This is a genomic window from Enterobacter cloacae complex sp. SHL009, assembly GCF_049237205.1.
Lineage (GTDB): Bacteria > Pseudomonadota > Gammaproteobacteria > Enterobacterales > Enterobacteriaceae > Enterobacter > Enterobacter cloacae_M.
This window is the reverse complement of record NZ_JBMKIW010000014.1, coordinates 1-57,326: the sequence shown is the minus strand read 5'-3', so window position 1 is coordinate 57,326 and position 57,326 is coordinate 1. Positions and strand designations below refer to the sequence as shown.

53 protein-coding genes and 6 tRNA genes (1 of these 59 running past the window's edge) are annotated in these 57,326 nt (G+C 56.3%); 16 read left to right on the top strand and 43 right to left on the bottom strand.

Annotation, left to right across the window (positions count from 1 at the left end; translation table 11 throughout):
- Both yigL and pldB read right to left on the bottom strand, forming a co-directional pair.
- On the bottom strand, positions 1-512 hold the 5' portion of the coding sequence (gene yigL / locus ACOTZC_RS22080; RefSeq protein WP_023309618.1) for a sugar/pyridoxal phosphate phosphatase YigL. 289 nt of this gene lie to the left of the window's left edge; the window shows 512 of its 801 coding nt (coding positions 1-512); the start codon lies at positions 510-512; its stop codon lies beyond the left edge, outside the window.
- A 31-nt stretch (positions 513-543) separates the two neighbouring features.
- Positions 544-1,536 carry a lysophospholipase L2 gene (gene pldB, locus ACOTZC_RS22075; RefSeq protein WP_045403852.1) on the bottom strand — a complete coding sequence of 331 codons (993 nt, stop codon included), beginning with the start codon at positions 1,534-1,536 and terminating at the stop codon, positions 544-546.
- A gap of 110 nt (positions 1,537-1,646) precedes the next feature.
- Between pldB and rhtB the strand changes: the two genes are divergently transcribed.
- The gene (gene rhtB / locus ACOTZC_RS22070; protein ID WP_008501533.1) at positions 1,647-2,267 is read left to right on the top strand and encodes a homoserine/homoserine lactone efflux protein; all 621 of its coding nucleotides are present in this window, start codon (positions 1,647-1,649) and stop codon (positions 2,265-2,267) included.
- On the opposite strand, the gene rhtC is transcribed toward rhtB, so the two are convergent.
- The 3 genes from rhtC to pldA all read right to left on the bottom strand — a co-directional run bounded on the left by rhtC (position 2,264) and on the right by pldA (position 5,735).
- Positions 2,264-2,884, bottom strand: coding sequence for a threonine export protein RhtC (gene rhtC, locus ACOTZC_RS22065; protein ID WP_010426287.1), 621 nt, complete (start codon positions 2,882-2,884; stop codon positions 2,264-2,266). The genes rhtB and rhtC overlap by 4 nt on opposite strands.
- 61 nt (positions 2,885-2,945) lie before the next feature.
- Positions 2,946-4,775: an ATP-dependent DNA helicase RecQ gene (gene recQ, locus ACOTZC_RS22060; protein WP_126304506.1), complete on the bottom strand. Its 1,830-nt coding sequence runs from the start codon at positions 4,773-4,775 to the stop codon at positions 2,946-2,948.
- Between the two features lie 90 nt (positions 4,776-4,865).
- Complete coding sequence (gene pldA / locus ACOTZC_RS22055; RefSeq protein ID WP_045357184.1) at positions 4,866-5,735, bottom strand: phospholipase A; 870 nt, start codon at positions 5,733-5,735, stop codon at positions 4,866-4,868.
- A 163-nt stretch (positions 5,736-5,898) separates the two neighbouring features.
- On the opposite strand from pldA, the gene yigI reads away from it, so the two are divergent.
- Both yigI and rarD read left to right on the top strand, forming a co-directional pair.
- Positions 5,899-6,366 carry an acyl-CoA thioesterase YigI gene (gene yigI / locus ACOTZC_RS22050; protein WP_008501538.1) on the top strand — a complete coding sequence of 156 codons (468 nt, stop codon included), beginning with the start codon at positions 5,899-5,901 and terminating at the stop codon, positions 6,364-6,366.
- 51 nt (positions 6,367-6,417) lie between these two features.
- Entirely contained in the window at positions 6,418-7,314 is an 897-nt protein-coding gene (gene rarD, locus ACOTZC_RS22045) for an EamA family transporter RarD (protein ID WP_023309622.1), read from the top strand.
- 77 nt (positions 7,315-7,391) lie between these two features.
- On the opposite strand, the gene corA is transcribed toward rarD, so the two are convergent.
- The 8 genes from corA to lptM all read right to left on the bottom strand — a co-directional run bounded on the left by corA (position 7,392) and on the right by lptM (position 14,324).
- Entirely contained in the window at positions 7,392-8,342 is a 951-nt protein-coding gene (gene corA / locus ACOTZC_RS22040) for a magnesium/cobalt transporter CorA (RefSeq protein ID WP_008501540.1), read from the bottom strand.
- A gap of 151 nt (positions 8,343-8,493) precedes the next feature.
- A complete protein-coding gene (ysgD, locus tag ACOTZC_RS22035) occupies positions 8,494-8,550 on the bottom strand; it encodes a YsgD/CorL family protein (RefSeq protein ID WP_212743980.1) in 57 nt (18 codons plus the stop codon).
- A 149-nt stretch (positions 8,551-8,699) separates the two neighbouring features.
- Positions 8,700-10,862: a DNA helicase II gene (uvrD, locus tag ACOTZC_RS22030; protein WP_032646073.1), complete on the bottom strand. Its 2,163-nt coding sequence runs from the start codon at positions 10,860-10,862 to the stop codon at positions 8,700-8,702.
- A 79-nt stretch (positions 10,863-10,941) separates the two neighbouring features.
- Positions 10,942-11,658, bottom strand: a complete 717-nt coding sequence (gene yigB, locus ACOTZC_RS22025) for a 5-amino-6-(5-phospho-D-ribitylamino)uracil phosphatase YigB (protein WP_023309624.1) — start codon at positions 11,656-11,658, stop codon at positions 10,942-10,944.
- Complete coding sequence (gene xerC / locus ACOTZC_RS22020) at positions 11,658-12,560, bottom strand: tyrosine recombinase XerC (RefSeq protein WP_023309625.1); 903 nt, start codon at positions 12,558-12,560, stop codon at positions 11,658-11,660. Before xerC ends, yigB begins: the two co-directional genes overlap by 1 nt.
- Positions 12,557-13,264, bottom strand: a complete 708-nt coding sequence (locus ACOTZC_RS22015) for a DUF484 domain-containing protein (protein WP_023309626.1) — start codon at positions 13,262-13,264, stop codon at positions 12,557-12,559. The genes xerC and ACOTZC_RS22015 overlap by 4 nt, the downstream gene beginning before the upstream one ends.
- Positions 13,261-14,085 (bottom strand): diaminopimelate epimerase, encoded by an 825-nt coding sequence (gene dapF / locus ACOTZC_RS22010; protein ID WP_008501545.1) that lies wholly within the window; start codon positions 14,083-14,085, stop codon positions 13,261-13,263. Before dapF ends, ACOTZC_RS22015 begins: the two co-directional genes overlap by 4 nt.
- Before the next feature lie 35 nt (positions 14,086-14,120).
- Positions 14,121-14,324, bottom strand: coding sequence for an LPS translocon maturation chaperone LptM (gene lptM, locus ACOTZC_RS22005; RefSeq protein WP_045403858.1), 204 nt, complete (start codon positions 14,322-14,324; stop codon positions 14,121-14,123).
- Positions 14,325-14,459: 135 nt separating this feature from the next.
- On the opposite strand from lptM, the gene cyaY reads away from it, so the two are divergent.
- Positions 14,460-14,780 (top strand): iron donor protein CyaY, encoded by a 321-nt coding sequence (cyaY, locus tag ACOTZC_RS22000; protein ID WP_045403860.1) that lies wholly within the window; start codon positions 14,460-14,462, stop codon positions 14,778-14,780.
- A gap of 95 nt (positions 14,781-14,875) precedes the next feature.
- On the opposite strand, the gene cyaA is transcribed toward cyaY, so the two are convergent.
- Positions 14,876-17,419 (bottom strand): class I adenylate cyclase, encoded by a 2,544-nt coding sequence (cyaA, locus tag ACOTZC_RS21995; protein WP_024907978.1) that lies wholly within the window; start codon positions 17,417-17,419, stop codon positions 14,876-14,878.
- 350 nt (positions 17,420-17,769) lie between these two features.
- On the opposite strand from cyaA, the gene hemC reads away from it, so the two are divergent.
- From hemC to ACOTZC_RS21970, 5 genes are all read left to right on the top strand, one after another.
- A complete protein-coding gene (gene hemC / locus ACOTZC_RS21990; protein ID WP_045403863.1) occupies positions 17,770-18,711 on the top strand; it encodes a hydroxymethylbilane synthase in 942 nt (313 codons plus the stop codon).
- Positions 18,708-19,448, top strand: a complete 741-nt coding sequence (hemD, locus tag ACOTZC_RS21985) for a uroporphyrinogen-III synthase (protein ID WP_248163060.1) — start codon at positions 18,708-18,710, stop codon at positions 19,446-19,448. The genes hemC and hemD overlap by 4 nt, the downstream gene beginning before the upstream one ends.
- Positions 19,449-19,468: 20 nt before the next feature.
- Positions 19,469-20,665: a uroporphyrinogen-III C-methyltransferase gene (hemX, locus tag ACOTZC_RS21980; protein ID WP_045357194.1), complete on the top strand. Its 1,197-nt coding sequence runs from the start codon at positions 19,469-19,471 to the stop codon at positions 20,663-20,665.
- 2 nt (positions 20,666-20,667) lie between these two features.
- Positions 20,668-21,867 (top strand): protoheme IX biogenesis protein HemY, encoded by a 1,200-nt coding sequence (gene hemY / locus ACOTZC_RS21975; RefSeq protein WP_023309633.1) that lies wholly within the window; start codon positions 20,668-20,670, stop codon positions 21,865-21,867.
- A gap of 172 nt (positions 21,868-22,039) precedes the next feature.
- Positions 22,040-23,251 carry an MFS transporter gene (locus tag ACOTZC_RS21970; protein WP_126304498.1) on the top strand — a complete coding sequence of 404 codons (1,212 nt, stop codon included), beginning with the start codon at positions 22,040-22,042 and terminating at the stop codon, positions 23,249-23,251.
- Positions 23,252-23,758: 507 nt separating this feature from the next.
- Here the strand turns inward: ACOTZC_RS21970 and ACOTZC_RS21965 are convergent.
- The 17 genes from ACOTZC_RS21965 to trxA form a co-directional block, all read right to left on the bottom strand.
- Positions 23,759-23,835 (bottom strand) — tRNA-Pro (locus ACOTZC_RS21965).
- A 45-nt stretch (positions 23,836-23,880) separates the two neighbouring features.
- A tRNA-Leu gene (locus ACOTZC_RS21960) sits at positions 23,881-23,966 on the bottom strand.
- Between the two features lie 22 nt (positions 23,967-23,988).
- Positions 23,989-24,064, bottom strand: a tRNA-His gene (locus ACOTZC_RS21955).
- 67 nt (positions 24,065-24,131) lie between these two features.
- Positions 24,132-24,208: transfer RNA gene (locus tag ACOTZC_RS21950), tRNA-Arg, on the bottom strand.
- 102 nt (positions 24,209-24,310) lie between these two features.
- Complete coding sequence (thrP, locus tag ACOTZC_RS21945; protein ID WP_023309635.1) at positions 24,311-25,696, bottom strand: bifunctional threonine/serine APC transporter ThrP; 1,386 nt, start codon at positions 25,694-25,696, stop codon at positions 24,311-24,313.
- A gap of 197 nt (positions 25,697-25,893) precedes the next feature.
- Complete coding sequence (gene wecG, locus ACOTZC_RS21940) at positions 25,894-26,634, bottom strand: lipopolysaccharide N-acetylmannosaminouronosyltransferase (RefSeq protein WP_126304496.1); 741 nt, start codon at positions 26,632-26,634, stop codon at positions 25,894-25,896.
- A 12-nt stretch (positions 26,635-26,646) separates the two neighbouring features.
- Positions 26,647-27,999 carry an ECA oligosaccharide polymerase gene (wzyE, locus tag ACOTZC_RS21935; protein WP_023309637.1) on the bottom strand — a complete coding sequence of 451 codons (1,353 nt, stop codon included), beginning with the start codon at positions 27,997-27,999 and terminating at the stop codon, positions 26,647-26,649.
- Positions 27,996-29,075 (bottom strand): TDP-N-acetylfucosamine:lipid II N-acetylfucosaminyltransferase, encoded by a 1,080-nt coding sequence (locus ACOTZC_RS21930; RefSeq protein WP_047743368.1) that lies wholly within the window; start codon positions 29,073-29,075, stop codon positions 27,996-27,998. Before ACOTZC_RS21930 ends, wzyE begins: the two co-directional genes overlap by 4 nt.
- Positions 29,072-30,322 carry a lipid III flippase WzxE gene (gene wzxE, locus ACOTZC_RS21925; RefSeq protein ID WP_126304494.1) on the bottom strand — a complete coding sequence of 417 codons (1,251 nt, stop codon included), beginning with the start codon at positions 30,320-30,322 and terminating at the stop codon, positions 29,072-29,074. Before wzxE ends, ACOTZC_RS21930 begins: the two co-directional genes overlap by 4 nt.
- A gap of 1 nt (position 30,323) precedes the next feature.
- A complete protein-coding gene (gene rffA, locus ACOTZC_RS21920; RefSeq protein WP_126304492.1) occupies positions 30,324-31,454 on the bottom strand; it encodes a dTDP-4-amino-4,6-dideoxygalactose transaminase in 1,131 nt (376 codons plus the stop codon).
- A gap of 4 nt (positions 31,455-31,458) precedes the next feature.
- Complete coding sequence (gene rffC / locus ACOTZC_RS21915) at positions 31,459-32,136, bottom strand: dTDP-4-amino-4,6-dideoxy-D-galactose acyltransferase (protein WP_421636023.1); 678 nt, start codon at positions 32,134-32,136, stop codon at positions 31,459-31,461.
- Positions 32,133-33,395: a UDP-N-acetyl-D-mannosamine dehydrogenase gene (gene wecC, locus ACOTZC_RS21910; RefSeq protein ID WP_045403883.1), complete on the bottom strand. Its 1,263-nt coding sequence runs from the start codon at positions 33,393-33,395 to the stop codon at positions 32,133-32,135. Before wecC ends, rffC begins: the two co-directional genes overlap by 4 nt.
- Positions 33,392-34,522: a non-hydrolyzing UDP-N-acetylglucosamine 2-epimerase gene (gene wecB / locus ACOTZC_RS21905; RefSeq protein ID WP_029739565.1), complete on the bottom strand. Its 1,131-nt coding sequence runs from the start codon at positions 34,520-34,522 to the stop codon at positions 33,392-33,394. The genes wecC and wecB overlap by 4 nt, the downstream gene beginning before the upstream one ends.
- A gap of 56 nt (positions 34,523-34,578) precedes the next feature.
- Positions 34,579-35,625: an ECA polysaccharide chain length modulation protein gene (gene wzzE / locus ACOTZC_RS21900; RefSeq protein WP_023309644.1), complete on the bottom strand. Its 1,047-nt coding sequence runs from the start codon at positions 35,623-35,625 to the stop codon at positions 34,579-34,581.
- Between the two features lie 13 nt (positions 35,626-35,638).
- Positions 35,639-36,742: a UDP-N-acetylglucosamine--undecaprenyl-phosphate N-acetylglucosaminephosphotransferase gene (wecA, locus tag ACOTZC_RS21895; protein ID WP_045357210.1), complete on the bottom strand. Its 1,104-nt coding sequence runs from the start codon at positions 36,740-36,742 to the stop codon at positions 35,639-35,641.
- A 241-nt stretch (positions 36,743-36,983) separates the two neighbouring features.
- Positions 36,984-38,243, bottom strand: a complete 1,260-nt coding sequence (gene rho, locus ACOTZC_RS21890) for a transcription termination factor Rho (RefSeq protein ID WP_008501566.1) — start codon at positions 38,241-38,243, stop codon at positions 36,984-36,986.
- Positions 38,244-38,588: 345 nt separating this feature from the next.
- Complete coding sequence (gene trxA, locus ACOTZC_RS21885; RefSeq protein ID WP_006179218.1) at positions 38,589-38,918, bottom strand: thioredoxin TrxA; 330 nt, start codon at positions 38,916-38,918, stop codon at positions 38,589-38,591.
- A gap of 144 nt (positions 38,919-39,062) precedes the next feature.
- Between trxA and rhlB the strand changes: the two genes are divergently transcribed.
- Both rhlB and gppA read left to right on the top strand, forming a co-directional pair.
- Complete coding sequence (gene rhlB / locus ACOTZC_RS21880; protein WP_023309646.1) at positions 39,063-40,331, top strand: ATP-dependent RNA helicase RhlB; 1,269 nt, start codon at positions 39,063-39,065, stop codon at positions 40,329-40,331.
- Positions 40,332-40,337: 6 nt separating this feature from the next.
- Positions 40,338-41,822: a guanosine-5'-triphosphate,3'-diphosphate diphosphatase gene (gppA, locus tag ACOTZC_RS21875; RefSeq protein ID WP_023309647.1), complete on the top strand. Its 1,485-nt coding sequence runs from the start codon at positions 40,338-40,340 to the stop codon at positions 41,820-41,822.
- Between the two features lie 59 nt (positions 41,823-41,881).
- On the opposite strand, the gene rep is transcribed toward gppA, so the two are convergent.
- Positions 41,882-43,906, bottom strand: coding sequence for a DNA helicase Rep (gene rep / locus ACOTZC_RS21870; RefSeq protein ID WP_023309648.1), 2,025 nt, complete (start codon positions 43,904-43,906; stop codon positions 41,882-41,884).
- A gap of 112 nt (positions 43,907-44,018) precedes the next feature.
- Between rep and ppiC (ACOTZC_RS21865) the strand changes: the two genes are divergently transcribed.
- Positions 44,019-44,300, top strand: a complete 282-nt coding sequence (gene ppiC, locus ACOTZC_RS21865; RefSeq protein WP_223561849.1) for a peptidylprolyl isomerase PpiC — start codon at positions 44,019-44,021, stop codon at positions 44,298-44,300.
- A 50-nt stretch (positions 44,301-44,350) separates the two neighbouring features.
- Entirely contained in the window at positions 44,351-44,632 is a 282-nt protein-coding gene (gene ppiC, locus ACOTZC_RS21860) for a peptidylprolyl isomerase PpiC (protein WP_008501570.1), read from the top strand.
- A 93-nt stretch (positions 44,633-44,725) separates the two neighbouring features.
- Here ppiC (ACOTZC_RS21860) and ilvC read toward each other — a convergent pair whose 3' ends face one another.
- Complete coding sequence (ilvC, locus tag ACOTZC_RS21855) at positions 44,726-46,201, bottom strand: ketol-acid reductoisomerase (RefSeq protein WP_023333828.1); 1,476 nt, start codon at positions 46,199-46,201, stop codon at positions 44,726-44,728.
- Between the two features lie 152 nt (positions 46,202-46,353).
- Here ilvC and ilvY point away from each other — a divergent pair, with 152 nt between their 5' ends.
- Positions 46,354-47,244: an HTH-type transcriptional activator IlvY gene (gene ilvY, locus ACOTZC_RS21850; protein ID WP_023333829.1), complete on the top strand. Its 891-nt coding sequence runs from the start codon at positions 46,354-46,356 to the stop codon at positions 47,242-47,244.
- 35 nt (positions 47,245-47,279) lie between these two features.
- On the opposite strand, the gene ilvA is transcribed toward ilvY, so the two are convergent.
- The 7 genes from ilvA to ilvL form a co-directional block, all read right to left on the bottom strand.
- Positions 47,280-48,824, bottom strand: coding sequence for a threonine ammonia-lyase, biosynthetic (gene ilvA, locus ACOTZC_RS21845; RefSeq protein ID WP_248163064.1), 1,545 nt, complete (start codon positions 48,822-48,824; stop codon positions 47,280-47,282).
- 2 nt (positions 48,825-48,826) lie between these two features.
- The gene (gene ilvD / locus ACOTZC_RS21840) at positions 48,827-50,677 is read right to left on the bottom strand and encodes a dihydroxy-acid dehydratase (RefSeq protein WP_248163062.1); all 1,851 of its coding nucleotides are present in this window, start codon (positions 50,675-50,677) and stop codon (positions 48,827-48,829) included.
- A 60-nt stretch (positions 50,678-50,737) separates the two neighbouring features.
- Positions 50,738-51,667, bottom strand: coding sequence for a branched-chain-amino-acid transaminase (gene ilvE / locus ACOTZC_RS21835; protein ID WP_023309654.1), 930 nt, complete (start codon positions 51,665-51,667; stop codon positions 50,738-50,740).
- An 18-nt stretch (positions 51,668-51,685) separates the two neighbouring features.
- A complete protein-coding gene (ilvM, locus tag ACOTZC_RS21830; protein ID WP_023309655.1) occupies positions 51,686-51,949 on the bottom strand; it encodes an acetolactate synthase 2 small subunit in 264 nt (87 codons plus the stop codon).
- Positions 51,946-53,592 carry an acetolactate synthase 2 catalytic subunit gene (ilvG, locus tag ACOTZC_RS21825; protein WP_248169901.1) on the bottom strand — a complete coding sequence of 549 codons (1,647 nt, stop codon included), beginning with the start codon at positions 53,590-53,592 and terminating at the stop codon, positions 51,946-51,948. Before ilvG ends, ilvM begins: the two co-directional genes overlap by 4 nt.
- Before the next feature lie 2 nt (positions 53,593-53,594).
- Complete coding sequence (gene ilvX / locus ACOTZC_RS21820) at positions 53,595-53,645, bottom strand: peptide IlvX (RefSeq protein ID WP_166792073.1); 51 nt, start codon at positions 53,643-53,645, stop codon at positions 53,595-53,597.
- Positions 53,646-53,731: 86 nt separating this feature from the next.
- Complete coding sequence (ilvL, locus tag ACOTZC_RS21815; RefSeq protein ID WP_001311244.1) at positions 53,732-53,830, bottom strand: ilv operon leader peptide; 99 nt, start codon at positions 53,828-53,830, stop codon at positions 53,732-53,734.
- Positions 53,831-54,171: 341 nt separating this feature from the next.
- Here ilvL and ACOTZC_RS21810 point away from each other — a divergent pair, with 341 nt between their 5' ends.
- Positions 54,172-55,692, top strand: a complete 1,521-nt coding sequence (locus ACOTZC_RS21810; RefSeq protein ID WP_023309657.1) for a YifB family Mg chelatase-like AAA ATPase — start codon at positions 54,172-54,174, stop codon at positions 55,690-55,692.
- 29 nt (positions 55,693-55,721) lie between these two features.
- On the opposite strand, the gene ACOTZC_RS21805 is transcribed toward ACOTZC_RS21810, so the two are convergent.
- Complete coding sequence (locus tag ACOTZC_RS21805) at positions 55,722-56,060, bottom strand: DUF413 domain-containing protein (protein WP_023309658.1); 339 nt, start codon at positions 56,058-56,060, stop codon at positions 55,722-55,724.
- 118 nt (positions 56,061-56,178) lie between these two features.
- On the opposite strand from ACOTZC_RS21805, the gene hdfR reads away from it, so the two are divergent.
- Complete coding sequence (gene hdfR / locus ACOTZC_RS21800) at positions 56,179-57,000, top strand: HTH-type transcriptional regulator HdfR (RefSeq protein WP_023309659.1); 822 nt, start codon at positions 56,179-56,181, stop codon at positions 56,998-57,000.
- A gap of 98 nt (positions 57,001-57,098) precedes the next feature.
- On the opposite strand, the gene ACOTZC_RS21795 is transcribed toward hdfR, so the two are convergent.
- Together ACOTZC_RS21795 and ACOTZC_RS21790 are read right to left on the bottom strand one after the other, a co-directional pair.
- A tRNA-Trp gene (locus ACOTZC_RS21795) sits at positions 57,099-57,174 on the bottom strand.
- A gap of 53 nt (positions 57,175-57,227) precedes the next feature.
- Positions 57,228-57,304 (bottom strand) — tRNA-Asp (locus ACOTZC_RS21790).
- Positions 57,305-57,326 lie beyond the last annotated feature (22 nt).

Here is a 57,326-nt window from a genome sequence, read left to right as displayed (position 1 = left end):
CGATCGCCCCAGCGGGCGTTGATCGCCTGTTCCAGCGGGAGCAGCTCTTCGTGGCTGTCACAGGTGAAGAACACCTTGCTGATCCCTTCCGGCTCCAGCAGGCCCGGTTCGTAAAGGGAGTAGTTGAATACCGCTTCCTTGAAGAAACGCATTTCATCCGGGCGGTGGCGGTTCATAAACCAGTCGTCGTCGCGGTAAACGTTAGTAACGATAGCCGGGTTGTCATGCACCACGCCGAACAGATCGGCGGCAATATCGCGATCCAGATTGTGGGTAAAGATCAGGTTGCCGTCGGTATCATGCACGCGCGCACCGTTGGAGGTGATCATGTACGATTTGATCTCAAGATTATCGCGGATCTGCCCTACGTCCACGTGGTGGCGGCCGGTGGCGAACACAAAGTTCACGCCACGGGCAGTCAGGAGTTTTAAGGTCTCTTTCGCGTAAGGCGACAGGGTGTGGTCGGGGGAAAGCAGCGTGCCATCTAAATCAGATGCAACAACCTGGTACATAGGGATTTCAACCTCTGGTGGAAAACAAGAATCAATTATGCCTGTTGAAAAATTCAACAATGGCGTTAAGCGCGACTGAGCGCATAGCGTCCTTTTCAAAAAGGATCTCATGGAACGCGCCGTCAATGACCAGCGGTTTACCCCCTTCACAAGGGTGACCGGCTGCAGCGCGCAGTTCACAATAGCGGTCGTGCATGCGGTTATCCACCACACGCTCTTCCTCCGCCTGAATCAGAAGCGTCGGCGTGTCATCATCGCCCACGCCCGCCAGCACCTGCTCACCGGCCAGAATCCCCTCCCGCACCCAGTGCCAGGTCGGGCCGCCGACGCGCAAGCGCGGTTCATCGGCATAAAAGCGCAGGTTGCGGCGATAACGCTGCCGGCTATGGGTTAAGACGTTGATGGCGAACGGCAGCGCGCGCCAGCGTCCTGTGCCAATGGCGTAACCTTCACGAATGCGCTGATGGCCCTCAGCCCAGTCAAGAAGATGGCGCACCATCCAGTCAGGAAAACGGATCACGATACCGTACATCGGCGCGGTGAGCGCAATGGCGTCGCACTCGTGCGCATAACGCTGCAAAAACAGCGTCGAAATGGCGCCGCCCATGGAGTGCGCAAGAATATACCGCTTGCGCCAGGGGCCGGGCTGAACGTCCTGCTGCCAGAACGCGGCAAAATCGTCGACGTAATCGCTAAAGCGATCGACGTGCCCACGGTGCGTGTCCGGCAGCATACGTCCGGACAGCCCCTGTCCACGATGGTCGATGATCAGAACATCGAACCCCATATGGACCAGGTCATAGGCCAGCTCGGCGTATTTAACGTAGCTTTCAATACGCCCGGGGCAGACCACAATCACCCGGTCATTTTTTTCATTTCGGAAACGAACGAAACGCACCGGGATGCCCCCGACGCCCGTAAACTCATCTTCCTCACGCTGCCGCCAGAAATCGGTCAGCGGCCCCATAGAGAAAGCAGCAAAAGCGTTTTCTCGTGTTTCCCAGTCCTTTTTCTGCTGAAACATTGGGTTTCCACTCACGTAATCCAGGGAATATCGTTTTTTTCGTCACCGGTCACAAAATGACTCAATAATAGCGTATTGTGGCATAAAAATAGACGGTTCGGGAGTTTCAAATGACCTTCGAATGGTGGTTCGCCTACCTGCTGACATCCATTATCCTCAGCCTTTCTCCGGGCTCGGGGGCTATTAACACCATGACCACCTCCATCAATCACGGCTATCGCGGTGCGGCGGCATCGATTGCCGGTTTGCAGACCGGGCTGGGCATTCATATTGTGCTGGTCGGGATCGGTCTGGGGACCCTGTTCTCCCGCTCCGTGCTGGCCTTTGAGGTGCTGAAATGGGCCGGGGCAGCGTATCTGATTTGGCTCGGCATCCAGCAGTGGCGCGCGGCAGGCTCCATTAACCTGAATACGCTCGCTCAGACGCAAAACCGCGGTCATCTGTTTAAGCGTGCGGTTTTCGTCAACCTGACCAACCCGAAGAGCATCGTGTTCCTCGCCGCGCTGTTCCCGCAGTTTATCGTGCCGCATCAGCCGCAGGTGATGCAGTACGTGGTGCTGGGCGCGACCACCATTATCGTCGATATTATCGTGATGATTGGTTACGCGACGCTGGCGCAGCGGATTGCGGCGTGGATTAAAGGGCCTAAGCAGATGAAGGCCCTGAATAAAGTCTTTGGTTCGCTGTTTATGCTGGTTGGCGCGCTGCTTGCGTCAGCGCGTCATGCTTAGCGAGAAATGATGAGATGAATGCCGAAGCCGGCGAACAGCGCGCCGGCGAAGCCGTCAATCCACTTCGCGATACGCTGATAGCCGCGGCGCATCGCCGGTAAGGCGAACAGGCTGGCCACGATGGTAAACCAGGCAAAGGTTTCAACGACGATCAGCAGGAAGATTCCCCAGCGTGCGCCCGCGCCGACGCTATCGCCGACAAACAGCGAGAACACCGAGCCGAAATAGATAATGGCTTTCGGGTTCGCCAGATTGGTCAGCAGCCCTTTTACAAAGCTGCGGCCGCCCGTAGCCAGCTCCACCTTTGGCTCTTCCGGTTTTTTCTCTTCTTTCTTCAGCGCCCCGCGCAGCATCTGGTAGCCCATCCAGCACAGATACAGACCGCCGCCGACCATAATGATGTTATGCAGCCAGGCCATCTTCGCCAGGATAAGGTTCAGACCGAGCAACGCAACGGCCGCCCAGACCATAACGCCCATGGTGATACCGAGCACGCCCATCATCGCCTCTTTGCGGGAGCGGCTGACGGCCGTTTGTGATACGAAGAAAAAGTCCGGGCCGGGGCTCATCAGCGCAACGATGTGCACTAACGCCACGGTGAGAAATAGCATCAACATAATTAGCTCGCGGGGAAATAATTCAGTGAGTCATCATCCTGGCACTTTTTCGCCCGGCTGACTACTCCTCATCATCACCGTCGGCGTGAGAACGGATGAGCGCCATAAACTCTTTGCCAAAACGTTCGAGCTTACGCGTGCCGACACCGTTGACGCTGAGCATTTCGCTGGCGCTCAGCGGCATCTGTTCGGCCATCTCAATCAGCGTCGCGTCGTTGAAGACGACATAAGGCGGGATATTCTCTTCATCGGCAATGGCTTTTCGCAGCTTGCGCAGTTTGGCGAACAGCTTACGGTCGTAGTTGCCGCCGTAGGATTTCTGCATCACGCGCGGTTTGAGAGCAACTACGCGCGGCACGGCGAGTTTAAGTTCCACATCACCGCGCAGCACCGGACGCGCCGCCTCGGTCAGCTGCAGGGCGGAGTGCTGGGCGATATTCTGTGTGGCAAAGCCAAGGTGAATTAGCTGACGAATAATACTGACCCAGTGCTCGTGGCTCTGGTCCTTGCCAATACCGTACACTGGCAACTTGTCGTGGCCCATATCGCGGATACGCTGGTTATTGGCGCCGCGCAGCACCTCCACCACGTAGCCCATCCCGAAGCGTTGATTCACACGGTAAATGGTCGAGAGCGCCTTACGCGCGTCCATCAGGCCATCGTACTGCTTTGGCGGATCGAGGCAGATATCGCAGTTGCCGCACGGCTCCTGGCGCCCTTCACCAAAGTAGTTGAGCAGCACCAGACGACGGCAGGTTTGCGCTTCGGCAAACGCGCCCATCGCGTTGAGCTTGTGGCGCTCGATATCCTGCAGCTGTCCCTGCGGCTTCTCTTCCAGACAGCGGCGCAGCCACGCCATATCGGCCGGATCGTAAAACAGCATCGCTTCCGCAGGCAGACCGTCACGCCCGGCGCGGCCGGTTTCCTGATAGTAGGATTCGATATTGCGCGGGATGTCGAAATGCACCACAAAGCGCACGTTCGGCTTGTTGATGCCCATTCCGAACGCCACGGTCGCGACGACGATCTGCAGGTCGTCACGCTGGAATTTCTCCTGCACGTCGGCGCGGATGTGATTCTCTAACCCGGCGTGATAGGCGGCGGCGCTAAAGCCGCGGTTTTGCAGACGCGCGGCGGTGTCTTCCACCTTCGCACGGCTGTTGCAGTAGATGATGCCGGACTTGCCGCGCTGCTCCTGGACGTAGCGCAGGAGCTGATCCAGCGGCTTGAATTTTTCCATCAGCATATAGCGGATGTTTGGGCGGTCGAAGCTGCTGACCTGAATATAGGGGGCGTTCAGCCCGAGCAGGCGAACGATATCCAGCCGCGTGGTGTCATCCGCCGTGGCGGTAAGCGCCATAAACGGCAGCTCGGGGAAGCGCTGACGCAGCTGGCCGAGGGCGGCGTATTCCGGGCGGAAATCGTGTCCCCACTGGGAAATACAGTGCGCTTCATCCACCGCCAGCAGCACCGGGTTCCAGTGCGCCAGGTGATCGAGGAAGTTATCCAGCATCAGGCGTTCCGGGGCGATATACAGCAGGCGGATCTGCCCGGTGCGGCACCCGGCCATCACCTCTTGCTGCTGCTCCCGGGTTTGGGTCGAGTTAAGACAGGCTGCCGCCACGCCGTTGGCGAGCAGCTGGTCAACCTGGTCTTTCATAAGAGAAATGAGAGGGGATACCACGACCGTCAGGCCGTTAAGCACCAGCGCGGGCACCTGATAACAGAGGGACTTACCGCCGCCGGTCGGCATTACCACCAGGCAATCACGACCTTCCAGCACCGTTTCAATGATGGTTTCCTGGCCAGGGCGGAACTGCTGGTAGCCAAAGGTTTCATGCAAAACCTGTTTAGCCAGCGACTCCTGATTCAATACTTCCGCCTGCGCCACGTTAACCCCATATGCCAGAAATGAAACAGGCGCTATTTTCAGCGCCTGAGAGAGAAACTTCAACGTTTAACGCAAAAACATTCGAACAGCCTAGAGAATATCGTTCAGCATCACGCCCACGCCGACGCGGGTCTGGTTGAAGTTGTAATCGATAAGCGACTCGCCGTAACCGCTGTACACCTGAGTATAGATGCGGACATGCTTCGTCATGGGATAGCTTAAGCCCACTTCCGCACCGCCGTAGCCGGTGTTCCAGTTGTACTGGCCTTTGGCGCTGAGCACGGCATCACCTAACTGATAGCCGACTTTAAGCTGGTAGTAGCCCATATATTTGGTGATGTCCGGATTGTCATCCGTGCTGCCGACCACATACCACGGCTTCACTTCCACCATCCAGTTACCGTTCTGCGCCATCAGACGCGTATAGGCACGGTTCCAGCTACGGGATGTCGGGTCAGAACGACCGTTGGAATCATGGTTAAAGCCCACTTCGACGTCACGCAGCGTCCAGCCCGCAAACTCATAATCCGTTGCAAAACCGAGGAACAGCTGCGGCTCATAGTTGGTTTCACGGAACGGTGAGGACTCTCCGCTGTTAGAGAGCTGCCACCAGGATTTCTGGGTGTAAGACGCCCCGAGCACCGAGTTTGGCCCCAGAATACCGCGCCAGAACGGGAACGCGAGGCTGAGCTGGAACTTCACCTCATCTTTACGCGCATTATCAGACCAGTTATAGGAGCTTATCGCCTCTTTGTTGAGATCGCTGGTCTGGGTATAAATCACATAGTTGGTGTCATACGGATAGAGCGTGAACGGATTGTCATGCTCCTGAAGAAGGTTCGCGATAATGCTACCGTGAACGGCAGGTTTATCATGCACCTCTTTAATCGTCGCTTCCTGCGCATATGCTGTGAGGGGCAGCGCAACCGCCGCCAGTAACCAGGCCAGATACGTCCGCATCGGTGGTGTTCTCCTGCAAAAGAGTAAAATTAGCTGAATAGTTATGTGGCGAACATTCTACAGACTTCTGCGACAACTGCTGCATCCTCGTTTCTGAAAGTGGAATTCCTTGTTGCCGAGGCATAAAATCAACATTTCGTTAACAATAAGGATGTGATGCCTCATGTCAGCCATGCTTACCGCCGAAGAAGTGTTAAAACTCGTGGGCGAGATTTTTGTTTACCATATGCCGTTTAACCGCGCGCTGGGACTGGAGCTGGAACGTTACGAGAAAGACTTTGCCCAGCTGAGCTTCAACAACCAGCCGATGATGGTAGGTAACTGGGCGCAAAGCATTTTGCACGGCGGCGTGATTGCCTCCGCGCTGGACGTGGCGGCAGGTCTGGTCTGCGTGGGCAGCACGCTGACCCGCCATGACACCATCAACGAAGACGAACTCCGCCAGCGTCTGGCGCGCATGGGCACCATTGATTTGCGCGTCGACTATCTTCGCCCGGGGCGCGGAAATCGCTTTACCTGTACCAGCAGCCTGCTGCGCGCGGGAAATAAAGTTGCCGTGGCGCGCGTTGAATTACACAACGAAGAACAGGTGTATATCGCCAGCGCAACCGCCACTTATATGGTGGGTTGAGGCGGGAAAATCGGGTAAAATTAATTCACTTTTTTGTAACGGATTTTCCCGATGGATGCTAAACAGACGCGGCAGGGCGTTTTACTCGCCCTTGCCGCTTATTTTATTTGGGGTATCGCCCCGGCGTATTTCAAGCTTATCGCCTACGTTCCGGCCGATGAGATCCTGACTCACCGCGTTATCTGGTCATTCTTCTTTATGATTGCGCTGATGAGCCTCAGCCGTCAGTGGTCGGGCGTCAAAACGCTGCTGCAAACCCCGAAAAAGATTTTCCTGCTGGCTCTCTCAGCGGTGCTGATTGGCGGCAACTGGCTGCTGTTTATCTGGGCGGTGAATAATCATCACATGCTCGAAGCGAGCCTGGGGTACTTCATTAACCCGCTGGTGAATATCGTGCTGGGGATGATTTTCCTCGGTGAGCGCTTCCGCCGGATGCAGTGGGTGGCGGTGATTCTGGCCTTCTGCGGCGTACTGGTGCAGCTCTGGACCTTCGGCTCGCTGCCGATTATTGCCCTCGGCCTGGCGTTCAGCTTTGCGTTCTACGGCCTGGTGCGTAAGAAGATTGCGGTGGAAGCGCAGACGGGAATGCTGTTTGAAACCCTGTGGCTGCTGCCCGTGGCGGCGATTTATCTCTTCGGCATCGCCGACAGCGCCACCAGCCATATGGGCAGCAACCCGTGGTCGCTGAACCTGATGCTGATGGCGGCGGGCGTGGTAACCACCATACCACTGCTGTGCTTCACCGGTGCCGCGACGCGTCTGCGTCTCTCCACGCTGGGCTTCTTCCAGTACATTGGCCCGACGCTGATGTTCCTGCTGGCGGTGGTGTTTTACGGCGAGGTGCCGGGGGCGGATAAGATGGTGACGTTCGCCTTTATCTGGGTGGCGCTGGCGATTTTCGTTGCCGATGCGATTTATACCCAGCGCAGGGTGCGCAAAGGGCTGTGATGTTGCCCTCACCCTCTCCCACAGGGAGAGGGAATTCGATCGTAGGGCGGGTAAGCGCAGCGCCACCCGCCAGATTTTTACAGCCAGTTCCGGCGCTTAAAGTACAGATACGGCGCCAGCCCCGCGAGGATCATAAAGATAATCGCCCCCGGGTAACCAAAGCTCCATTTCAGCTCCGGCATAAACTCAAAGTTCATCCCGTAGCTGGACGCCACCAGCGTCGGCGGCAGGAACACCACAGACACTACCGAGAAGATCTTGATGATGCGGTTCTGCTCGATGTTGATAAAGCCCATCGCCGCCTGCATCAGGAAGTTCACCTTCTGGAACAGAGATTCGTTGTGCGGCAGCAGGGATTCGATATCTCGTAAGATCTCACGCGCCTGCTCCAGCTGACCGCCCGGCAGACGCGCCTTGCGCACCAGGAAGTTCAGCGCGCGCTGGGTATCCATCAGACACAAGCGCACCTTCCAGCCGATATCTTCCAGCTCTGCCAGCGTGGAGAGCGCTTCGTCGTATTCATCGCCCTGATGGCCTTCCATGATCACGCGGCTAAGCTTTTCCAGATCGCTGTAGATATTTTCAATTTCGTCCGCCAGCTGTTCAATTTTGGTCTCGAACAGATCGAGCAGCAGCTCGTAAGCGTTACCGTCCACCATTGCCTGGCTGCGGGCGCGCATGCGGTAGAGGCGAAATGCCGGCAGCTCGCGCTCGCGCAGGGTAAACAGACGGCCGTCGCGAATGGTAAACGCCACGGTGGAGTTACCCGCGTGGTCTTCCGCATCTTCAAAGAAGAAGAAGGAGTGAATATGCAGACCGTCTTCGTCTTCAAAAAAACGCGCGGATGCTTCGATGTCTTCCAGTTCCGGGCGGGTTGCCAGGCTTTGCCCCAGTTCAGATTGTACGCGAAGGCGTTCATCGTCGTCCGGCTCGACCAGATCCACCCATACGGCATCAATGAGGGGCTGTGACTCTTCGGCTTCAAGCCGAGTCAGTCGGTTATTTTCGAGTTGAAATGCGCTCAACATGACCGGGACTCCCAATGCAAAAAATATCGGACAGTTCGGTGGGCACACAGAAACAAATTGGGTTTCAGACCATTAAACAGCCTGACTCAGCGCGACGGGAATAATGCAGGTCGCTGACAACCACTAAGGCCATCAGCAAGAGGAGATAGCCTTAGGAGTTGTTCCTGGATGACAGGGAATTGAGCCAGTATCTACTGGGTGTGTCCAAGGCGAATGTCCTCTTAGCGTAATCGTGCGCGCATGTTACGCCAGCTATAACTGTGGCGTCAACACGCAACGGAACGCTGAAGGGCATTAATTGACCTTCACTGTATAAGGCTAGCAGATTATTACAAAATAATGATATTTTTCTGAATGTTAGACTGTTTCCAGCTTCGCATAGGCCGCCACCAGCCATTTGATCCCCTGCCCCTGGAACGCTACCTGCAGGCGGCTGTGCTCGCCGCTGCCTTCCAGATTCACAATGGTGCCTTCGCCAAACTTCGAATGGCGCACGCGCTGGCCCAGCTTGTAACCGGTGTCGGTTTCCGCAATCGGCGAGCCCATGCGCTGATGGCTGACCGGACGGCTGATGCTCGCTCGCAGACGCACCTCTTCTACGCACTCTTCCGGCAGCTCGCCGATGAAGCGCGACGGACGGTGATAAACCTCTTTACCGTACAGACGGCGTGTTTCGGCGTAGGTTAGCGTCAGCTTTTGCATCGCGCGCGTCACGCCCACGTAGGCCAGACGACGTTCCTCTTCCAGACGTCCGCCTTCATCCAGCGACATCTGGCTCGGGAACATCCCCTCTTCCATCCCGACGATAAACACCTGCGGGAACTCCAGACCTTTGGCGGAGTGCAGGGTCATCAGCTGAACCGCATCCTGCCAGGTGTCCGCCTGCCCTTCACCCGCTTCCAGCGCGGCGTGGGAGAGGAACGCCTGCAGCGGCATCAGGTCTTCGTCTTCTTCGTTGTAGCTGAACTGGCGCGTTGCCGTGACCAGTTCCTCTAAGTTCTCAATACGGGTCTGGCCCTTCTCGCCTTTCTCCTGCTCGTACATGGTTCGCAGGCCGGAGTCTTTAATCACCCGGTCAGTCTGCACGTGCAGCGGCATGTCGGCGGTTTCCTGGGCCAGAGCGTCAATCAGCTCAAGGAAGCGCTGTAACGCGCTGGCGGCACGTCCGGCGAGCGCTTTTTCCTGCAGCAGCTCGCGGCACGCCTGCCACAGCGTCAGCTGGCGATCGCGCGAGGCCTGACGCACCACGTCCAGCGTGCGGTCGCCAATCCCGCGGGTCGGCGTGTTCACCACGCGCTCAAACGCCGCGTCGTCGTTACGGTTGGCAATGAGGCGCAGATACGACAGCGCATCTTTGATTTCCTGACGTTCGAAGAATCGCATGCCGCCATAAATGCGGTACGGCATGCTCACCTGCAGCAGCGCCTCTTCCAGCACGCGCGACTGGGCGTTGCTGCGGTAGAGAATGGCGCACTGCTCCAGCGCGCCGCCGTTGTCTTGCCAGGTTTTGATGCGGTTCACCACGAAGCGGGCTTCGTCGAGCTCGTTGAAGGCGCAGTAAATCGAAATCGGTTCGCCGTCGACGCCGTCGGTCCACAGCTTTTTACCCAGACGCCCGTTGTTGTTTTCAATCAGGGCGTTGGCCGCGCTCAGAATGTTGCTGGTTGAGCGGTAGTTCTGCTCCAGACGGATGGTTTCCGCGCCGGGGAAATCGTTGAGGAAGCGCTGAATATTTTCTACCTGCGCCCCGCGCCAGCCGTAGATCGACTGGTCATCATCGCCCACGATCATCACCTTGCCGGTATCACCGGCCAGCAGGCGGATCCACGCGTACTGAATGTTGTTGGTATCCTGGAACTCGTCCACCAGGATATTGGTGAAGCGTTCACGGTAGTGCTGCAGGATGTGCGGCTTGTTGAGCCACAGCTCGTGGGCGCGCAGCAGCAGCTCGGCAAAATCCACCAGACCGGCGCGATCGCACGCTTCCTGATAGGCCTTGTAGACGTTCTGCCAGGTCTGCTCGACCGGGTTGCCGAAGCTCTGAATGTGGTGCGGGCGCAGCCCTTCGTCCTTCTGGCCGTTGATGTACCACATCGCCTGACGCGGCGGCCACTGCTTCTCATCGAGGTTCATCGCCTTGATCAGGCGTTTCAGCAGACGGAGCTGGTCTTCGCTGTCGAGGATCTGGAAATCCTGCGGCAGGTTGGCGTCCATATGGTGCGCGCGCAGCAGGCGGTGCGCCAGACCGTGGAAGGTGCCAACCCACATGCCGCCCTGGCTGGTGCCCATCAGCTGGGCGATACGGTGGCGCATCTCTGCTGCCGCCTTGTTGGTAAACGTCACCGCCATGATGGAGTACGGGGAGCAGTTTTCCACGCTCTGCAGCCAGGCGATACGGTGAACCAGCACGCGCGTCTTACCACTGCCCGCTCCAGCCAGCACCAGCAGGTTGGTGCGCGAGGCGGCAACCGCGTCACGCTGTTTGTCATTAAGGCTGTCGAGCAGGTAAGAAACGTCCATTGGCACCGTCACGTCATGTCGGGCGGGCAAATGTTTCCATTCGCCAAAACCCTGTTAATTTATACAGAACAATTGATGATTATATCAGCGTCGTGAGGGATGCCAACCGTGAAATTTCCACGTGCGGCAGAAGACGGCTGTCGGTTGCGGTCATCAGCTCCGCATTTTCCGGCTTGATCCAGCAGGCCTGCATCCCGCAGCGGATAGCGCCGGCCACGTCCGTAGTCAGGTCATCCCCCACGTGCAGAATGTTACCCAGCGGCAGGTTAAGCTTATCTGCCGCCAGATGGTACATATCATTAAATGGCTTCGCGCGCCCGTGAGGACCCGCACGCAGCACGAACTCAAAATAATCGCTGAGGCCAAACAGCTCCGGCTGAGCATTGCCGTTAGTGATCGCCACCAGCGGCCACTTTTCGGCAAGCTTCGCCAGCGTGTCGTGGGTCTCCTGCGGCACGTCGATACGGCTGCGCCATTTGGCAAAGTTTTCCATGGCCGCTTCGGCACCGATGGCCGCGTCCTGCGCGCTCAGGCCGGCATTGAGCATCGCCTGCTCGACCGCACGACGACGCCATTCGGTCACGTCGTGGTAAATGTCCGGCTCGGTTTCCCGCAGGGACTGACGGAGCTTCTGAAAGTCCTTGTTCTGCATCGCTTTCAGCGCGGGATGGTAGTTCTGCACAAACGCCAGCGACTCCTGCTCGGTACGCAGGATCACCTCGCGGTTGTCGTAAAGGGTGTCATCAAGGTCAAACGTCAGGGCTGAGATCTGACCAAGTGGGCGGTAAAAACGCATTATTTCCCCCGTTTGGCGCGTGGATGCGCCGCGTCATACACCGAGGCAAGGTGTTGGAAGTCTAAGTGGGTATAGATTTGAGTGGTCGACAGATTCGCGTGGCCAAGCAGTTCCTGCACGCCGCGCAGATCGCCGCTCGACTCAAGCATGTGTGTCGCAAAGGAGTGGCGCAGCTTGTGCGGATGAACGTGGCTGTTCAGCCCCTGCTTAATGCCCCACTCCGCAAAGCGCTTCTGGACGTTACGCGCGGAGATCCGCTTGCCGAGCTTCGACAGGAACAGCGCATCCTCTTCGCTGCCAAACAGCCCGCGCAGGTCAAGCCAGTGCTCAATCCAGGAAACTGCATTGCGGCCAATCGGCAGGCGGCGCTCTTTGCTGCCCTTGCCCATTACCCACACTTCACCGGACTCCAGATCGAGGTGTTTGATATCAAGATTAACCAGCTCTGACAGACGCAGCCCGGCACCGTACATCACCTCCAGCATCGCGCGGTCGCGCACGGCGAGCGGATCGTTAAGGTCGATATCCAGCAGGCGGTTTACGTCGTCAACGTCGATATTTTTAGGCAGATGGCGCGGCGCTTTCGGCGTGGCGATCCCCTTTGCCGGGTTGGCTTTTAAGCCCCCCTGGCTGACCAGCCAGTCGAAGAAACTGCGCAGCGCCGAGAGCCTGAGCGCCAGGCTTGCCGGGCTGAGATTTTTTTTACGGCTACGCACGACGAACCCGCGTACCGTCGCAGCGTCACATTGTTGCCAGCTTTTCAGGCCGATTTCGTCGGCGATCTGCATGATGGCATCAAGCTGACGCTGGTAGTTGAGCAGGGTAATGGGGCTAAGCTGACGCTCCACGCCCAGATAGCGCAGAAAGCGCGAGACGTCAGTGGCGAGCAGTCCGTCCGTCATACGCGCTCAATCCAGCGCTCCAGCAGCTCGGGCAGCATCAGGGCGATCTCCTGCAGCAGGTGCGTCGCTTGCCCCTGCTCATAGTGATGCGCATCGCGGCTGGTAAATAACATGACACCCAGATCGCCATCGCGCCCCATCAGCGACATCGCTACCGAACCAATCGCTTTGGCTTCCGGTAACACCACCAGCAGCTCAGGCCCGTTCAGCGGCCCCAGATAGTGGTGCTCATGGCCCAGACGCTGAATGCGCAGCGGTTCAAACGCCTGACGGCTAAGAGCCAGATGGGTGAACCCCGACGGTGCACCGATGCGCCAGCGGTCAGGGAAAAGACGAATCGTTGCGCCCGCCAGCCCCAGCTCGCGAGCCCAGCGGTGGAAGCGGCTGAGGAACTCGTCAAGACTGTGCGCCGACGCCAGACGCGCCTGCAGATGCAGCAGACGATAGAACAGGCTTTCGTTGGTGCTGGCCTGCTCCATCAGCAGCGTCATGTTCTCTTCTAGCTGATTGATGTGGTTGCGCGAGCGCGCCATGTGCCATTCGACCAGCGACACGGTCCCGCGAACCGGATGCGGCACGCGCATCTCTTCGACGACGCGTGCATTGCGAATAAAGAACTCAGGATTGCGCAGCAGATAATCAACAACAGCTCTGTCGTCCAGTTCCGTCACTGTTTCCTGCAGTTCTTCCCCTGGTTGTTTCATAGATGGATAAACCCGTCATAGACATGTGCCGCCGGGCCCGTCATATACAGTGGATGACCCGGTCCTTTCCAGGCGATATCAAGCCGGCCGCCCGGTAATTCCACGCGAACCTCTTCTGCCAGTAACCCCTGAGAGATGCCCACGGCCACCGCAGCACAGGCGCCGCTTCCGCAGGCCTGAGTCTCGCCCGCGCCGCGCTCGTAAACCCGCAGGCGAATGTGCTCGCGCTTCACCACCTGCATAAAGCCGATGTTCGCGCGCTCCGGGAAACGTTCGTGGCTTTCCAGCACCGGGCCGAGCGTTTCGACCGCGGCGGTTTCCACATCATCAACCTGAATCACGCAGTGAGGGTTACCCATTGAGACGACGCCGCACAATACTGTCTGCTCGGCCGCACGCATAATATAGGTCTTTTCCGCTTTGTTTGCGCGAAACGGCACGACGGAGGGCTCGAAGTTAGGCTCGCCCATGTTCACGCGCACCAGCTCATCATCGGTGACGCTGAGCACCATGCGGCCATTGGCCGTGCTGACGCGAATATCACGCTTGTTGGTCAGCCCTTTCAGGCGGACAAAGCGGGCAAAACAGCGCGCGCCGTTGCCGCACTGGTTAACTTCGCTGCCGTCCGCGTTAAAAATACGGTAGTGGAAATCGAGGTCGGGATCGTACGGTGGCTCGACCACCAGCAGCTGATCGAACCCCACGCCCAGATGCCGATCCGCCAGGCGACGGATCAGTTCCGGGGAGAAAAACACATTCTGCGTTACCGCGTCGACGACCATAAAATCGTTGCCAAGGCCATGCATTTTAGAGAACTGCATCATTTGCTCCATTGCGCGGGTACAGAACGTTGTCGTCAGAGATTAACCTGAGTCGGGCCACCGTTGTCGCCACGATCGTTAGTATTTGGCGTGGTAGACTCAATGCCGCTTTGCGCGGGTTTCGTCGGCGGCGGCGCGGTTTTATCCGCCGGTGGGAAGTACAGTGGTCCCTTCAGTCCGCAGCCAGTCAGGCTAAACAGCGTGATGAGAACGGCAAGCGTTCGGAAAGCGTTTTTCATTATAAAGTTGCCCGTAAGTTCAAATCTGTTTCTATCATCGCAGGAGAAGACACAAAAGCAAGAGTTTGCCGCTTTCCTGCAACGGGAATTATTTAGGGTTATACTGCCGGCATCACGAAAAACAGGAACAAAACCATGAACGACAGTGAATTCCATCGCCTTGCCGACACCCTGTGGATGACCATCGAAGAGCGTCTTGACGACTGGGATGGCGACAGCGATATCGATTGTGAAATCAACGGCGGCATTCTGACCCTGAGCTTCGAAAATGGCAGCAAAATTATTATTAACCGCCAGGAGCCGCTTCACCAGGTGTGGCTGGCCGCGAAACAGGGCGGCTATCATTTCGATCTGAAGGACGGGGAATGGGTTTGCGACCGCAGCGGCGTACCGTTCTGGGATCTGCTGGAACAGGCGGCGACCGCGCAGGCGGGTGAGGCTGTGAGTTTCAGATAGTTTTGGTGCCGGGTGGCGCTGCGCTTACCCGGCCTACGGGTTCGAGCTGTTGTAGGCCCGGTAAGGCGTAGCCGCCACCGGGCTAGCGAAAAGGCTCAGGAGAAATACTGTTGCAGCAGCGGCGCGGTGTCCTGATTGGCAGGCGCGGCAGGCGTTACGGCCTGGGTGCGGAACGGGATCACCTGCGTACGACCGTCGACGTTCACAATCTGGTAGAACTGCGGCAGGTTAAAGTTGATAAAGCTTGAGCCGTAGGTGAAACGGTCATGCGAAGAGGAGTAGAAGCGGCTGACGTCGCGCACCAGCTCCTCTTTACTGCCTTCACAGTGGTGATACACCTCGGCGCGGTTGGTTTCATCCAGAATGTAGATGTTGAACCCGGCATCGTCGCCCGACTCTTCAAAGAAGAACTGAATAATCCCTTCGCTGGCGAATCCGTCCACCACCTGCGGGAGCTTAACGTGGTTGGTTTCCACCTGCACCGACAGGCCATGCAGCTTGTTGTGTGAAATCGCGCCGTAGAACTCGATGGCGTTTTCCAGCTTCTGTACCGACACGTTCAGGCGTTCGAAGAACAGGCCCCAGGTCTGGCCGGAGACGCGCAGCGCTTTAAAGCGCCCGGTTTCCTGACGGGTACTGGAGAGACGCAGTTCGATACACTCAGAAACCAGCTGCTGCACGCGGGTACGAATTAAACCGCGCAGGTGCTGGCTGTAGCAGAACACCTCAACGCTGTCCGGCGGTGCGGCATCCTGGTGCATCTTGCCGAGAATCGTTTTCAGCGCTTCGATCATCGCCTGCTCGCCGTTGAAATGCAGGGTACGCACTTCGTTCCACGAGTTGCGGTACAGCAGATCCACGCTGCCCACCAGGCAGTTTTGCTGCTCGCCAAAGCTGAAGACGTCCAGCTTGCGGAAGTCAAAGTGAACTACCTGATTGCGGAAGGCCGCCGTCGGGTCGTATTCCAGGTTGACGATAATCGCCAGATGGCGAATCTCGCACGGGCTGTAGAGCGCTTTCGGCGTTGGGGCAGGCAGACGCAGCGGGAAGTGGTGCGACACATCCGCGACCATCTCCTGCAGCTTAGCGAGATCAACCACCTCGTTGCCTTTGATAAACAGGCGCGTGCGCGAGGTCAGCAGGCCGTTAAACCAGGCCCAGGCCACCAGCTTGTTCAGGTAGCGGTTATACTCCAGCGGCTGATGGCTGATGATTGAGTCCATGCTTGGCGCACGGTTATACAGATACCACCCGGTGCGGTTTGCGCGGCCCGGCGGCACGTAGATAAAGGTCAGATTCGGTTCTGACAGGTCTGGCGAAATCTGCGGGTTAACCAGGGTGACTTTACCCGGCAGCGCTTCAAACGCGGCATACAGCTTACGGGTTAATACCCCGATGTCCTGCGGGCTGGCGGAAACGCTGAGGTTGTTACGGCGCGCAAAGCGGATCAGGTTACGATAGCTTTGCATCATCGCATCGAGCAGTTCGTTGTGCGCTTCACGCACCTGATCGATTTTCCAGTTGGCCCGGTTGTCGAGCATGGACAGACGCGCTTCGTCCCATCCCCACTCTTTCACTAACTGACTGACCACTTCACGACGCCAGCCCACGCAGGCGCGCTCGCGGCTCAATTTCTCACAGACTTTGAGATAGAAACATCGACGCACCAGGTCAAGACGCGTGGTGTCATCAATGGCTTTCAGGTATTCGGTCACGCGCTCCAGCATCATGCAGTAGGCGTCCAGCCCGAAGGAGACGATCTCCCCGTCGTGCAGACGTTGCTTGATATCTTTCGCCAGCAGGCGAGGCGTGGGGTATTCCCAGGAATAGGCTTCCAGCAGCAGCGTTTTCAGCACCGCTTTGTACGGCGAGTCGATACTTTTATAGAGCTGCCAGAGGCTTGCGCCAAAGTACTCTTCTGCTGACAGAGAGCTCAGACCGCCGAGGTCCAGCCATTCGTTTGGCGTCAGTACGCCCTGCGCGTAAAGCGACATGACGTAGTCATCGTAATGCTCTTCTTCTTCGCACGGGACCATATTCCACAGAATACGCTTCCCGGCCAGACGCACGGCAGTACGGTAAAATTCATCCAGCAGTAAGATGTGCTGAGTCGAGCCGCAGTCCTCACCACCCAGACTGCCGCTTTCGTTATGGCGGAAACGGTTTTCATCAATCAGGAAGAAGCTCACTTCCACACCGAGCGATGCAGCCCAGCTCTCCAGCAGGCTGCATTTACGCTGCAGCAGCTGACGCTCTTCGTTATCGAGCCAGGACTGATGGCAGACCCAGATGTCCAGGTCCGAAGAACAGCTTTGTCCTACCGATGAGGTGCTCCCCATAGAGTAAACGCCGGTAATCGGTAGTTCACCTTTTGGAGACTCCTGTGGCGGCATGCCGCGGTAGAGTTCCAGTTCGTTGAGGTAATGCTGTTGGGTTTCATCAGGCGTGAAAAGGCAAATGCCCTGGGGAACGTTACCGTCAAGGTAGCCAGGCATCAGCGGATGGTGATAGTGCAATAATGTCGGCAGCAGACTGTATACCTGCTGGAAAGCAGGGCCCATGGCAGCAAGCGCGCGATCCACACGCAGTTGATTAATGGCATCCAGTCTCTGTTTCAGAGTCTCAATATAGAGGTACAAGACGTATCGCCTGATGTTTCCGGGTGTCGCAAGCTATTCAAAACACGAAAAACAGCGGACCCGCAGTATTTCAAAAAGATAACCGTTACCCTTTTTCGCCCTTATCATTTTTGGTGGTACCGACGAAAAAATGGTCTAAAACGTGATCAATTTAACACCTTGCCGGTTGACCGTAAAGAAAGATGCGCTACATACAAGTGTAGCACCGTTCTGTACGTGTAAATTCCTGAATACGGCTATGGCTGACGAATACGCCGCCCTGTCCCTCTCGCGCTTCATCAACCGTAAAACTGCCATCCCAGAGTCAACAATGTTAGGATGGTTAGCGATTGATAATGACGGTAACAAGCATGTTAGACAATGTTTTGAGAATTGCCACACGCCAAAGCCCTCTCGCGCTCTGGCAGGCACATTATGTGAAGCAGCGCCTTGAAGCCTGCCACAGTGGATTGCGCGTCGAGCTGGTGCCGATGGTCACGCGCGGTGACGTGATCCTCGATACGCCGCTGGCGAAAGTGGGTGGCAAAGGCCTGTTTGTCAAAGAACTGGAACTGGCATTGCTTGAGAACCGCGCCGATATCGCCGTACATTCAATGAAAGACGTGCCCGTCGAGTTCCCGGAAGGACTGGGGCTGGTGACCATCTGCGAGCGCGAAGATCCGCGTGATGCGTTTGTCTCTAACCACTATGACTCGCTCGACGCGCTGCCGGAGGGTAGCGTGGTTGGCACGTCCAGTTTACGCCGTCAGTGTCAGCTGGCAGAGCGCCGTCCTGACCTGATCATTCGCTCGCTGCGCGGTAACGTCGGCACGCGTCTGGGCAAGCTGGATAACGGCGATTACGATGCCATTATCCTCGCCGTTGCCGGCCTGAAGCGTCTGGGGCTGGAGTCGCGCATTCGCGTGGCGATGCCGCCAGAGCTGTCGCTGCCGGCCGTGGGCCAGGGTGCCGTCGGCATCGAGTGTCGTCTGGACGATGCGCGTACCCGCGAACTGCTCGCGCCGCTGAACCATGACGAGACCGCTATTCGCGTAAAAGCCGAGCGTGCGATGAATACCCGCCTCGAAGGGGGATGCCAGGTACCGATTGGCAGCTATGCTGAATTAACAGAAGGCGAACTGTGGCTGCGCGCGCTGGTGGGCGCCCCGGACGGTTCGCAGATGGTACGCGGCGAACGTCGCGGTAAAGCGCAAGATGCCGAGCAGCTTGGCGTGTCGCTGGCGGAAGAGCTGCTGGATAACGGCGCCCGCGAGATTCTGGCTGACGTTTATAATGGAGAGCCCCCTGCATGAGTATTCTTGTCACCCGCCCTTCTCCCGCAGGAGAGCAGTTAGTGAGCCGTCTGCGCGCACTGGGGCAGGTGGCCTGGAGTTTTCCGCTCATTGAATTCTCCCCCGGTCGGGAGCTCTCCGCGCTCGCCGACCAGATGAATACTCTTCAAGAAGGCGACCTGCTGTTTGCGCTGTCGCAACATGCCGTGGAATTTGCCCACGCGCAGCTGCAACAGCAGGGTTTGACCTGGCCAGCCGCCCCCCGCTATTTCGCGATTGGCCGCACAACGGCACTGGCGCTGCATACCGTAAGCAGCGTGGACGTTTGTTACCCGTTAGATCGGGAAATCAGTGAAGTCTTGCTACAATTACCTGAATTACAAACTATTGCCGGAAAGCGCGCGCTCATTTTGCGCGGTAATGGTGGCCGCGAACTGTTGGGCGAAACGCTGCGTGAACGTGGTGCAGACGTGACGTTCACTGAGTGCTATCAGCGTTGTGCAAAACACTACGATGGCGCGGAAGAGGCGATGCGCTGGCACGCGCGCGGCATTAATACGCTGGTGGTCACCAGCGGTGAAATGTTACAACAGCTTTGGTCGCTGATACCGCTCTGGTATCGCGAAAACTGGTTACTCCGCTGTCGGCTTCTGGTCGTCAGTGAGCGTCTGGCGTACCAGGCCCGGGAACTGGGCTGGCAGGATATTCGGATCGCTGATAACGCCGACAACGATGCGCTGCTGCGCGCATTACAATAACTCTCAAATGGGAAGCCATAATGACGGAACACGACAAATCCTCCGCCGTGGTTGAAGAGACCAGGGAGACTGTGGAGACGACGCCACAGCCAGAGACGACAGAGAAAACCGCTGAGAAGAAAAACGGCAGCAACAAAACGAGCCTCGCGCTAAGCGCGATTGCCATCGCCATTGCGCTGGCTGCAGGGGTTGGCCTGTACGGCCTGGTGAAGCAACAGGGCGCTAACCAGACGTCCACCAGCGATGCGCTGGTGAATCAGCTCACTGCCCTGCAAAAAGCGCAGGAGACGCAGAAAACCGAGCTGGAAACGGTGATTAAGCAGCAGGCCGCCGCGCTTGCCGAGGCGAACAGCAAACAGGAAGAGCTGGCTAAACAGCTGGGCGACGTGCAGCAGAAAGTCGCCACGATTTCCGGTACCGATGCCAAAACCTGGCTGCTCTCGCAGGCTGACTTCCTGGTGAAGCTCGCCGGACGTAAGCTCTGGAGCGATCAGGACGTCACCACTGCCGCCGCGCTGCTGAAAAGCGCCGATGCGAGCCTGGCAGACATGAACGACCCGAGCCTCATTACCGCACGTCGCGCGATCACCGAAGACATCGCCAGCCTCTCCGCCGTCTCGCAGGTGGATTACGACGGCATTATCCTCAAGGTGAACCAGCTGTCGAATCAGATTGATAACCTGCAGCTGGCGGATAATAACGACGACGACTCCCCGATGGATTCCGACGGTACCGAGCTTTCCAGCTCCCTGAGCGAATGGCGCATAAACCTGCAGAAAAGCTGGCAGAACTTTATGGACAGCTTCATCACTATCCGCCGTCGCGACGAAACCGCCGTGCCGCTGCTGGCGCCGAACCAGGATATCTATCTGCGCGAGAACATCCGTTCCCGCCTGCTGGTGGCGGCTCAGGCCGTGCCGCGTCATCAGGAAGAGACCTACAAACAGGCGCTGGATAACGTCTCAACGTGGGTACGCGCCTACTACAACACCGATGATGCGACGACCACCGCCTTCCTCGAAGACATTGATAAGCTGAGCCAGCAGAACATCACCATGAACGTGCCGGATAAGCTGGCCAGCCAGCCGATTCTGGAGAAACTGATGCAGACGCGCGTACGTAACCTGCTGGCGCAGCCGGGCGTACCGGCAGAGCCGTCGGGCGGAGCGGCACCTGCCCCGGCTCCGGCGCCTGAAAGCGCACCGCAAGGAGAGTAATGATGCTAAAAGTTCTCTTACTCTTCATCCTGCTGATCGCCGGGATCGTGCTGGGCCCCATGCTTGCGGGCCATCAGGGTTACGTCCTGATCCAGACCGATAACTACAACATTGAAACCAGCGTAACCGGCCTGACGATCATTCTGATCCTCGGCGTGGTGGTGCTGTTTGCGATCGAGTGGATCCTGCGCCGCATTTTCCGCACCGGTGCCCACACGCGCGGCTGGTTCGTTGGACGTAAACGCCGCCGCGCCCGTAAACAAACCGAGCAGGCTCTGCTTAAGCTTGCTGAGGGTGACTATCAGCAGGTTGAAAAGCTGATGTCGAAAAACGCTGACCATGCTGAACAGCCGGTGGTGAATTATCTGCTCGCAGCCGAAGCGGCGCAGCAGCGCGGTGACGAAGCCCGCGCTAATCAGCATCTGGAGCGGGCGGCAGAGCTGGCGTCCGGTGACCCAATTCCTGTGGAAATTACCCGCGTCCGCCTGCAGCTGGCACGCAATGAGAACCACGCGGCTCGCCACGGTATCGATCGCCTGCTGGAAGTTGCGCCACGTCATCCGGAAGTGCTGCGTCTTGCCGAGCAGGCGTATATTCGTACCGGCGCCTGGGGTTCGCTGCTGGACATCATTCCGTCGATGGCGAAAGCCGAGGTGGGCGACGATGAACATCGTGATGAGCTGCAGCGTCTGGCATGGATTGGCCTGATGGATCAGGCGCGCGCCGACCTGGGCAGCGACGGTCTGAAAACGTGGTGGAAGAATCAGAGCCGTAAGACGCGCCAGCAGGTTCCTCTGCAGGTCGCCATGGCGGAACATCTTATTGAATGTGACGATCATGACACGGCTCAGGAGATCCTCCTCGACGGCCTGAAGCGCCAGTATGACGATCGTCTGGTGATGGTGATCCCGCGCCTGAAAACCAATAATCCTGAGCAAATCGAAAAAGTGCTGCGTCAGCAGATTAAAAGCGTCGGCGATCGTCCGCTGCTGTGGAGCACCCTCGGTCAGTCGTTAATGAAGCATGGCGAATGGCAGGAGGCGAGCCTCGCCTTCCGTGCGGCGCTGAAACAGCGTCCGGACGCGTTTGACTACGCGTGGCTTGCCGATACGCTGGACAAGCAGCATAAGCCGGAAGAGGCAGCCGCCATGCGGCGTGACGGATTGCTGCTAACGCTGCAAAATAACGGTACGCAGCAGTAAATAAAAAGGAGGCCAGAGGGCCTCCTTTTTTTATCGCCTTTCTCCTGCTACATTCTTTGCACCCACATCCGCAAACGAATCCGCCAATGTAACGATGTCTTTTCATTAACCTTTTTTCACACACGCGCACATTTTGCAGCGTGGACTAAATCGTTTTTGAAAGGAAATCTCAATGAACTCGCTTTTGTATGCGCTTATCCAGGCGCTGCGCTGCCACCGCTGGCTGCGCCTGCTTGCCTGTGCTTTTATCTTTTCGTCACTGGGGAATGGTCTAACCCAGGTTGTGGTCTTCGGTTTGCTGCTAGCGTGGTCAGCCCCGCCCGCTCTGCTCACTCTCGCTTTTCTTTTCGCTACGGTACCTGGGTTCATCGGCAGCATCTTAGGCGAAAAACTGTGCTCGCTCTTTTCGCCGATATCGCTGCTGATACTGACCGAGGTGCTGGGCTTGCTCGCCCTGCTCTTTCCTCTGCTTGGCGTGGGTTACCACAGCGTTGCCGCATTGCTCGCCGTGCAATCCACCGAAGCCCTGCTCAGCGGGATGAGCTGGCCCGCGCTGACATTGCTCTTTAAGCGCGGACTTAGCGAAGCAGAGCTGCCCGCTGCAACCTGTCTGGAAAATGTGATTTTCGCTTCTCAGGTGTTATTAGGGACCGGACTCGGCGTGGTGCTGTTTCAGAAGACATCCGTGTTTACCCTACTGGCCATTGATGCCGCGAGCTTTCTGGGCTCATTAGTACTGCTATGGCTGGCTGGGCGCCGGTTTTCTCCGACACCAGGCCCCACCACTATGGAAAAGGGGGATGCTGCAACATTACGCTGGCAGGCGTTGACCGTTCGGCAGAAACGCAGCCTGCTCATCCTGCCGGCGCTGGCCGCCGTCGGCTCACCGGCGATGGCGCTTCTTCCGGCACTGGCCCAGCAGCTCCGTCCTCAGGATGCGGCGGGCCTTGCTTTGCCTTTGCTTTTCGCGAGAAGTCTGGGGCAGCTTAGTGGCCCCCTGCTGCTAAAAAAAGAGAGCCTGACGCGCTTTGCGGCCCACACGCCACGAATAATCGTTTGCCTGAGCATCTTTCTGGCCGCTTATGGCATGCTGCCGTTTTTGTCCGGGTGGACAGTATGTGCGCTGGGGATGATCTTTATCGCGCATCTGGCCTCGAATGTTCTCTTCGCAGCGGGCACGTTTGGGGTACTCAGTAGTTTTCCTCTCACGCAAACCGCTTCGGCCAGCGGTAAAGCCTGGCGCTGGCAAACGCTCAGCGCCTCTCTTTTCACCGGCATTGCAGCGGCGGTGGCTTCAGGGTTTGGCTCAGTACAGGCGCTCTATGCTGTCTCTGCATCGGCCCTGCTGATGGTTGCCCTGATCATGCGCTTGTATCGGGAATAAGGCATAAAAAAACGCCTGCTATAAAAGCAGGCGTCAAAACAGGTCTGTAAGACAACATATTTGGTGCTTCACTCAACGTTGTGTCCATGGTGTCTGATGAGGCCGAAGCGACATCTGTCAGTGGACGATAAGCACCGTAAATGGCTCTGCGTCATTCCTGAGTTTATGAGGCACTAAGGCGAACATAAGAGATGGAATGAGCATCTACACGCATATTATTGCACGTAACGTGCCAACATAACACCCAGAACTTTTACATGACGCAATATTTTAAGATAAAAGGAAATTATGCTGCTAAGCGCCGTCTTAAGCGCTACAACGTATCGGGAAAAGGCGGGAATATGTCGCCAGGAGGAGACAGCAAAACCCATAAATGTTTTTTTATCTAACTTTCAATGAGTTGTATGTCGCTGGATTGCGACAATGAAAAAGGACGCTGTCGGAGAATGACTACAGGGATGAGAAGCCGCAGAAAACAAAAAACCCCGCCGAAGCGGGGTTCAAAATTGGTCGGCGAGAGAGGATTCGAACCTCCGACCCACTGGTCCCAAACCAGTTGCGCTACCAAGCTGCGCTACTCGCCGATGTACTGCTTTTTGAATTTTTAGTTCAATTCATTTAAAAAGTCGTGGTGCGAGGGGGGGGACTCGAACCCCCACATCCAAAGGACACTAACACCTGAAGCTAGCGCGTCTACCAATTCCGCCACCTTCGCAATTCACAACTCTTTCAAATAATGGGGTGGCTAATGGGATTCGAACCCACGACAACTGGAATCACAATCCAGGGCTCTACCAACTGAGCTATAGCCACCACTGTATTCTTTCACGCGGTACTGACTACTTCTCAGACCACCGCAGCTCTAGCGCCGGGACTAAAATGGCGCGCCCGACAGGATTCGAACCTGAGACCTCTGCCTCCGGAGGGCAGCGCTCTATCCAGCTGAGCTACGGGCGCTTAGCGCCGTTGCGGGGCTGGATATTACGTACCTCCGTCCCCGCTGTCTAGTGCTTTTTTGAAAAAAATGCGCGTTTGGTTATGGTTTGCACATTTTGCCGCTTATTCCTCCACTTTCTGCGTGGTGCCGCGGCGACCCAGGCCAAAAAGCTTATATGCGGCCGTCACAGCCGCCAGGAAGATCATCCCGACAAACAGCGACATGCGGGTATCTTCATTAAAGTACATGCCGATTAATACGCAAATCAGGAACGCCATCGTCAAATAGTTCGCATAGGGGAACAGAATTGAGCGGAACGGATGGCTTTCGATCGCTTTTTTATGCGCATGCCGGAAACGTAGCTGGCTGATGAGGATAACAAACCACGGCACCATGCCCGGCAGTACGCTGGCGCTGTAGACGTAAACGAATACGCGCTGCGGGTTAGGAATGATGTAATTCAGGCAAGAGCCAATCAGCAGGATTACAATGGAGACCGCCACACCCGCCACCGGTACGCCGGCACGTGAGACTTTACTCATCGCCGCAGGCAGCTGGTTATTCTTCGAAAGCGCATAGAGCATACGCCCGCAGCTGTACATCCCGCTGTTACAGCCTGACAGCGCTGCCGTCAGGACCACAAAGTTGATGATGCCCGCCGCCGCCGTGATACCAATTTTGGCGAAGGTTAAAACAAACGGGCTACCCGTCGTGCCAATTTCGTTCCATGGGAAGATAGTCACGATGACGAAGATCGCGCCCACATAGAAAATCAGGATGCGCCACAGCACTTTGCCCACCGCGCTACGCAGCGTGACCTGCGGGTTTTTCGCTTCACCGGCGGTAATACCAATCAGCTCCACGCCCTGATACGAGGCCACAACGATACACAGCGCCGTCAGGAAGCCCTTCCAGCCGCCGGCAAAGAAGCCGCCGTTTTCGGTCAGGTTGCCAAAACCGATAGCGTGTCCACCGTTGCCAAAGCCGAAGAAAATCACGCCCAGGCCGACGACAATCATCACGATAATCGTGGTGACTTTGATCATTGCGAACCAGAACTCAATTTCACCGTAAAGGCGCACGGCTGCCAGGTTTGCCAGCGCCACCAGCCCCACGGCAATGAGCGCGGGTATCCACTGGACCATGTCCGGGAACCAGAACTGGACGTAGACCCCTATCGCGGTGATCTCTGAGATGCCCACCGCCATCCACATAAACCAGTATGACCAGGCCGTCAGGTAGCCGAAGAAGGGGCTCATATAGCGATGCGCGTAAACGGCGAAAGAGCCGGTTACCGGCTCCAGGAAGAGCATTTCGCCCATGGAACGCATAATGAAGAAAACAAACAGCCCGGCGATAATATACGCCAGTAATACGGAAGGGCCTGCCCATTTGAGCGTGCTTGCGGAGCCCATAAACAGGCCTACGCCGATAGTGCCGCCCAGCGCTATCAGTTCAATATGACGAGCTTCCAGCCCACGCTGTAGCTCCGGTTGTTTCTCTGCCATAGATCCTCGATTGTGTTTGCTATTTCCCGGCTTAATACCGGGTATTGTTTTTTAGGGGTACTAAAATACGGAGCGAATGGTTTCCTAAAATCTGCCAAATGGCAAACGATGCATTAAAAAAATGAATGCATTGCACAGATTATCAGCAGTTTTGCAGGCGAGTTGCAGCGCGAATAGCATATCGCGCTACATTTTGATTACATTTTCCCGGTGTAATGCCAGGCGAGGTAGCGTAACAGACGGATCTGTCGTTTGATGCGCGTCGGTTGCGATAGCAGGCGGTACAGCCACTCCAGCCCCAGATTTTGCCAGACCTTTGGCGCACGCTTAACGTGGCCGGTAAAGACGTCGTACGTGCCGCCGACGCCCATGTAGAGGGCATCAGGACAGACCAGACGGCAGTCACGCATCAGGATCTCCTGACGCGGGGAACCCATCGCCACGGTGACAATTTTCGCCCCGCTGTCACGAACGCGTTCAAACAGAGCCTGTCGATCTTCCGGTTTGAAGTAACCATTCTGGCTGCCGACAATATTAACATTCCATTGACGACACAGTTTCTCCTCCGTCTGGGCCAGTATCTCCGGCTTTCCGCCAATCAGGAACACGGGCGTACCCTGCACACCGGCGCGGGCCATAAGCTGCTCCCAGAGATCGGCCCCCGCCACGCGGGATACATTAGCGTCAGGATACTTTTTACGGATAGAGCGAACTACGCTGATCCCGTCCGCGTATTTAAATTCAGCCGCTTCAATCAGGCTTTTGACTTCCGCATTATCCTCAACCGCCAGCATTTTTTCCGCGTTGATGGCCACCAGCGTACCGGATTTCATCTGGCCGTCGGCGAACAGAAAGTCCAGCGCGTGCTGCATGTCGCGCCAGCCAATAAGCTGCAGGCCACGTAGCGCGTAGCGCGGTGCAGAAATTTTATCAGTCATTACTATCCTTACTCAGACTTGCGACAGCGTTGTGCTGCCCTGCCGCTCGCGCTTGTGCACGAGCCCTGCGCTGTCAAATAGCCAGTACAACAGTTTGGCCAGCAACAGGCAGAGGCCGAAAACGACCATGAAGAACACCACGCGCGACACGAACGAGTCCAGCCCTTCGCGCGCCAGAACGATCATATTGAAAATGGCACCAAAGCAGAAACTGTGCAAAATGGCGGCTTTATAGCGGTTGGTCTCTTCATTGCCGCGCAGATAAAGCCAGTCAAACCACTTGATAATCAGCCCAACGGCAACTGCACCGGGCAGAATGAACCACGCCCCCCCCATCACCACCAGGGAACCAATCAGCGTTGGCGAGATTGCCAGACCGGAATGGTTGTTCAGCACTTCCCAGGTAAAGTAATTTGCCGTGTTAAGCACCACGCCAGGCCGGTCCGGCCATAGCCAGGAAGGGATAAAGACGTAGAAGTCGCGAACAATCGGCGCCAGCCCCTGGAAATCAATCTTGTCGTAGTTTTGCAGCAGCAATGCCAGGTTTTCCCACGGGGAGAAGGTATCGCGCGTCAGGTAGAGGAACGTGTAAAACGCCTCATCGCCCGCCACGTTCATCCCGTAGCGCTTCAGCGCCAGCCAGAACATCCCCACAATGCCAAACACGCCTGCCGCAACCAGCATCCACAGCGAGATCCAGCCGCGGATGATGCCGATAAACAGGAAGATGGCGAAGGCGATGATAATGTTCGCGCGCGTGCCGCCCACAATCATGTAGGTCAGAATGCCAAACGCGACGGTGCTGACCAGGAAGAATAGCCACGCTTTGCTGTCCTGGCGCAGAAAAAAGACCACCAGCATCGCCGGAATGAAGAAGTAGAAGAAACGCTTAAGCGCCACGCCCGAGACTTCGGCCGAAAAAATCTGGCTGTAGGAGTGGAGCTTAAACAGCAGAAAGCCGTTATGCATGAAGAAGATACCGACGCTGACCAGGGCGATGGTCATCAGCATCACCCACGTCAGGTGGGTTTCCACCCGATTCATGGTAAAAAGCGGCCGGCGCGGGGCAGCAGCCTGCGCTGAACGAAGACGCGTTTTATAGGTGACGTAGTAGACGGCATAGAAGCAGGTCGCCGCCAGAAGCGCCTGAAGCAGGATTTCCGGCGGTGCGACGCTCACGTCAAAACGGAAGACCAGAATGCTGGTCAGCGGGAAGCCGAAAAAGAAGGTCAGCAGAAACAGTAACGAGAAGAAAACGTTAAAGTTGAAACGTACCCGGCGGAATTCAAACCAGGTAAGCGTGGCAATAAACAGGGTGCTCAGAAGCCAGACAACCAGTAAGCCGCTGAATTGCAACTGACTCATGCTTTGTCTCCTGAAGCGATACGCAGCGCGCGGTGCCACGGCGTGAGGTAATTCGGGCTGAAAAAATCGATGCTATTTTTATCCACCAGCGTGAGCTGGCGTTGGGCTTCCCGAACCACCTCGACATTCAGCGTGTCTGAGGTAAACAGCACCGGAATATGCTGCTCGGCCATGTCCTGCCAGAACGGATTGTCGCGGTTGAGCACGCACGGTACACCCGCCTGAATCAGCAGACACAGCGTGCCGATTCCCTGCTGTCGTGCGAAGATGAAATAGCCAAGATCGCATTTTCTCAGCAGCGCAAGATATTCATCAAATTCCAGCTTATCGCTAAGGATGTGCAGGTTTTCTGCACTAAACAGCGCAAGCCCCTGTTGGCGAACGTCAGCAATATAGGCGTCGTTGTTGGCGGGATAGCCCATCGGCACCACAACATTCACCGTGTCGCCAAACTGCTGATGCACCGCCCTGAGCGCCGCGACGTGTTCGTTACTGCGATCGCCGGAATTCCCCACCAGGATCGTCAGCTTGCCTTCACGCACCGCGTCATTCGCCATGGCGTTCAGCGCCGGATCCATGCGGGTCGGGAAATAGAGTAGTTCTCCGCGCACGTTCGGGTGCTGTTTAGCAAAATAGTTGAGATCGCCACGGGTGGCAAACACACAGCCTACGCGCCCCTGCGCCATGCGCCGCAGCGGATAGAAAAGACGGAATTTCCAGCCGCGGGAGACTTCGTAGAGATCGGCTCCCCAGATATGCCAGCTGCACTGGGAAGGTTTAATCCCCCCGCTGAGCAGTGCCAGCCACAGGCCGGTATTGAACTGCCCGTGGAAAAAGAAACGTTGCTTACGATCCGCTTTGGCTTTTGCAATGACCGCCTTCGCCAGCGCGGCCTTATCCGGCCAGAAGCGAATCGTCAGCGCCGGAAACGCCTCGCTCAGGCCCTTATCCTGACCTGCAACCATAAACTCACGCGCATCAGGATTACCCGATGCCAGCTCGTCGTTGAAGAACCGCAAAACGGTCTGGTTATGGTGTGGGATATCCGATCCCAGGATGTGAATCAGTGCAGTCATGCGCGTTTACGCCACAATAAAAATACGCCGCAACAGGCGGCGAAATAAACGATATAGGTTGCCATGTAGGCCTGAGCCGCCCCCAGCGCACCGTGCGCGGGTATCAGCCAGTGTGAAAATGCTGTCAGTAACGCAAACTGGCTAATTTCCGCCAGGATATACAGCCGCAGGGACGCTTTTGCAATCACCAGATAGCCGAAAACGTAAGCCCCCACTTTCAGCACATCACCCACCAGCTGCCATGCAAAGAGATCGCGCATGGCGGTGAACTTCGCCGAGAACAGCAGCCAGATGGCGACATCGCGCAGTAACCAGACGGTAAAGCTGGCCGCCGCGACGGCAGGCAGCACAAAGCGCAGAGATCGGAAAATCTCGCGCGTAATTTCTTGTCTGGACGTCAGGCGCGATAAGGTTGGCAGCAAATAGACGCTAAAGGAAGCCGTTATAAATTGGAGGTATGCATCGGAAATGCTGCTCACGCCCTGCCAAATCCCGACTTCATCCCAGCTATAATGCGCCGCCAGCAGGTTTCGCATCATCACGTAGGCTACCGGCAGCGTGACGGAGGTGATGAGCGCCATCAGGGTAAATTTACCCAGCTGGCTGGCAAGCATCGTGTCCCATTGCGGTTTCAGGTAGCTCAGAGGGATGACGCCCCGACGCATCAGCATAAATGCCGCAGGCACAACAACCAGGGCCGGGACCAGCGCAAGCCCCAGCAGCGCGCCTTCATAGCCGCCAAGGCGATAGCAGAAGTAATAGGCAATCACGCCGATGACGCTGCCCAGGATTAAGGCAAGCGCGTTCCCGGCGGCATCACGAAAACCTTTCATCAGCGCCAGCAGCAGGTTTGCCCAGGCAATGCCCATCTGAACCAACGCGACCAGACGCACCAGCCCCTGATAATGGGGGTGCCCGAACAATCCCTGGCTGATGGGCGCCGCCGCCAGCAGAAAGACAACCGCCATCAGGGTCGAAAAACCCGTGACCATCGCCGAAGAGGTGCCCACCACCCTGCGCAGCTGAGCCGCATCATCGTGATACTGCGCAACGTATTTGGTGACGCCGTTGAAAATACCGGCGCCGGCCAGCACGCCAAGGACGGTAACGAGCTGGCGGAAATTACCCGCCAGCCCCACGCCAGAGGGGCCAAATGAGACGGCCAGCAGCTTGACGACCAGCAGCCCGGCGCCAATTTTTACAAGCGTGGACGCGGCGGTCCACACCGATGCTTTTGCCAGAGACATATCAGCCGAAATAACTCAGAAGGGTATTAATCACCGTACGCTGGTTAACAGGCGCGAGGTTGTAGAACAGTGGCAGGCGAAGCAAACGCTCACTTTCTTTGGTGGTGTAACGATCTTCACCGGCGAACGTGCCAAACGCTTCGCCGGCCGGGCTGGAGTGCAGCGGGATATAGTGGAACACCGCCATAATTTCGGCCTCTTTCAGCCAGGCGATGAGCTCGCTGCGGTCGTCGTTATCGCGCAGCTTGATGTAGAACATATGCGCGTTGTGGACGCAAGCTGCCGGGATGGTCGGCAGCTCAATGCGCCCGGCTTTGGCCAGAGGCTCAAGCGCATCGTAATACGTTTGCCACAGGGAAAGACGCTGAAGGTTGATACGTTCCGCCGCTTCCAGCTGCGCCCACAGATATGCCGCCTGCAGATCCGCCATCAGATAGCTGGAGCCGATGTCGCGCCAGGTGTATTTATCCACCTGTCCCCGGAAGAACTGGCTGCGGTTGGTGCCTTTTTCGCGGATCACTTCCGCACGCTCCACGAGAGCCCGGTCGTTAATCAGCGTCGCGCCACCTTCTCCGCCCGCCGTGTAGTTTTTGGTTTCGTGGAAGCTAAAGCAGCCAATGTGGCCGATAGTGCCCAGCGCGCGTCCCTTGTAGGTGGACATCACGCCCTGCGCGGCATCTTCCACCACGAACAGATTATGTTTTTTGGCGATGGCCATGATGGTGTCCATTTCACAGGCCACGCCCGCGTAGTGAACCGGCACGATCGCTCGCGTTTTGTCGGTGATCGCCGCTTCAATCAGCGTCTCATCAATGTTCATGGTATCCGGACGGATATCCACAAACACGATTTTCGCTCCGCGCAGGACAAAGGCGTTTGCGGTGGAAACGAAGGTATAGCTCGGCATAATCACTTCATCACCGGGCTGGATATCCAGCAACAGTGCCGCCATTTCCAGCGATGCCGTACAGGACGGGGTCAGCAGCACTTTGGCGCTGCGAAAACGCTGTTCCATCCACTGCTGACAGCGACGGGTAAAACCGCCGTCACCACAGAGTTTGCCGCTGCCCATGGCAGACTGCATATAGTCGAGTTCAGTTCCGACAACGGGTGGTGCGTTAAATGGAATCATCTTGTCACCTGTATAACCAGTAGGCGGTGGCGTCGATGTTGGCACCACTCGCAATATAACGTTTAAGCGCGGCGGTGTTGCCCAGTTGGGTCGCGACCCGCAGCGTCACAAGCTGTTGCTGCTGCGCCCAGTGCAGCGCCGCCTGCATGAGTTTCTCACCCATGCCTCGCCCGGCTAATAAGCCAATACGCGCCTCGCGCTCGTTGAGCTTACGCAGCGAGACGAACCCCTGGATTTGACCGTCGCCTGCACGGAAAACCAGGCAGACGTGGTCAAAGGTGCCTTTGACCGCATTCTCTATCCACTGGGCATAGAAACGTCCGCTATCGTCAGGTGCATACCAGGGCGCACGAAAGCGACTCTGTGCAAATGCCTTGGCCGCCATCTGACGCAGCACGGAGATGTCCTGTTCGGTTGCAATTTCCGCGCCGGACGCATCGTGCCGGGTAAGGGTAATGGAAAGGTCTACCTCACCTTCAACCAGCTGAAAGCCGTGCTGCTGGAGCGCGTCAAGCAGATCGGCGCGCTCCGCCGGGATCTTAGCCTGCACCCGTTGCCAGGCGATAAAATCTGATTCAGCCAGCACCGGCGCGTCATCGTGCACACGTACGATGGCCGACGGCAGGCCGAAAAAGGCACTCTCCCACTGCAGGGACTCAAGCACCCCATTCAGGCTGTTCAACGCCAGACACCTTTGGTATCCACAATAAACTGCTGACGAACGGCATCGCCGGACGTGGCTTTAAACTCTTTATGATCTACCAGCAGCACCAGCACGTCCGCCGTCGCCAGCGCGTCTTCCAGCGCCGTCAGCGTGCAGTGCCCCGCCAGTTTTGCCGGTAATTCATGGATATTCGGCTCAACCACCAGTGTTTCACCCTTGTGCCATTCGGCAATCATCTCAGCAATTTCCATCGCCGGGCTTTCACGCAGATCGTCAATATTGGGTTTAAATGCCAGACCAAAGCAGGCAATTTTCAGCTCGCTGGCGCGCTTGCCGCTCTCTGTCAGGCAATCCGCTACCGTCGCTTTAACCTGATTGAGCACCCAGTGAGGCTTGCTGTCGTTCACTTCACGCGCGGTGCGAATCAGACGAGCCTGCGCCGGATTTTGCGCCACGATAAACCACGGATCGACGGCGATACAGTGTCCACCCACGCCCGGGCCTGGCTGGAGAATGTTTACACGCGGATGGCGATTCGCCAGGCTAATCAGCTCCCAGACGTTAATCCCCTGATCGGCGCAAATTAGCGACAGTTCGTTCGCAAAGGCGATATTGACGTCGCGGAAGCTGTTCTCCGTCAGCTTGCACATCTCGGCGGTGCGGGAATTGGTCACCACGCACTCGCCTTCCAGGAAAATCTTGTACAGCGCGCTGGCACGTTCGGAACAGACGGGCGTCATACCGCCAATGACGCGGTCGTTTTTAATCAGTTCGACCATCACCTGGCCCGGCAGCACGCGCTCCGGACAGTAGGCGATGTTGATATCCGCCTGCTCACCCGCCTGCTGCGGGAAACGTAAATCAGGACGCGCGTCGGCCAGCCACTGTGCCATCTGCTCGGTAGCGCCGACCGGAGAGGTCGATTCCAGGATCACCAGCGCCCCTTTCTTCAGCACAGGCGCTATGGATTTGGCCGCCGCCTCGACGAATGCCATGTCGGGCTCGTGGTCACCTTTAAACGGGGTAGGGACGGCAATCAGGTAGGCATCCGCTTCAACTGGCGTCGTGCTGGCACGCAGGAAGCCCCCCTCCACCGCCTCTTTCACCACGCGGTCAAGATCGGGCTCCACAATATGAATCTCGCCACGGTTAATGGTTTCTACCGCTCGTGCGTTGATATCCACACCAACAACCTGTTTCTGACGAGAGGCAAACGCGGCCGCAGTAGGTAAGCCAATGTAGCCAAGACCAATGACAGAGATGGTAGTAAAACTCATAGCGATACCCGATTGTGTTTAAGTGCATGCAAAATACGGCCACAAGCCTGCCCGTCTCCATACGGATTATGGGCCCGGCTCATCGCCTGATACGCTTCATCGTCATGCAGCAGGCGCGTGACCTCTTCGACGATGAGCTGCGCGTTGGTGCCGACCAGACGCACCGTACCGGCTTTGACGGCTTCCGGACGTTCGGTCGTTTCACGCATCACCAGCACAGGTTTGCCGAGGGATGGCGCTTCTTCCTGGATTCCGCCGGAATCGGTGAGGATCAGCCAGGCGTGGTTCATCAGCCAGACAAACGGCATGTAGTCCTGAGGTTCAATCAGAAGGACATTTTCGACATGGCCCAGGATCCGGTTAACCGGCTCGCTGACGTTAGGGTTAAGGTGTACTGGATAGACAATTTGCACATCGTCATTCTGCGCGGCGATTTCAGCCAGCGCGTGACAGATTTGCTCGAAACCCCGGCCAAAGCTCTCGCGACGGTGGCCAGTGACCAGAATGGTTTTTTTGCCGTTGTGAAGGAACGGATAGCGGGCAGCGAGCTCTTTCTGAAGATCGCTGTTTGCCAGGACGCGGTCACGTACCCAAATTAACGCGTCAATGACCGTATTGCCGGTCACAAAGATTTTGTTATCGGCGATATTTTCACGCAGCAGGTTCTGACGAGAGTTTTCCGTTGGCGCAAAGTGGTACATCGCCAGATGACCCGTTAACGTGCGGTTGGCCTCCTCCGGCCACGGTGAATAAAGATTGCCGGTACGCAGACCCGCCTCAACATGCCCCACGGGAATTCGCTGGTAAAACGCGGCCAGGCTTGTCGCCACGGTTGTGGTGGTGTCACCGTGTACCAGCACGACGTCGGGCTTGAATGACTCCAGGATCGGCTTAAGATCTTGCAGTATGCGGCAGGTTATTTCGGTCAAGCCTTGCCCTGGTTTCATAATATTGAGGTCGTAATCCGGGGCGATGGAAAAGAGCGTTAAAACCTGGTCGAGCATCTCACGGTGCTGTGCCGTGACGCAGACTTTCGCTTCAATATCAGGATCGCTGGCCAGCGCATGAACCAGAGGCGCCATCTTAATGGCCTCCGGCCTGGTGCCAAATACGGTAAGTACTTTCACATCGATTCTCTTCGATTAGGCGATGAAGGCCATAGCCTTCATCGTAAACGGCGTTCTTAGTTTTTGCGACGACGCGTTAACGCCACGCCAGCGCCCGTCAGTGCGCCCACAATCCCCCACATGATCATCAGGAATGCGCGGCGCGGACTGTCGCGTTTTACAGGTTCTTCAGGCGTTCGCAAATAACGATAGGTCTGAAAACGCGGGTCCAGGGATGGACCGACATTAAGCGTATTGAGCATCGCGCGATTTTGATCGTAATCGAGGTCAAAATCAGGACCGACGGCCTTCAGGTTTTCCAGCCGCGCCTGCAGCATAGGGCGACCAAGAAGGAACATTTCAGAGTCAGGCAGCTCATCGGCCGGCACGTCCGTCTCAGTACGGGAAATATTGTGCTGTTCCGCAATTTTCAGCGCCTGCTCAATGTTATGCACGCGGCGACCGAAAATAGTATTCGCCACTTCTTCCTGACGTTTCACCTGGGCTTTCATCTGGATGGTACGAGCCGCCCAGGCACCTTTAAGCTCTTCGTTAAGATGGCTTGCGGCACGCTGGCTGGCAAACGCGACATACTGACGCAACAGGTTGTTGGCATCCGGCGCGGTTTCTGCAATCAGCTTGACGCTGTCATTCACGCTACGCAGCGCGTCGCCCGGCATAAACTGAATATTGTTAATCAGATCGTCCAGCAGGGCGGCATCGGCTTTTGTATTATCAACCCGGCGCTGCTTGTAGTAATCCGTCTGGGACCAGAAATCACGGCGGGTATCCCACGAAGCCAGCTGCATCACAAACTCTTTATAGGCTTCATCCATAACGGAAGCCTGGTCAGGCGTAGCAAGACTGGCTTTGATGTCCAGGTTACGCAGGAATTGCTGCTGGGAATAGTATCCCCCGAGCATGTTAACCGTTGGCTTGTCTGTGATTGCCGTGGCGCTCCACTCTTGCTTTGCAAAGAACGTATAGGCCAGCGCTAACAGGGCAAACCCCAGCGCGATCCCCGCAATCCAAAGTTTGCCTGCCCATAACACGCGAAACAAACCCCGAATATCCAGTTCATTCTCAGTTACCACTGATTTCGCTCCCGCCAACGGTTGAGTCATCATAGTCCCGGTTTTACTTAGTTAATGTTGTATTTTTGCCACTGTTACGACGCATCCTGCGTTTAATACGTTTAATGAAGCGTGCTACCTTCCATGCACGCTTGATGCAGTAGCCGTAGAGAGAAAAAGCTAGCAAGAACAATACCAACATAGCCCATTCAGGCACAAAATGTGTATATTCCGCCGTCACGCCAATCCCCGCTAGAATAGCAGCCGCCAGCGTAATAAGCACAAATGCTTGCCGGGAAGTGAATCCGGCTCGCATGATCAAATGATGAATGTGCTGACGGTCAGCAGAGAAAGGACTCATCCCTTTACGCAGGCGGCGATACATAATCGCAACCATGTCCATTAACGGGATAGCGATAATCCATAATGCCGTTACTGGGCTAATGGGGTGTACATCACCCTGAGTGGTTTCCAGCAAGATCCAAATGATAGTAAAGCCGATAAGTGTGCTACCCGCATCACCCATGAATACTTTATAGCGACGGCCCAATGCGCCGAGATTCAACAGGATATAAGGTAGGATGGCCGCAATCATGGCAAAACACCACATAGCAAGGCTATATTGCCCATCGAACCATAAAATGAAACCAATTGCGGCAAATGAGACGCAGGACAAGCCTCCCAACAAACCATCGATACCGTCAACCATGTTGAACGCGTTAATTGCCACCCACACGGCAAAAAGTGTCAGGAAATAACCGAACGGACCGAGTTCCATCTCCCAGGAGCCAAAAATATAGCCCAGGCTACTCAAGTGCAGCTTAGCGAACACCATCATAGCGATAGCTACAGCAGCCTGAACGAAGGCGCGGATTTTGACGCTAATATCATAACGGTCGTCAAGAGCGCCAACCACCACAAGCACCGTCGCACAGGTCAGGTACAGCCTGGCATGTGGAATATAGTAATCCGCGATGGCAAACGTGAAGCAGATCCCCGCGAAAACAGAGATACCGCCGACCAAAGGAATCATACCTTGATGACGCTTACGGAAGTTGGGTTTATCCACTAACCCCAGATATTTCGCCACCTTACGTGCCAGAAACAAAAAACAGGTGGTAAACAAGAAAATACTGGTTAGTTCAGTAAACGTATCAAGTAGGTTCACAATGGATGTTCTCAACAAATGTTAGTCAAGGAAGTATAACCATCAAGGCGCTGAGCCTGAAGTTATAAAGCAAACCTCTTACAATTCCATTTGTTTATTATTCAAGCTATTAATGTTTTTACTGTGCGAATTATCTTATTGTCGCACTGACCAGTCAAAATTGGGAGTTGGTGGTACTAGCGTATAGTCCATAAAAGGAAAACGCCACGTAAAAACGTGGCGTTCGCTGGCTTTATTTACGTTACGAGCGTTTCATCATGTCGAAGAAATCGTCGTTGGTTTTGGTCATCGCCAGTTTATTAATGAGGAACTCCATCGCGTCAATTTCACCCATTGGATGGATGATTTTGCGCAGGATCCACATTTTCTGCAGCTCTTCCTGCGTGGTGAGCAGCTCTTCTTTACGGGTACCGGAACGGTTGTAATCGATAGCCGGGAAGACGCGTTTTTCTGCGATTTTACGAGAAAGGTGCAGTTCCATGTTACCTGTACCTTTAAATTCTTCGTAAATCACTTCGTCCATTTTAGAACCGGTATCGATCAGCGCCGTCGCGATGATGGTCAGGCTGCCGCCCTCTTCCACGTTACGTGCGGCACCGAAGAAGCGTTTCGGACGATGCAGGGCGTTAGCATCCACACCACCGGTCAGCACTTTACCAGACGCCGGAACCACGGTGTTGTAGGCACGCGCCAGACGGGTGATGGAGTCAAGCAGGATGATCACGTCTTTCTTGTGCTCAACCAGGCGTTTCGCCTTCTCGATAACCATTTCCGCAACCTGAACGTGGCGAGAGGCTGGCTCGTCGAAGGTAGAAGCAACCACTTCACCTTTAACCAGACGCTGCATCTCGGTCACTTCTTCCGGACGTTCGTCAATCAGCAGCACCATCAGTACGCAGTCTGGGTGGTTATAGGCAATGCTCTGCGCGATGTTCTGCAGCAGCATGGTTTTACCCGCTTTTGGCGGTGCCACAATCAGACCACGCTGGCCGCGACCAATTGGTGATGCCAGATCCAGAACACGCGCGGTTAAGTCTTCAGTAGAACCGTTACCACGCTCCATGCGCAGGCGAGAGTTCGCGTGCAGCGGCGTTAAGTTCTCGAAGAGTATCTTATTACGCGAGTTTTCCGGTTTGTCGAAGTTAACTTCATTGACTTTCAACAGCGCAAAGTAGCGTTCACCCTCTTTAGGAGGACGAATCTTACCTGAAATGGTGTCACCAGTGCGGAGGTTGAAACGGCGGATTTGGCTGGGGGATACGTAGATGTCGTCAGGGCCGGCGAGGTAGGAGCTGTCTGCAGAGCGGAGGAAACCAAATCCGTCTTGCAATATCTCCAGCACACCGTCGCCAAAGATATCTTCGCCACTCTTAGCGTGCTGCTTCAGGATGGCGAAAATGATGTCCTGCTTGCGCATACGAGCCTGGTTTTCCAGCCCCATATTTTCGCCGAGAGTGATCAGCTCAGAAACCGGCGTATTCTTTAATTCGGTAAGATTCATAATGGTGTGGGTTCTTAAACTCGGGGTGATTCTCGAACTTAATGTTGTGAATGGTATGGCAGGGTCATCCATGCCTGTTTAGCGGCCATCGACTCATGTCTGTTCGCTGTCTGGTCACAGGGAAAGAACGCAGAACTGAAACGACAAGACGGATTGAGTGACAAGCCCGGAATTTAGCCACTTCACGCACTGTTCATGTTAACAACGGGAAGTATCGGGTAAAACAAGATTCAAACAACAAGATATGTTTAAAACGAAGTCATAGCTAACTTAGCACGACTTCAGCCGGGCGTCCAGAGTTCCACATCATTTAGCCGGGAGCTCTGAACGCACAGCGGAGAAACCTTACGCCAGGTTAGCGTCCAGGAACTCTTTCAGTTGGCCTTTGGACAGCGCGCCTACTTTGGTCGCTGCCACTTCGCCGTTTTTGAACAGCAGAAGGGTTGGGATGCCACGGATACCGTATTTTGGTGCGGTGCCCGGGTTCTGGTCGATGTTCAGCTTAGCAACGGTCAGTTTGCCCTGATATTCGTCGGCGATCTCATCCAGAATCGGGGCGATCATTTTGCAAGGACCACACCATTCAGCCCAGAAATCGACGAGGATCAGCCCGTCAGCCTTAAGTACGTCCGTGTCAAAACTGTCGTCAGTCAGGTGAATAATTTTATCGCTCATATATAACTCCACAGGAATAAGCCTGGTACGTTGGTTTTGTCTCCACCAACGACGTGTTGATGTCGCATTAACCAACTAAAGGTTGACTTTATTTCACCGGATACGCTTTCGTAAAGCAATAGTAAGCTGATATTCTACCACACTATGAGCAAAACACATTTAACAGAACAGAAGTTTTCCGACTTCGCGCTGCACCCGAAGGTGATTGAAGCCCTTGAAAATAAAGGGTTTCATAACTGCACGCCCATTCAGGCCCTCGCGCTGCCGCTGACGCTGGCCGGTCGCGATGTTGCCGGGCAGGCGCAAACCGGTACCGGCAAAACGATGGCGTTTTTAACGTCAACGTTTCATTATTTACTTTCTCACCCAGCGATTGCAGACCGCAAAGTTAACCAGCCGCGCGCGCTAATTATGGCCCCGACGCGAGAACTTGCGGTACAGATCCACGCAGACGCTGAACCCCTGGCGCAGTCTACCGGCCTGAAGCTTGGCCTGGCCTATGGCGGCGACGGCTACGATAAACAGCTGAAAGTGCTGGAAAGCGGTGTGGATATCCTGATCGGTACCACCGGCCGTCTTATCGATTACGCCAAACAGAACCACATTAACCTCGGCGCAATCCAGGTTGTGGTGCTCGATGAAGCTGACCGCATGTACGATCTGGGCTTCATTAAAGACATTCGCTGGCTGTTCCGCCGCATGCCGCCGGCCAATCAGCGTCTGAATATGCTGTTCTCCGCTACCCTTTCTTATCGCGTACGCGAGCTGGCGTTCGAACAGATGAACAATGCCGAATATGTAGAAGTGGAACCGGAGCAGAAAACGGGTCACCGCATTAAAGAAGAGCTCTTCTATCCTTCCAATGAAGAGAAAATGCGTCTGCTGCAAACGCTGATTGAAGAAGAGTGGCCAGATCGCGCCATTATCTTCGCGAACACCAAGCACCGTTGTGAAGACATCTGGGGCCATCTGGCTGCAGACGGTCACCGTGTTGGCCTGTTGACCGGCGACGTGGCGCAGAAAAAACGCCTGCGTATTCTGGAAGAGTTTACCCGTGGCGATCTTGATATTCTGGTCGCAACTGACGTTGCCGCTCGTGGTCTGCACATTCCGGCCGTAACGCACGTCTTTAACTACGATCTGCCAGACGACTGCGAAGACTACGTACACCGTATCGGTCGTACCGGTCGTGCGGGCGCAAGCGGTCACTCGATTAGCCTTGCGTGTGAAGAGTATGCGCTGAATCTCCCGGCCATTGAGACGTATATCGGTCACTCTATTCCGCAGAGCAAATACAATCCGGAAGCGCTGTTAAGCGAACTGCCGCCGCCTAAGCGCCTAACCCGCCCACGCTCCGGCAATGGTCCGCGTCGTTCAGGTGGCGCGCCGCGTAATCGTCGTCGTTCAGGTTAAGAAAATATGCTCAGCTCCACCTCGCTTTATGCGGCAATTGATCTCGGTTCGAATAGTTTTCATATGCTGGTTGTGCGCGAGGTGGCGGGAAGCATACAAACGCTGACTCGCATCAAGCGCAAGGTCCGCCTCGCGGCGGGCCTGAGCAGTGACAATCACCTCTCGCCTGAAGCCATGGAACGTGGCTGGCAGTGTCTGCGGCTCTTTGCCGAACGTCTGCAGGATATCCCGCACGCCCAAATCACCGTGGTCGCCACTGCGACACTCCGCCTGGCGGTTAACGCCGTGGATTTCATTGCCAGAGCGCAGGAAATTCTGGGTTGTCCGGTACAGATTATCAGCGGTGAAGAAGAAGCTCGCCTGATTTACCAGGGCGTTGCGCACACCACGGGAGGTGACGATCGCCGTCTGGTGGTGGATATCGGTGGTGCCAGTACCGAGCTTGTGACCGGCACCGGCGCGCAGGCAACGTCGCTGTTCAGCCTGTCGATGGGCTGCGTGACCTGGCTTGAGCGCTACTTTACCGATCGGAACCTGGCGAAAGAGAACTTCGACGAGGCAGAAAACGCCGCGCGCGAGGTGTTACGCCCGGTGATGGACGAGCTGCGCTATCACGGCTGGAAAGTCTGCGTGGGTGCCTCGGGTACCGTGCAGGCTCTGCAGGAAATCATGATGGCGCAGGGAATGGACGAGCGGATTACGCTTGCCAAACTTCAGCAGCTGAAACAGCGCGCCATTCAGTGTGGACGCCTGGAAGAGCTGGAAATTGAAGGCCTGACGCTGGAACGCGCGTTGGTCTTCCCGAGCGGGCTGGCTATTCTTATCGCCATTTTCACCGAGCTGAACATCCAGTGTATGACCCTGGCCGGCGGCGCGCTGCGCGAAGGTCTGGTCTACGGGATGTTACATCTTTCGGTCGATCAGGATATCCGCAGCCGTACTCTGCGCAATGTGCAGCGTCGTTTTATGGTTGATATCGATCAGGCCGGACGCGTATCGCAGCTGGCGTCACGCTTCGCCGATCAGGTCGCTAACGTCTGGGATCTTGACCATCTGAGCCGGGATTTACTGCTGAGCGCCTGCGCGCTACATGAAGTGGGGCTGAGCATTGATTTTAAGCAGGCACCGGCTCATGCAGCGTATCTGGTACGAAACCTTGATCTACCGGGCTATACGCCCGCGCAGAAAAAGCTGCTGGCAACGCTGCTGCTGAACCAGACCAATGCCGTCGATCTCTCCTCTTTGCATCAGCAAAACGCCGTACCGCCGCGCGTGGCCGAGCATCTGTGCCGCCTGCTGCGTCTGGCGATCCTGTTTGCCAGCCGCCGCCGCGATGATTTGCTGCCAGCCATTAATCTGGTGGCCGATGACGAGAAGCTTTCGCTGACGCTGCCGGAGAACTGGATTGATCGTCACCCGTTAGGGGCCGAGATGATCGAACAGGAGTGCCAGTGGCAGAGCTACGTGCACTGGGTGCTTGAGGTAAAGTAATACGCTGAACATTGCCGGGTGGCGGCTTCGCCTTACCCGGCCTACAGATCCCTACGGAATTATCCTTTCTCTTTGGCTTTTGCCAGCATGGCGCGGATGTTCGCCACGTTAGCCTGTCCCTTGTGCATCCGCTCTTCTGCGGTAATCACTTTGCGCTCCTGTTCCCAGATCAGGTCATCCTGCGGCAGTTCCAGCAGGAAACGACTCGGCTCCGGGCGTACCAGTTCACCATACTGGCGGCGCTCTTTACACAGCGTGAACGTCAGCTCTTTCTGCGCGCGGGTGATCCCCACGTAGGCCAGGCGACGCTCCTCGTCGACGTTATCTTCATCAATGCTGCTCTGGTGCGGCAACAATCCCTCTTCCATGCCGACCAGATACACATACGGGAACTCCAGCCCTTTTGACGCATGCAGCGTCATCAGCTGAACCTGATCGGCCTCTTCTTCGCTCTCGCCGCGCTCCATCATGTCGCGCAGGGTAAAGCGGGTGACCACCTGCGTCAGGGTCATTGGCTCGTCGATTTCAGAGCCCTCCAGCATTTCGGTCATCCAGCTGAAGAGCTGGTTAACGTTTTTCATGCGCATCTCAGCCGCTTTCGGGCTGGCTGAGGTTTCATACAGCCAGGACTCATAGTCAATGCCGTGAATGAGATCGCGCACCGCCGCCACCGGCTCCCGCTCCGCGAGACGCTGCACTTCGCCAAGCCAGTGGGTGAAGCGGGTTAACGAATCATACCCGCGTCCGGTTAACGTCTGGCTCAGCCCCATGTCGAAGCTGGCGGTAAACATACTTTTGTTGCGGGTCATCGCCCACTCGCCGAGCTTTTGCAGCGTCGCCGGGCCAATCTCGCGTTTAGGCGTATTCACGATGCGCAGAAACGCGCTGTCGTCATCCGGGTTAGTGAGCACGCGCAGATAGGCCAGCAGATCTTTGATTTCTGGCCGCGAGAAGAACGACGTGCCGCCCGAGATTTTGTACGGAATGCGGTTCTGCATCAGCATCTTTTCAAAGACGCGCGACTGGTGATTGCCGCGATAGAGGATCGCGTAATCCTTATATTCGGTTTTGTTGACGAAGTGGTGAGCGATAAGCTCGCCCGTCACGCGCTCCGCTTCATGATCCTCATTGTTGGCGCTGAGCACTTTCAGCTCCGTGCCGTAGCCCAGTTCGGAGAACAGACGCTTCTCAAATACGTGCGGGTTATTGGCAATCAGGATGTTTGCCGCCTTCAGGATACGCCCGGAGGAGCGGTAGTTTTGCTCCAGCTTAATCACCTGCAGGGCCGGGAAATCTTTGCTCAGCAGCACCAGGTTTTGTGGGCGCGCACCGCGCCAGGAGTAAATTGACTGGTCGTCGTCGCCTACCACGGTGAAACGCGCGCGCTGCCCCACCAGCAGCTTCACCAGCTCGTACTGGCTGGTGTTGGTGTCCTGATATTCATCCACCAGCAGGTAGCGGATTTTGTTCTGCCAGCGCTCGCGCACCTCTTCATTGCGCTGCAGCAGCAGCGTGGGCAGCAGGATCAGATCGTCAAAGTCCAGCACGTTACACGCTTTCATATGCGCATCGTACAGACCGTAGCAGTGGGCGAAGATCCGATCCCGTTCACCTTTGGCGATCGCCGCGGCCTGGGCCGGCGTCATCAGATCGTTTTTCCAGTTCGAGATCGTCGAGATCAGCTGCTGCAACAGCACTTTGTCATCTTCGATGAGCCCCTCGGTGAGCTCTTTGAGCAGCGCCACCTGATCGGTGTCATCGAAGAGCGAGAAGTTGGACTTCATTCCCAGCGCCGCATACTCGCGTTTGATGATATCCAGCCCCAGCGTGTGGAAAGTGGAAATCATCAGGCCGCGTGCCTCTTTACGACCCAGCGTCTGACCGACGCGCTCTTTCATCTCGCGCGCCGCTTTATTGGTAAAGGTGACCGCCGCAATGTGTCGCGCCTGATATCCACAGTTGTGGATCAGATGGGCGATTTTGTTGGTGATCACGCGGGTTTTACCCGAACCGGCCCCTGCCAGCACCAGGCATGGTCCAGTAACGAATTCGACCGCTTGTTGTTGTCCAGGGTTTAAACGCATGGGAGTGTTGCTCAATCTTCGAACGGGGTGTGGATTGTAGCAGAAAGCCGGGCGCAGATTTACCGGCTAATGATAAAGTGGAGAAATCGCGTTTAACCCGTAGAGCAGAACCATGAAAAAGACCGCAGCAGCCCTGCATATTCTGGTAAAAGAAGAGAAACTGGCTCAGGAGATCCTGGCCAAGCTGGAGCGCGGCATCAGCTTTGATCATCTGGCAAAGCGCTACTCTAAATGCCCATCCGGTCGCAATGGCGGGGATCTCGGCGAGTTTCAACAAGGTGCGATGGTCGGCCCGTTCGATCGGGCGGTCTTTAGCTGCCCGCTTCTGAAGCCCTGCGGCCCGGTAAAAACCAAATTTGGCTACCATATCATTAAGGTGCTTTATCGCCGCTGACGCGTGGTATATTGCGCCCCGATTTATCTCAACCTATTCAAGGCACGATCATGGCAAAAACAGCAGCAGCACTGCATATTCTTGTTAAAGAAGAGAAACTGGCTCTGGATCTTCTGGAGCAGATCAAAAACGGCGCCGACTTCGGCAAACTGGCGAAGAAGCACTCCATCTGTCCGTCAGGCAAACGCGGCGGCGATCTGGGTGAATTCCGCCAGGGTCAGATGGTACCGGCGTTCGATAAAGTGGTGTTCTCCTGCCCGGTGCTGGAGCCAACCGGCCCGCTGCACACGCAGTTCGGCTACCACGTGATTAAAGTGCTGTATCGGAAATAAACAGCAAGGCCTTCTCTAAGAGAAGGCCTTTAATGTTTGCACCCTCTCCCCGTGGGAGAGGGTCGGGGTGAGGGCATCAGCCCGCACCTGGTGTTAGCCCGCTACCGCGATACGTTTCATATCGGTCATGTAGCCACGCAGTTTATGGCCCACTTTCTCGATCTGGTGGCTGCGAATCGCTTCGTTCACATCGCGCAGCTGCGCGTTATCCACGGCACCTTCCGCAATCGCTTTACCCAGATCGCCCGTCTGCAGAGTGGTCATAAACTCTTTCAGCAGCGGTACGCAGGCGTAAGAGAACAGGTAGTTACCGTATTCTGCCGTATCAGAGATCACCACGTTCATTTCGTACAGACGCTTACGGGCGATGGTGTTCGCGATCAGCGGCAGCTCGTGCAGAGATTCGTAGTACGCAGACTCTTCGATGATGCCGGAATCCACCATGGTTTCGAACGCCAGCTCAACGCCTGCTTTCACCATCGCGATCATCAGTACGCCTTTATCGAAGTACTCCTGCTCGCCGATTTTACCTTCGTACTGTGGCGCGGTTTCGAACGCGGTTTTACCGGTCTCTTCACGCCAGGTCAGCAGGTTTTTATCGTCGTTCGCCCAGTCCGCCATCATGCCAGAAGAGAATTCGCCGGAGATGATGTCGTCCATATGTTTCTGGAACAGCGGCGCCATGATGGTTTTCAGCTGTTCAGACAGCGCGTAAGCACGCAGTTTTGCCGGGTTGGACAGACGATCCATCATCAGCGTAATACCGCCCTGCTTCAGCGCTTCGGTGATGGTTTCCCAGCCGAACTGAATCAGTTTTTCCGCGTAGGCCGGGTCTGTACCTTCTTCCACCAGTTTGTCGAAGCACAGCAGAGAACCGGCCTGCAGCATGCCGCACAGAATGGTCTGCTCACCCATCAGGTCAGATTTCACTTCGGCAACGAAGGAAGATTCCAGCACGCCCGCACGGTGGCCGCCGGTCGCCGCTGCCCACGCTTTGGCAATCGCCATGCCTTCGCCTTTCGGATCGTTTTCCGGGTGAACCGCGATCAGGGTCGGCACGCCGAAGCCACGTTTGTACTCTTCACGTACCTCGGTACCCGGGCACTTCGGCGCCACCATCACCACGGTGATGTCTTTACGGATCTGCTCGCCCACTTCAACGATGTTGAAGCCGTGGGAGTAACCCAGCGCGGCGCCGTCTTTCATCAGCGGCTGTACGGAACGCACAACGTCAGAGTGCTGTTTGTCCGGGGTCAGGTTAACCACCAGATCCGCCTGCGGGATCAGCTCTTCGTAGGTGCCCACTTTGAAGCCGTTTTCGGTCGCTTTACGCCAGGAAGCACGCTTCTCGGCGATCGCTTCTTTACGGAGGGCGTAGGAGATATCCAGACCGGAGTCACGCATGTTCAGGCCCTGGTTCAGACCCTGTGCGCCACAGCCGACGATGACCACTTTTTTACCCTGAAGGTAGCTCGCGCCATCGGCAAATTCATCGCGCGCCATGAAGCGGCATTTGCCCAGCTGCGCCAGCTGCTGGCGCAAGTTCAGTGTATTAAAGTAGTTAGCCATGGGTGATACCTCGTGATGTTGTGTGTCTTATTGTTCGGTTCGCGTTTCAGCGAGAATGTACCCACATTACAACAGGAAATTTATTGCGGAAATTGATATATTCACAACGTCATATTGCAATTTTTGCAATGTAAAAAGAGGGAGTGGAATCGGTGGATTTACGCGATCTGAAAATGTTCCTGCACCTGGCGGAAAGCCGCCATTTTGGCCGCAGCGCCCGGGCAATGCACGTTAGCCCCTCCACGCTTTCACGCCAGATCCAGCGCCTTGAGGAAGACCTCGGCCAGCCGCTGTTCGTGCGCGATAACCGCACCGTCACCCTCACGGAAGCGGGTGAAGAGCTGCGCATTTTTGCCCAGCAGACGCTGTTGCAGTACCAGCAGCTGCGGCACTCGATTGACCAGCAGGGGCCGTCACTTTCCGGCGAACTGCATATTTTCTGCTCCGTGACCGCCGCCTATAGCCATCTGCCGCCCATTCTCGACCGATTCCGCGCGGCGCATCCGTCGGTTGAAATTAAGCTCACCACCGGCGACGCCTCCGACGCAATGGAAAAAGTGGTGACGGGCGAAGCGGATCTCGCCATAGCAGGGAAACCCGAAACCCTGCCGGGCGCGGTGGCATTCTCAATGCTTGAGAATCTGGCGGTGGTGCTGATTGCCCCGGCGCTGCCCTGCCCGGTGCGTAATCAGGTGTCGGTGGAAAAGCCGGACTGGTCGACGGTGCCGTTTATCATGGCCGATCAGGGGCCGGTGCGCCGCCGCATCGAGCTGTGGTTCCGCCGTCAGAAAATCAGCAATCCGTCGATTTACGCCACGGTCAGCGGCCATGAGGCAATGGTGTCGATGGTGGCGCTGGGCTGCGGCGTGGCGCTGCTGCCGGAAGTGGTGCTGGAAAACAGCCCCGAACCGGTGCGCAATCGCGTGATGATTCTGGAGCGCAGCGACGAGAAGACGCCGTTTGAGCTTGGCGTGTGCGCACAAAAAAAGCGGCTGCATGAGCCGCTTATTGATGCGTTCTGGACGATATTGCCGAACCACTAAAGCCGGGTGGCGCTGCGCTTACCCGACCTCAGCCCTTAGCCCGCGAGGAAGAAGCGGAAGGCCGGGTTATGGGTTTCGTCGTGGCACTCATAGCCCAGCTCGTTCAGCCGCGTTTCGAAATCCGGCTCGTGCTCGCCCAGTTCGAACGCCGCCAGCACGCGGCCGTAGTCGGTGCCGTGGCTGCGGTAGTGGAATAGTGAAATATTCCAGTGCGTGCCCAGCGTGTGCAGGAACTTGAGCAGCGCGCCCGGTGATTCCGGGAACTCGAAGCTAAACAGACGTTCCCTGAGCGGCTTTGATGGACGCCCGCCGACCATGTAGCGCACGTGCAGCTTCGCCATCTCATCGTCAGAGAGATCGACCACGCTGTAGCCGCCCTCATGCAGCAGGTTGAGGATCTCTTTGCGCTCCTCCACGCCGCGGCTCAGACGCACGCCGACAAAAATGCAGGCGTCTTTGGCATCGGCAAAACGGTAGTTAAATTCCGTCACCGAACGGCCGCCCAGCAGCTGGCAGAACTTCAGGAAGCTGCCCTTCTCTTCAGGAATCGTCACCGCCAGCAGCGCTTCCCGCTGTTCACCCAGCTCGCAGCGCTCGGAAACGTAGCGCAGACCGTGGAAGTTCACGTTCGCACCAGACAGCACGTGCGCCAGTCGCTCGCCGCGAATGTTGTGCTGCGCGATGTATTTCTTCATTCCCGCCAGCGCCAGCGCGCCTGACGGTTCCGCCACCGCACGCACATCCTCGAACAGATCCTTCATCGCCGCGCAGATGGCGTCGCTATCAACCGTGACGATATCGTCGAGATACTCCTGACACAGGCGGAAGGTTTCATCCCCAATGCGCTTCACCGCCACGCCCTCGGCAAACAGCCCGACGCGCGGCAGATCTACCGGATGACCCACATCCAGCGCCGCTTTCAGGCAGGCAGAGTCTTCCGCTTCAACGGCAATGACTTTGATCTGCGGCATCAGCTGTTTGATCAGCACCGCCACGCCTGCGGCCAGGCCACCGCCGCCAACCGGAACGAAGACGCGGTCGAGATGGGCATCCTGCTGCAGCAGTTCCAGCGCCAGCGTGCCCTGCCCGGCAATCACCATCGGGTGGTCGAACGGCGGCACCCAGGTAAAGCCCTGCTGCTGCGCCAGCTCAATCGCTTTGGCTTTGGCTTCGTCAAAGTTGGCGCCGTGGAGCAGCACTTCGCCGCCGAAACCGCGCACCGCGTCGACTTTGATATCTGCGGTAGCAACTGGCATCACGATCAGCGCCTTCAGCCCCAGACGAGCAGACGAGAACGCCACGCCCTGGGCGTGGTTGCCCGCCGACGCGGTAATCACGCCGCGCACTTTTTGCTCGTCGGTCAGCCCGGCCATCATCGCGTAGGCGCCGCGCAGCTTAAAGCTGTGCACCGGCTGACGGTCTTCGCGCTTGACCAGAATGACGTTGTCGAGGCGCGAAGAGAGTTTTTCCATTTTCTGCAGGGGCGTGACCTGCACGGCTTCATAGACCGGCGCGCGTAGTACCGCTCTCAGGTATTCCGCCCCCTCAGGGGCGGCGGATAAGGGTTGTGACTCGGCCATCATTAGCCCCCAAGTTTAGATTTATCGCGCACCGCGCCTTTATCTGCACTGGTGGCAAGGCTCGCATAGGCGCGCAGGGCGAAGGAGACTTCACGCTGGCGGTCTTTCGGCGTCCAGGCTTTATCGCCGCGGGCTTCCTGCGCTTCACGACGGGCCGCAATTTCCTGGTCGCTCAGCTTCAGCTGAATGCCGCGATTCGGAATGTCGATTTCGATCAGGTCACCGTCTTCGATGATGGCGATGTTGCCGCCGCTTGCCGCTTCAGGGGAAACGTGGCCGATAGAGAGGCCGGAGGTACCGCCGGAGAAACGTCCGTCGGTGATCAGCGCACACGCTTTACCGAGTCCCATAGATTTCAGGAAGGTGGTTGGGTAGAGCATCTCCTGCATGCCCGGGCCGCCTTTCGGTCCTTCGTAGCGAATAACAACCACGTCGCCTTCCACCACTTTGCCGCCGAGGATGGCATCTACCGCTTCATCCTGGCTTTCGTATACCTTCGCCGGACCGGTGAATTTCAGGATGCTGTCGTCCACGCCTGCGGTTTTCACGATGCAGCCGTTTTCCGCGAAGTTACCGTACAGCACGGCCAGACCGCCGTCTTTGCTGTAGGCATGTTCCAGCGAGCGGATGCAGCCTTCGGCGCGGTCATCGTCCAGCGTATCCCAGCGACAATCCTGCGAGAATGCCTGGGTGGTGCGAATACCCGCTGGACCGGCGCGGAACATCTTTTTCACCGCGTCGTCTTTGGTCAGCATGACGTCGTACTGGTCCAGCGACTCAGGCAGCGTCAGGCCAAGCACGTTTTTCACGTCACGGTTCAGCAGCCCGGCGCGATCCAGCTCGCCGAGAATGCCCAGCACGCCGCCCGCGCGGTGTACGTCTTCCATATGGTACTTCTGGGTGCTCGGCGCGACTTTACACAGCTGCGGGACTTTGCGGGAGAGCTTGTCGATGTCGCTCATGGTGAAGTCGATTTCGGCTTCCTGCGCGGCGGCCAGCAGGTGCAGAACGGTGTTGGTGGAGCCGCCCATGGCGATATCCAGCGTCATCGCGTTCTCAAACGCGGCCTTGCTGGCGATGTTGCGCGGCAGCGCGCTGGCGTCGTCCTGCTCGTAGTAGCGTTTGGTCAGCTCAACGATGCGCCTACCGGCGTTGAGGAACAGCTGCTTACGGTCGGCGTGGGTCGCGAGCAGCGAGCCGTTGCCCGGCTGAGAAAGACCCAGCGCTTCGGTCAGGCAGTTCATGGAGTTAGCGGTAAACATACCGGAACAGGAGCCGCAGGTCGGGCACGCGGAGCGTTCCACCTGGTCGCTCTGCTCGTCAGAGACTTTCGGGTCCGCGCCCTGGATCATCGCATCGACCAGGTCGAGCTTGATAATTTTGTCGGAGAGCTTGGTTTTCCCCGCTTCCATCGGGCCGCCGGAGACGAAGATCACCGGAATGTTCAGGCGCAGAGAGGCCATCAGCATCCCCGGGGTGATTTTGTCGCAGTTGGAGATGCAGACCATCGCATCGGCGCAGTGGGCGTTCACCATGTACTCTACGGAGTCGGCGATCAGCTCGCGCGACGGCAGTGAATAGAGCATGCCCCCGTGCCCCATCGCGATACCGTCATCCACCGCAATGGTGTTGAACTCTTTCGCCACGCCGCCGGAGGCTTCGATTTGCTCGGCAACCAGCTTACCGAGATCGCGCAGGTGCACGTGGCCCGGTACAAACTGGGTGAAGGAGTTCACCACGGCGATAATCGGCTTGCCGAAATCGGCGTCGGTCATTCCGGTGGCGCGCCACAGCGCGCGGGCTCCCGCCATATTACGGCCGTGGGTGGTGGTGGCTGAACGATACTTAGGCATGCTTTATTGACTCCCGTCTGACTATTTAATGGGACGGTGCGTGCCGTCCCAAATTTATGCTTAGTGATTAACCTGATCCAACCAGCCGTATTTATCTTCTGTCTCGCCGGTGAAGAGGCCGAAGAACGCTTGCTGAATACGTTTGGTGACCGGACCGCAGCGGCCTTCGCCCACCTGGATACCGTCCACGCTGCGTACCGGCGTGATTTCAGCCGCCGTACCGGACATAAACACTTCATCAGCCAGATACAGGGATTCGCGGGACAGCACCTGCTCGCGCACTTCAATACCCAGATCTTTCGCCAGCTTGATGATGGCGTCACGGGTGATGCCCGGCAGCGCGGACGAGGTGAATGGCGGCGTAAACAAAATGCCGTCTTTCACTTCAAACAGGTTTTCACCCGCACCTTCAGAGATGTAGCCATTTACGTCGAGGGCGATCCCTTCCTGATAGCCGTGGCGGCGCGCTTCGCTACCGACCAGCAATGAGGAGAGGTAGTTACCGCCTGCCTTCGCGGCGGTCGGGATGGTGTTTGGCGCCACGCGATTCCAGGAAGAGACCATTGCGTCGATCCCCTGCTCCAGGGCTTCTGCACCCAGATAAGCACCCCACGGGAACGCGGCAATGATCACATCGGTGGTATAGCCCGCTGGCGGGTTCACGCCCATACCGACGTCACCCACGAAGACCAGCGGACGGATATAGGCGCTGGTCAGGTTGTTTTTACGGATCACGTCGCGGCAGGCTTCCATTAGCTCATCAACGCTTTGTGAAACCGGGAAACGATAAATTTTGGCTGAGTCATGCAGACGCTGCATGTGTTCGCGATGGCGGAACACCACTGGCCCTTTGTGAGAATCGTAGCAGCGGATGCCTTCAAATACGGAGGTACCGTAGTGCAGCGCGTGGGACATCACGTGGACCTTCGCGTCCTCCCAGCGAACCATCTCACCGTTGAACCAAATGTAATCAGCTTTTTTTGTCGTCATTTTTTCGTCCTGTCACGCTTAAGCGCGGATTTGTTGTGATGTGGTTGTGCTCTGGCAGATGGCAACATGGGCAACGTCTACCAGCTTTGATAACTGACTAAACAGTAAGTCGACCGACCGCGGGCTGGCAACGGTTAATTCGATACTGATATTCCGGGCGTCAGTGGCCGCCTCCATATTCATAGAGCAAATCTGAAAACCACGATGACGCACCACACGCAAAACGCGTTCTAAGGTTTCCGGGTTGAAGCGAGCCTGTACGGCGACCTGATGCTGCATCATGATAATTTCTCCATCATTTGTGAGTTACTGGCACCAGGCGGTACCAACGGCCAGACGTTCTCGAGTTCGTCGATTGAGACATGAAGCAGGTAAGGCCCATCGCTGTTCAGCATGGTGTCGAGCGCCGCTTCAACCTGATCTTTACGGGTGATGTGCTGACCAGGGATGCCAAAGGCGCTGGCCAGGGTGAGGAAATCGGGGTTATCGGTGAGCGTCGTTTCGCTGTAACGCTCCTGGAAGAACAGCTGTTGCCACTGGCGAACCATCCCTAAACGCTGGTTATCAAGCAACACGATCTTCAGCGGTAACTGCTTGCGCTTAACGGTGCCGAGCTCCTGAACGTTCATCATGAAGGAGCCGTCACCGGAGATACAGATAACGGTATCGTTCGGGCGGGCAACCTGCGCGCCAACGGCTGCCGGCAGACCGAAGCCCATGGTACCCAAGCCGCTGGAGGTGATGAAGTTTTCCGGACGGGTGTAGGTCATGTGCTGCGCGGACCACATCTGGTGCTGGCCTACGTCGGTGGTGACGACGCTGTCAGCCGGTTTACGGTCGGACAACTGCTTCAACAGCAGCGGCGCGTAGATGGCCTCGCCGGGGTGGTCGTAACGCCAGGCGTGCTCGGCGCGCATATCAGCGGTGTGCTGACGCCATGCGTTGATATCCAGCGGCTGCTGCAATGCCGGTAACAGCGAGTTGAGATCGCCCGGCAAGGCGACATGCGCCTGACGCAGCTTGTTCATCTCCGCCGGGTCGATATCCATATGGATGACTTTGGCGTTCGGCGCAAAGGTATTCAGCTTGCCGGTGACGCGGTCGTCAAAACGGGCACCTACGGCGATGAGCAGATCGCACTCCTGCACCGCCAGGTTTGCCGCTTTGGTACCGTGCATCCCCAGCATGCCCAGATAGTAGGGGTAATCCGCGTCGACAGCACCGAGACCTTTCAGCGTGCAGGTCGCTGGCATCTGCGTTGTTGCGATAAATTCGCGCAGGGCAGGAACGGCCTGTGCCATGCCGACGCCACCGCCGACGTACAGCATTGGCTGTTTCGCCTGGGCCAGCATCTGACGGGCCTCTTCAACTTCCGCTTCCGGAAAGGCATCGTCGCTTTCAACGGTAGAGAAGTGCGGTTCCAGCTCGCCGAGTGCCACCTGGATATCTTTCGGGATATCGACCAGTACCGGACCAGGACGACCGGAGTTTGCCACGTCGAACGCTTCTGCCATTACGCGCGGCAGCTCTTCCAGAGACTGGACGAGGAAGCTGTGTTTAGTGCAGGCCAGCGATAAACCGAGGACGTCGACTTCCTGAAAAGCATCGGTACCGATGAACGGAGACGCCACCTGCCCGGTGATGGCGACAACGGGAACGGAATCCAGCAGCGCGTCAGCCAGGCCGGTGATCAGGTTCGTTGCGCCCGGACCTGAAGTCGCCATACACACGCCGGTTTTACCGGTCGCGCGGGCATAACCGATGGCTGCCATCGCTGCGCCCTGCTCGTGTCGGCACAAGAGATGTTCCACGCCGCCGTCATACAGTGCATCGTAAATCGGCATAATTGCGCCACCCGGATAACCGAATACGGTTTCGACTCCCTGCGCGCGCAACGCATGTACTACCCACTGTGCCCCATTCATAGTTAGTTCCCCGTCATAAATCGGGAGAAACAGAATTTTGTGCTAGTCGTCATTCTCTGCTCCTCATTTACGTTTTTTAGTCATAAAAAAACCCCCGGACCTTTCGGTGCGGGGGTCTTAGTTCGTTAAGGCTTGATTTCTAAGCCTTTCCTCGTCCAAGTGCAGCCCCGCACGGTGGGATAATAATCACCACCACGCTAATCACGACCAGGCTAATCACTCGTAGAAGGGCTGTCATTTTCAGTTCTTTTTGCATCTTGTTCGAAGGAATACCTAAAGAGTTATCACAGTTTTTAAATCAAACACAAGATTTATTTATGACGAATTTGATTAGGTAGCGAATCATATTTCTAAAAACCGTTGTTTTATATACGGAAATTAGAAAATGAATATTTTTCATTTTTTCACTGCGGTTCTTACCGTCAAAACGGGGCTTTTTACATTCTGCGAGGAGGTTTCCACGGTTATGCAAGGGTTTCAGTATGCGCTTAAAATCTCTGAACGGGCGGCGTAAATTCGCAAAATGACGCTAAACAGACAAAACCGGCGCTGGCATAGTCACACCAGGAGGTAGTGCAAATGTCACTGTCAGTTGTTTATACGCGTGCGGCTCTCGGGGTAAAGGCACCGCTTATTTCCGTCGAGGTTCATTTGAGCAATGGGCTACCCGGACTCACTCTTGTCGGGTTACCTGAAACGACGGTTAAAGAGGCCAGGGATCGCGTTCGCAGCGCAATAATAAATAGCGGTTATACCTTCCCCGCGAAGAAGATCACCATCAACCTTGCCCCCGCCGATCTGCCTAAAGAGGGGGGACGATACGATTTACCTATCGCAATTGCCCTTCTCGCGGCTTCTGAGCAGCTTAATACGACACGGCTAGGCTCGTATGAGTTCGTTGGCGAACTCGCGCTTACAGGCGCGTTAAGAGGCGTTCCCGGTGCGATATCGGGAGCGCTGGAAGCCATACGAGCAGGACGGCAAATCATTGTCGCCAATGAAAACGCATCAGAAGTGAGTCTTATCGCCGAGAAGGGGTGTCTCATCGCAGGGCATTTACAGGAAGTTTGTGCCTGGCTGGAAGGGCGTCATGAACTGTCCGAGCCGGAGGAGTGTGATGATGCTATAGCGGATGCACCAGAGGATCTCAGCGAGATTATGGGGCAGGAGCAAGGGAAACGGGCGCTGGAGATTACGGCTGCAGGTGGACACAATCTTCTGTTAATTGGCCCGCCGGGTACGGGTAAAACCATGCTGGCAAGCAGGTTGAGTGGGTTACTTCCACCGCTCAATAATCATGAAGCACTGGAAAGTGCCGCCATATATAGCCTTATCAGTTCGACGTCGTTGCAAAAACAGTGGCGCCGTCGTCCTTTTCGTTCCCCGCATCATAGCGCTTCACTGACGGCAATGGTCGGTGGCGGGGCGATTCCGGGGCCGGGAGAGATCTCGCTGGCACACAATGGCATTCTGTTTCTTGATGAGCTGCCTGAGTTTGAGCGCCGAGTGCTGGATGCACTGAGGGAGCCCATTGAATCCGGTGAGATACATATCTCACGCACGCGAGCCAAAATAAGCTATCCCGCGCAGTTTCAGCTGGTCGCGGCGATGAATCCCAGCCCGACGGGTCACTACCAGGGAAACCATAACCGCTGTACGCCAGAGCAGACGTTGCGCTATCTGGGTAAGTTATCCGGCCCGTTCCTCGACCGTTTCGATTTATCCCTCGAAATTCCCCTTCCCCCGCCGGGTCTGCTCAGGCAAACGGGTATAACGGGTGAAAGCTCAGCGGAGGTACGCGAACGGGTGATTGCAGCCCAGACGCGGCAGTACGCTCGTCAGAACAGGCTGAATGCACGGCTGGATAATGCCGGGATCCGGCAGTTTTGTTCTCTTAACGTTGAGGATGCGGGATGGCTGGAGGAGACGTTGACGCGGTTCGGGCTGTCCATAAGGGCGTGGCAGCGTTTGTTGAAGGTGGCCAGAACTATTGCTGACGTGGAGGGGTGCACTGACATTGAGAGGAAACATTTGCAAGAGGCGCTGAGCTACCGCGCTATCGATCGTTTGCTGCTGCATTTGCAGAAATTGCTGGCATAAAAAAGGGGCCGTAGCCCCTTCTCTTCATTTTAGTCATCAGACTCGGTGTAGTCTTCTGCACCTTCCATCTGTGGCTTGCCGCCAGACAGCGTATGGAAGCGCTTAGGACGCTTAATGCGCGCCATGTACTTGATCCATACGCGTTCCGCTTCAGACTCCGGCTCACGCTCACCACGGCAAACAGAAACAAACTGTTTTTCGTCTTCGGTTGCAGGTTCACGCTTACCCAGATCCAGCTCGTTAAAGGCATAACCATGGCGCTCAAGCAGTTGAGCTTCTTTGATGGTGAAATCGCCGTGACGAGAGAACCCGCGCGGATAATGTTTATTGTCGAAAAAACGATTAGTCGTCGTAAAGCTTTCCGCCATCCTACACGCTCCTAATTCTTTGGCCGAGCTATTTATGGCGCGGAGTATTAGTTACGCTTGACAGAGTGTAAAACAAAACATTTAAATCATAACGACAAATAATTTTGCGGAGAAAGATGTGGATACGGAATTGCTTAAAACTTTCCTTGAAGTGAGCAGAACACGCCACTTTGGGCGAGCAGCTGAAGCCCTTTACCTGACGCAGTCAGCAGTCAGTTTTCGTATTCGACAGCTGGAAAATCAACTGGGTGTGAATCTTTTTACCCGCCATCGCAACAATATTCGCTTAACGCCTGCCGGTGAGAAACTGCTGCCGTACGCAGAAACGCTGATGAATACCTGGCAGGCGGCACGTAAAGAGGTGGCACATACTTCGAGGCATAATGAGTTCTCGATAGGAGCCAGCGCTTCTCTGTGGGAATGCATGCTAAGTCAGTGGCTTACCCGGTTGTATCATTCACATGGCCACCTGCAATTTGAAGCCAGGATTGCGCAACGGCAGTCGCTGGTTAAGCAACTTCATGAGCGCCAGCTTGATCTTCTGATCACAACCGAAGCCCCCAAGATGGACGAATTTAGCAGCCAGATTGTGGGCCAGTTTGGCCTGGCACTTTATGCGTCTGAACCTTCGATGATGAAGGCAGACCTGACCTATTTACGCCTGGAATGGGGGCCGGATTTTCAGCAGCACGAGACGGGACTGATTGCACCTGATGATGTTCCGCAGTTAACGACCAGCTCGGCAGAGATCGCCTGTCAGCAGCTGCCCCTGCTGAAAGGTTGTACCTGGTTACCTGTTCGCTGGGCAGACACTAAAGCAGGGCTGCACACCGTGATGGATTCCACCACGCTTACCAGGCCGCTGTATGCAATTTGGCTGCAAAACAGTGATAAGCAATCACAGATAAAAGATCTATTAAAAATCAATGTAATGGATTGATGCATCAGCCAGCAGGGATGCTGGCTGAAAATTAAGAAGAGAGTTTTCTGCAATGTTTCAGGCAAAAAAAATCCTTTGCCGAAGCAAAGGATTCTATATGGCAGGGGCGGAGAGACTCGAACTCGCGACACCCGGTTTTGGAGACCGGTGCTCTACCAACTGAGCTACGCCCCTAAAGTTTTTTGCCATTAAGCCTGCCTTCTTGGCAGGCTTAATGTCTTAATAAGTGGCGGAACGGACGGGACTCGAACCCGCGACCCCCTGCGTGACAGGCAGGTATTCTAACCGACTGAACTACCGCTCCACCGAAGACTGCTGTAACCACC

Bases quoted from the DNA above. Each gene is read 5' to 3' on its own strand.
- pldB (WP_045403852.1), bottom strand. From the start codon at position 1,536: ATGTTTCAGCAGAAAAAGGACTGGGAAACACGAGAAAACGCTTTTGCT.
- rhtB (WP_008501533.1), top strand. From the start codon at position 1,647: ATGACCTTCGAATGGTGGTTCGCCTACCTGCTGACATCCATTATCCTC.
- rhtC (WP_010426287.1), bottom strand. From the start codon at position 2,884: ATGTTGATGCTATTTCTCACCGTGGCGTTAGTGCACATCGTTGCGCTG.
- pldA (WP_045357184.1), bottom strand. From the start codon at position 5,735: ATGCGGACGTATCTGGCCTGGTTACTGGCGGCGGTTGCGCTGCCCCTC.
- yigI (WP_008501538.1), top strand. From the start codon at position 5,899: ATGTCAGCCATGCTTACCGCCGAAGAAGTGTTAAAACTCGTGGGCGAG.
- rarD (WP_023309622.1), top strand. From the start codon at position 6,418: ATGGATGCTAAACAGACGCGGCAGGGCGTTTTACTCGCCCTTGCCGCT.
- corA (WP_008501540.1), bottom strand. From the start codon at position 8,342: ATGTTGAGCGCATTTCAACTCGAAAATAACCGACTGACTCGGCTTGAA.
- uvrD (WP_032646073.1), bottom strand. From the start codon at position 10,862: ATGGACGTTTCTTACCTGCTCGACAGCCTTAATGACAAACAGCGTGAC.
- yigB (WP_023309624.1), bottom strand. From the start codon at position 11,658: ATGCGTTTTTACCGCCCACTTGGTCAGATCTCAGCCCTGACGTTTGAC.
- xerC (WP_023309625.1), bottom strand. From the start codon at position 12,560: ATGACGGACGGACTGCTCGCCACTGACGTCTCGCGCTTTCTGCGCTAT.
- ACOTZC_RS22015 (WP_023309626.1), bottom strand. From the start codon at position 13,264: ATGAAACAACCAGGGGAAGAACTGCAGGAAACAGTGACGGAACTGGAC.
- dapF (WP_008501545.1), bottom strand. From the start codon at position 14,085: ATGCAGTTCTCTAAAATGCATGGCCTTGGCAACGATTTTATGGTCGTC.
- lptM (WP_045403858.1), bottom strand. From the start codon at position 14,324: ATGAAAAACGCTTTCCGAACGCTTGCCGTTCTCATCACGCTGTTTAGC.
- cyaY (WP_045403860.1), top strand. From the start codon at position 14,460: ATGAACGACAGTGAATTCCATCGCCTTGCCGACACCCTGTGGATGACC.
- hemC (WP_045403863.1), top strand. From the start codon at position 17,770: ATGTTAGACAATGTTTTGAGAATTGCCACACGCCAAAGCCCTCTCGCG.
- hemD (WP_248163060.1), top strand. From the start codon at position 18,708: ATGAGTATTCTTGTCACCCGCCCTTCTCCCGCAGGAGAGCAGTTAGTG.
- hemX (WP_045357194.1), top strand. From the start codon at position 19,469: ATGACGGAACACGACAAATCCTCCGCCGTGGTTGAAGAGACCAGGGAG.
- hemY (WP_023309633.1), top strand. From the start codon at position 20,668: ATGCTAAAAGTTCTCTTACTCTTCATCCTGCTGATCGCCGGGATCGTG.
- ACOTZC_RS21970 (WP_126304498.1), top strand. From the start codon at position 22,040: ATGAACTCGCTTTTGTATGCGCTTATCCAGGCGCTGCGCTGCCACCGC.
- thrP (WP_023309635.1), bottom strand. From the start codon at position 25,696: ATGGCAGAGAAACAACCGGAGCTACAGCGTGGGCTGGAAGCTCGTCAT.
- wecG (WP_126304496.1), bottom strand. From the start codon at position 26,634: ATGACTGATAAAATTTCTGCACCGCGCTACGCGCTACGTGGCCTGCAG.
- wzyE (WP_023309637.1), bottom strand. From the start codon at position 27,999: ATGAGTCAGTTGCAATTCAGCGGCTTACTGGTTGTCTGGCTTCTGAGC.
- ACOTZC_RS21930 (WP_047743368.1), bottom strand. From the start codon at position 29,075: ATGACTGCACTGATTCACATCCTGGGATCGGATATCCCACACCATAAC.
- wzxE (WP_126304494.1), bottom strand. From the start codon at position 30,322: ATGTCTCTGGCAAAAGCATCGGTGTGGACCGCCGCGTCCACGCTTGTA.
- rffA (WP_126304492.1), bottom strand. From the start codon at position 31,454: ATGATTCCATTTAACGCACCACCCGTTGTCGGAACTGAACTCGACTAT.
- wecC (WP_045403883.1), bottom strand. From the start codon at position 33,395: ATGAGTTTTACTACCATCTCTGTCATTGGTCTTGGCTACATTGGCTTA.
- wzzE (WP_023309644.1), bottom strand. From the start codon at position 35,625: ATGACTCAACCGTTGGCGGGAGCGAAATCAGTGGTAACTGAGAATGAA.
- rho (WP_008501566.1), bottom strand. From the start codon at position 38,243: ATGAATCTTACCGAATTAAAGAATACGCCGGTTTCTGAGCTGATCACT.
- trxA (WP_006179218.1), bottom strand. From the start codon at position 38,918: ATGAGCGATAAAATTATTCACCTGACTGACGACAGTTTTGACACGGAC.
- rhlB (WP_023309646.1), top strand. From the start codon at position 39,063: ATGAGCAAAACACATTTAACAGAACAGAAGTTTTCCGACTTCGCGCTG.
- gppA (WP_023309647.1), top strand. From the start codon at position 40,338: ATGCTCAGCTCCACCTCGCTTTATGCGGCAATTGATCTCGGTTCGAAT.
- rep (WP_023309648.1), bottom strand. From the start codon at position 43,906: ATGCGTTTAAACCCTGGACAACAACAAGCGGTCGAATTCGTTACTGGA.
- ppiC (WP_223561849.1), top strand. From the start codon at position 44,019: ATGAAAAAGACCGCAGCAGCCCTGCATATTCTGGTAAAAGAAGAGAAA.
- ppiC (WP_008501570.1), top strand. From the start codon at position 44,351: ATGGCAAAAACAGCAGCAGCACTGCATATTCTTGTTAAAGAAGAGAAA.
- ilvC (WP_023333828.1), bottom strand. From the start codon at position 46,201: ATGGCTAACTACTTTAATACACTGAACTTGCGCCAGCAGCTGGCGCAG.
- ilvA (WP_248163064.1), bottom strand. From the start codon at position 48,824: ATGGCCGAGTCACAACCCTTATCCGCCGCCCCTGAGGGGGCGGAATAC.
- ilvD (WP_248163062.1), bottom strand. From the start codon at position 50,677: ATGCCTAAGTATCGTTCAGCCACCACCACCCACGGCCGTAATATGGCG.
- ilvE (WP_023309654.1), bottom strand. From the start codon at position 51,667: ATGACGACAAAAAAAGCTGATTACATTTGGTTCAACGGTGAGATGGTT.
- ilvM (WP_023309655.1), bottom strand. From the start codon at position 51,949: ATGATGCAGCATCAGGTCGCCGTACAGGCTCGCTTCAACCCGGAAACC.
- ilvG (WP_248169901.1), bottom strand. From the start codon at position 53,592: ATGAATGGGGCACAGTGGGTAGTACATGCGTTGCGCGCGCAGGGAGTC.
- ilvL (WP_001311244.1), bottom strand. From the start codon at position 53,830: ATGACAGCCCTTCTACGAGTGATTAGCCTGGTCGTGATTAGCGTGGTG.
- ACOTZC_RS21810 (WP_023309657.1), top strand. From the start codon at position 54,172: ATGTCACTGTCAGTTGTTTATACGCGTGCGGCTCTCGGGGTAAAGGCA.
- ACOTZC_RS21805 (WP_023309658.1), bottom strand. From the start codon at position 56,060: ATGGCGGAAAGCTTTACGACGACTAATCGTTTTTTCGACAATAAACAT.